This window comes from Rhodococcus sp. NPDC006774, from assembly GCF_040636045.1.
GTDB lineage: Bacteria > Actinomycetota > Actinomycetes > Mycobacteriales > Mycobacteriaceae > Rhodococcoides.
The window spans coordinates 1-57671 of the sequence record NZ_JBEYIW010000014.1 but is presented as its reverse complement, the minus strand read 5'-3'; the positions used below and the strand labels follow the sequence as shown (position 1 = coordinate 57671).

47 protein-coding genes, 2 tRNA genes and 1 pseudogene (1 of these 50 running past the window's edge) are annotated in these 57671 nt (G+C 63.7%); 23 read left to right on the top strand and 27 right to left on the bottom strand.

The annotated features are described in order from the left end of the window. From ABZ677_RS19955 to ABZ677_RS19930, 6 genes are all read right to left on the bottom strand, one after another. A protein-coding gene (locus ABZ677_RS19955; RefSeq protein ID WP_094741828.1) for a hypothetical protein crosses the window boundary here: on the bottom strand, nt 1–418 show its 5' end (the start). 815 nt of this gene lie to the left of the window's left edge; 418 of the gene's 1233 nt are visible here — the first part of the coding sequence; it begins with the start codon at nt 416–418; its stop codon lies beyond the left edge, outside the window. A gap of 273 nt (nt 419–691) precedes the next feature. Beyond that, nucleotides 692–2218 (bottom strand): flippase, encoded by a 1527-nt coding sequence (locus tag ABZ677_RS19950; protein WP_037193213.1) that lies wholly within the window; start codon nt 2216–2218, stop codon nt 692–694. After that, entirely contained in the window at nt 2218–3270 is a 1053-nt protein-coding gene (locus ABZ677_RS19945; RefSeq protein ID WP_358372497.1) for a glycosyltransferase family 1 protein, read from the bottom strand. Before ABZ677_RS19945 ends, ABZ677_RS19950 begins: the two co-directional genes overlap by 1 nt. Next, nucleotides 3180–4553: an O-antigen ligase family protein gene (locus tag ABZ677_RS19940; protein WP_358372494.1), complete on the bottom strand. Its 1374-nt coding sequence runs from the start codon at nt 4551–4553 to the stop codon at nt 3180–3182. The genes ABZ677_RS19945 and ABZ677_RS19940 overlap by 91 nt, the downstream gene beginning before the upstream one ends. Nucleotides 4554–4593: 40 nt before the next feature. Next, a complete protein-coding gene (locus ABZ677_RS19935) occupies nt 4594–6033 on the bottom strand; it encodes a sugar transferase (RefSeq protein WP_252342109.1) in 1440 nt (479 codons plus the stop codon). Nucleotides 6034–6229: 196 nt separating this feature from the next. Continuing rightward, complete coding sequence (locus ABZ677_RS19930; protein WP_358372490.1) at nt 6230–6937, bottom strand: GAF domain-containing protein; 708 nt, start codon at nt 6935–6937, stop codon at nt 6230–6232. Between the two features lie 169 nt (nt 6938–7106). Between ABZ677_RS19930 and ABZ677_RS19925 the strand changes: the two genes are divergently transcribed. Together ABZ677_RS19925 and ABZ677_RS19920 are read left to right on the top strand one after the other, a co-directional pair. Beyond that, nucleotides 7107–8225 (top strand): endo-1,4-beta-xylanase, encoded by a 1119-nt coding sequence (locus tag ABZ677_RS19925; protein ID WP_094635589.1) that lies wholly within the window; start codon nt 7107–7109, stop codon nt 8223–8225. Nucleotides 8226–8268: 43 nt separating this feature from the next. Then, the gene (locus tag ABZ677_RS19920) at nt 8269–9189 is read left to right on the top strand and encodes an alpha/beta fold hydrolase (protein WP_358372488.1); all 921 of its coding nucleotides are present in this window, start codon (nt 8269–8271) and stop codon (nt 9187–9189) included. Here ABZ677_RS19920 and ABZ677_RS19915 read toward each other — a convergent pair. Continuing rightward, on the bottom strand, nt 9183–13328 hold the full coding sequence (locus ABZ677_RS19915) for a bifunctional nitrate reductase/sulfite reductase flavoprotein subunit alpha (protein ID WP_358372485.1): 4146 nt from the start codon (nt 13326–13328) through the stop codon (nt 9183–9185). The genes ABZ677_RS19920 and ABZ677_RS19915 overlap by 7 nt on opposite strands. A 259-nt stretch (nt 13329–13587) precedes the next feature. On the opposite strand from ABZ677_RS19915, the gene ABZ677_RS19910 reads away from it, so the two are divergent. Then, on the top strand, nt 13588–14781 hold the full coding sequence (locus ABZ677_RS19910; protein ID WP_037193631.1) for an Ig-like domain-containing protein: 1194 nt from the start codon (nt 13588–13590) through the stop codon (nt 14779–14781). A gap of 19 nt (nt 14782–14800) precedes the next feature. On the opposite strand, the gene ABZ677_RS19905 is transcribed toward ABZ677_RS19910, so the two are convergent. The 3 genes from ABZ677_RS19905 to orn all read right to left on the bottom strand — a co-directional run bounded on the left by ABZ677_RS19905 (nt 14801) and on the right by orn (nt 16641). Next, a complete protein-coding gene (locus tag ABZ677_RS19905) occupies nt 14801–15550 on the bottom strand; it encodes a M23 family metallopeptidase (protein ID WP_230596352.1) in 750 nt (249 codons plus the stop codon). 325 nt (nt 15551–15875) lie between these two features. Then, a tRNA-His gene (locus ABZ677_RS19900) sits at nt 15876–15951 on the bottom strand. 78 nt (nt 15952–16029) lie between these two features. After that, on the bottom strand, nt 16030–16641 hold the full coding sequence (gene orn / locus ABZ677_RS19895) for an oligoribonuclease (protein ID WP_094635673.1): 612 nt from the start codon (nt 16639–16641) through the stop codon (nt 16030–16032). A gap of 95 nt (nt 16642–16736) precedes the next feature. On the opposite strand from orn, the gene ABZ677_RS19890 reads away from it, so the two are divergent. Beyond that, complete coding sequence (locus ABZ677_RS19890) at nt 16737–18461, top strand: helicase HerA-like domain-containing protein (RefSeq protein WP_358372481.1); 1725 nt, start codon at nt 16737–16739, stop codon at nt 18459–18461. 48 nt (nt 18462–18509) lie between these two features. On the opposite strand, the gene cmrA is transcribed toward ABZ677_RS19890, so the two are convergent. Genes cmrA through ABZ677_RS19875 form a run of 3 tightly spaced genes read right to left on the bottom strand, consistent with a single transcriptional unit; the run spans nt 18510 to nt 21906 of the window. Then, complete coding sequence (gene cmrA, locus ABZ677_RS19885) at nt 18510–19313, bottom strand: mycolate reductase (protein ID WP_358372478.1); 804 nt, start codon at nt 19311–19313, stop codon at nt 18510–18512. 23 nt (nt 19314–19336) lie between these two features. Continuing rightward, the gene (locus tag ABZ677_RS19880) at nt 19337–21382 is read right to left on the bottom strand and encodes an NADPH-dependent 2,4-dienoyl-CoA reductase (protein WP_358372475.1); all 2046 of its coding nucleotides are present in this window, start codon (nt 21380–21382) and stop codon (nt 19337–19339) included. Next, the gene (locus ABZ677_RS19875; protein ID WP_037193201.1) at nt 21379–21906 is read right to left on the bottom strand and encodes a PadR family transcriptional regulator; all 528 of its coding nucleotides are present in this window, start codon (nt 21904–21906) and stop codon (nt 21379–21381) included. The genes ABZ677_RS19880 and ABZ677_RS19875 overlap by 4 nt, the downstream gene beginning before the upstream one ends. An 83-nt stretch (nt 21907–21989) precedes the next feature. Here ABZ677_RS19875 and ABZ677_RS19870 point away from each other — a divergent pair, with 83 nt between their 5' ends. Beyond that, the gene (locus ABZ677_RS19870) at nt 21990–23312 is read left to right on the top strand and encodes an MFS transporter (RefSeq protein ID WP_358372472.1); all 1323 of its coding nucleotides are present in this window, start codon (nt 21990–21992) and stop codon (nt 23310–23312) included. Here ABZ677_RS19870 and ABZ677_RS19865 read toward each other — a convergent pair. Both ABZ677_RS19865 and ABZ677_RS19860 read right to left on the bottom strand, forming a co-directional pair. Continuing rightward, a complete protein-coding gene (locus tag ABZ677_RS19865) occupies nt 23309–24133 on the bottom strand; it encodes an alpha/beta hydrolase (RefSeq protein WP_358372600.1) in 825 nt (274 codons plus the stop codon). The genes ABZ677_RS19870 and ABZ677_RS19865 overlap by 4 nt on opposite strands. Before the next feature lie 29 nt (nt 24134–24162). Further along, complete coding sequence (locus ABZ677_RS19860; protein WP_230592413.1) at nt 24163–24813, bottom strand: TetR family transcriptional regulator; 651 nt, start codon at nt 24811–24813, stop codon at nt 24163–24165. A 172-nt stretch (nt 24814–24985) separates the two neighbouring features. On the opposite strand from ABZ677_RS19860, the gene ABZ677_RS19855 reads away from it, so the two are divergent. The 3 genes from ABZ677_RS19855 to ABZ677_RS19845 all read left to right on the top strand — a co-directional run bounded on the left by ABZ677_RS19855 (nt 24986) and on the right by ABZ677_RS19845 (nt 27601). Continuing rightward, entirely contained in the window at nt 24986–26098 is a 1113-nt protein-coding gene (locus ABZ677_RS19855) for an FAD-binding oxidoreductase (protein ID WP_037193194.1), read from the top strand. Between the two features lie 61 nt (nt 26099–26159). Then, nucleotides 26160–27344: an acyl-CoA desaturase gene (locus ABZ677_RS19850; RefSeq protein ID WP_037193192.1), complete on the top strand. Its 1185-nt coding sequence runs from the start codon at nt 26160–26162 to the stop codon at nt 27342–27344. Between the two features lie 23 nt (nt 27345–27367). Beyond that, complete coding sequence (locus tag ABZ677_RS19845; RefSeq protein ID WP_032394788.1) at nt 27368–27601, top strand: hypothetical protein; 234 nt, start codon at nt 27368–27370, stop codon at nt 27599–27601. 106 nt (nt 27602–27707) lie between these two features. On the opposite strand, the gene ABZ677_RS19840 is transcribed toward ABZ677_RS19845, so the two are convergent. Continuing rightward, nucleotides 27708–28835: a class I SAM-dependent methyltransferase gene (locus ABZ677_RS19840; protein WP_358372468.1), complete on the bottom strand. Its 1128-nt coding sequence runs from the start codon at nt 28833–28835 to the stop codon at nt 27708–27710. Further along, complete coding sequence (locus ABZ677_RS19835; protein WP_358372465.1) at nt 28832–29974, bottom strand: N(5)-(carboxyethyl)ornithine synthase; 1143 nt, start codon at nt 29972–29974, stop codon at nt 28832–28834. The genes ABZ677_RS19840 and ABZ677_RS19835 overlap by 4 nt, the downstream gene beginning before the upstream one ends. 153 nt (nt 29975–30127) lie before the next feature. Here ABZ677_RS19835 and ABZ677_RS19830 point away from each other — a divergent pair, with 153 nt between their 5' ends. Then, nucleotides 30128–30628: a hypothetical protein gene (locus ABZ677_RS19830; RefSeq protein ID WP_358372610.1), complete on the top strand. Its 501-nt coding sequence runs from the start codon at nt 30128–30130 to the stop codon at nt 30626–30628. A gap of 24 nt (nt 30629–30652) precedes the next feature. Here the strand turns inward: ABZ677_RS19830 and ABZ677_RS19825 are convergent. The 6 genes and pseudogenes from ABZ677_RS19825 to ABZ677_RS19800 form a co-directional block, all read right to left on the bottom strand. Continuing rightward, nucleotides 30653–31258: pseudogene (locus tag ABZ677_RS19825) on the bottom strand (TatD family hydrolase); the annotation flags it as partial. Between the two features lie 23 nt (nt 31259–31281). Then, the gene (locus ABZ677_RS19820) at nt 31282–32574 is read right to left on the bottom strand and encodes a hypothetical protein (protein WP_358372462.1); all 1293 of its coding nucleotides are present in this window, start codon (nt 32572–32574) and stop codon (nt 31282–31284) included. After that, nucleotides 32571–33353 carry a hypothetical protein gene (locus ABZ677_RS19815; RefSeq protein ID WP_358372459.1) on the bottom strand — a complete coding sequence of 261 codons (783 nt, stop codon included), beginning with the start codon at nt 33351–33353 and terminating at the stop codon, nt 32571–32573. Before ABZ677_RS19815 ends, ABZ677_RS19820 begins: the two co-directional genes overlap by 4 nt. Continuing rightward, nucleotides 33343–35205 carry a P-loop NTPase fold protein gene (locus ABZ677_RS19810; protein ID WP_358372456.1) on the bottom strand — a complete coding sequence of 621 codons (1863 nt, stop codon included), beginning with the start codon at nt 35203–35205 and terminating at the stop codon, nt 33343–33345. The genes ABZ677_RS19815 and ABZ677_RS19810 overlap by 11 nt, the downstream gene beginning before the upstream one ends. 364 nt (nt 35206–35569) lie before the next feature. After that, the gene (locus tag ABZ677_RS19805) at nt 35570–36205 is read right to left on the bottom strand and encodes a hypothetical protein (protein ID WP_358372453.1); all 636 of its coding nucleotides are present in this window, start codon (nt 36203–36205) and stop codon (nt 35570–35572) included. Between the two features lie 426 nt (nt 36206–36631). After that, nucleotides 36632–36704 (bottom strand) — tRNA-Arg (locus ABZ677_RS19800). A gap of 160 nt (nt 36705–36864) precedes the next feature. On the opposite strand from ABZ677_RS19800, the gene ABZ677_RS19795 reads away from it, so the two are divergent. Together ABZ677_RS19795 and ABZ677_RS19790 are read left to right on the top strand one after the other, a co-directional pair. Next, complete coding sequence (locus tag ABZ677_RS19795; protein ID WP_358372451.1) at nt 36865–38022, top strand: XdhC family protein; 1158 nt, start codon at nt 36865–36867, stop codon at nt 38020–38022. Nucleotides 38023–38066: 44 nt separating this feature from the next. Continuing rightward, on the top strand, nt 38067–40160 hold the full coding sequence (locus ABZ677_RS19790; RefSeq protein WP_358372448.1) for a cytochrome c oxidase assembly protein: 2094 nt from the start codon (nt 38067–38069) through the stop codon (nt 40158–40160). Between the two features lie 12 nt (nt 40161–40172). Here the strand turns inward: ABZ677_RS19790 and ABZ677_RS19785 are convergent, their stop codons facing one another. Then, complete coding sequence (locus ABZ677_RS19785) at nt 40173–40598, bottom strand: MarR family transcriptional regulator (RefSeq protein ID WP_052047913.1); 426 nt, start codon at nt 40596–40598, stop codon at nt 40173–40175. A gap of 130 nt (nt 40599–40728) precedes the next feature. Here ABZ677_RS19785 and ABZ677_RS19780 point away from each other — a divergent pair, with 130 nt between their 5' ends. From ABZ677_RS19780 to ABZ677_RS19745, 8 genes are all read left to right on the top strand, one after another. Beyond that, complete coding sequence (locus ABZ677_RS19780) at nt 40729–42477, top strand: ABC transporter ATP-binding protein (protein ID WP_358372444.1); 1749 nt, start codon at nt 40729–40731, stop codon at nt 42475–42477. Between the two features lie 10 nt (nt 42478–42487). Further along, nucleotides 42488–43138 carry a YigZ family protein gene (locus ABZ677_RS19775; protein ID WP_358372441.1) on the top strand — a complete coding sequence of 217 codons (651 nt, stop codon included), beginning with the start codon at nt 42488–42490 and terminating at the stop codon, nt 43136–43138. Nucleotides 43139–43303: 165 nt separating this feature from the next. Further along, nucleotides 43304–43777 carry a single-stranded DNA-binding protein gene (locus ABZ677_RS19770; RefSeq protein WP_358372438.1) on the top strand — a complete coding sequence of 158 codons (474 nt, stop codon included), beginning with the start codon at nt 43304–43306 and terminating at the stop codon, nt 43775–43777. A gap of 125 nt (nt 43778–43902) precedes the next feature. Further along, nucleotides 43903–45582, top strand: coding sequence for an energy-dependent translational throttle protein EttA (ettA, locus tag ABZ677_RS19765; protein ID WP_032402531.1), 1680 nt, complete (start codon nt 43903–43905; stop codon nt 45580–45582). Between the two features lies 1 nt (nt 45583). Further along, nucleotides 45584–45994 (top strand): acyl-CoA thioesterase, encoded by a 411-nt coding sequence (locus tag ABZ677_RS19760; protein ID WP_358372435.1) that lies wholly within the window; start codon nt 45584–45586, stop codon nt 45992–45994. Nucleotides 45995–46133: 139 nt separating this feature from the next. Next, nucleotides 46134–50972 carry an NAD-glutamate dehydrogenase gene (locus tag ABZ677_RS19755; protein WP_358372432.1) on the top strand — a complete coding sequence of 1613 codons (4839 nt, stop codon included), beginning with the start codon at nt 46134–46136 and terminating at the stop codon, nt 50970–50972. 64 nt (nt 50973–51036) lie between these two features. Next, nucleotides 51037–51501, top strand: a complete 465-nt coding sequence (locus ABZ677_RS19750) for a thioesterase family protein (RefSeq protein ID WP_052047860.1) — start codon at nt 51037–51039, stop codon at nt 51499–51501. Then, entirely contained in the window at nt 51494–52183 is a 690-nt protein-coding gene (locus ABZ677_RS19745) for a hypothetical protein (RefSeq protein WP_037193180.1), read from the top strand. Before ABZ677_RS19750 ends, ABZ677_RS19745 begins: the two co-directional genes overlap by 8 nt. Here ABZ677_RS19745 and ABZ677_RS19740 read toward each other — a convergent pair. Then, complete coding sequence (locus ABZ677_RS19740; RefSeq protein ID WP_358372428.1) at nt 52180–53763, bottom strand: glycoside hydrolase family 13 protein; 1584 nt, start codon at nt 53761–53763, stop codon at nt 52180–52182. The genes ABZ677_RS19745 and ABZ677_RS19740 overlap by 4 nt on opposite strands. Nucleotides 53764–53974: 211 nt before the next feature. On the opposite strand from ABZ677_RS19740, the gene ABZ677_RS19735 reads away from it, so the two are divergent. Further along, a complete protein-coding gene (locus tag ABZ677_RS19735) occupies nt 53975–54442 on the top strand; it encodes a cupin domain-containing protein (protein ID WP_358372425.1) in 468 nt (155 codons plus the stop codon). Between the two features lie 19 nt (nt 54443–54461). Here the strand turns inward: ABZ677_RS19735 and ABZ677_RS19730 are convergent, their stop codons facing one another. Both ABZ677_RS19730 and ABZ677_RS19725 read right to left on the bottom strand, forming a co-directional pair. Further along, the gene (locus tag ABZ677_RS19730) at nt 54462–54857 is read right to left on the bottom strand and encodes a globin (protein WP_037193178.1); all 396 of its coding nucleotides are present in this window, start codon (nt 54855–54857) and stop codon (nt 54462–54464) included. Nucleotides 54858–54907: 50 nt separating this feature from the next. Beyond that, nucleotides 54908–55867 (bottom strand): mechanosensitive ion channel family protein, encoded by a 960-nt coding sequence (locus ABZ677_RS19725; protein ID WP_052047912.1) that lies wholly within the window; start codon nt 55865–55867, stop codon nt 54908–54910. Between the two features lie 231 nt (nt 55868–56098). Between ABZ677_RS19725 and ABZ677_RS19720 the strand changes: the two genes are divergently transcribed. The 3 genes from ABZ677_RS19720 to ABZ677_RS19710 all read left to right on the top strand — a co-directional run bounded on the left by ABZ677_RS19720 (nt 56099) and on the right by ABZ677_RS19710 (nt 57557). Further along, nucleotides 56099–56761, top strand: a complete 663-nt coding sequence (locus ABZ677_RS19720; protein ID WP_358372421.1) for an HNH endonuclease — start codon at nt 56099–56101, stop codon at nt 56759–56761. Between the two features lie 81 nt (nt 56762–56842). Then, nucleotides 56843–57094, top strand: coding sequence for a hypothetical protein (locus ABZ677_RS19715; protein ID WP_037193173.1), 252 nt, complete (start codon nt 56843–56845; stop codon nt 57092–57094). Beyond that, nucleotides 57081–57557, top strand: coding sequence for a DUF5130 family protein (locus ABZ677_RS19710; RefSeq protein ID WP_037193172.1), 477 nt, complete (start codon nt 57081–57083; stop codon nt 57555–57557). The genes ABZ677_RS19715 and ABZ677_RS19710 overlap by 14 nt, the downstream gene beginning before the upstream one ends. Nucleotides 57558–57671: the final 114 nt, after the last annotated feature.

Genomic DNA, 57671 nt, shown 5'->3' with positions numbered 1-57671 from the left:
TGGTACTTGCCATGGTCGACACCATCGTGCGAGCCAGATCTGCGGCGAGCTCGGGAGATCGGGTCGTCACCGTGACGGTCAGCAGTGCAGGCGAGGTGCCGGGGGAGAGTTCGACGCTCGACGCCAGCTCGGCAGCGTTCAGTCCGGAGTCGACCTGCGTGAGGACCTCATCGAGTACACTGCGGTCGGTCGCCAACTCGACGAACGGTGCGCGCATCTGCTCGATGAACGCGTCACCGGGAACGAGGCTTTGGGCCGGTTCGATCTCGGCCACGACCGACGCGGCGTACTGCTTGTCGGTGAGTTCGCTTCTGAGGTAGAACACGCCTGCACCGACCAGCGCAGCAATGATCACGGCGGGCAGCAGTGCCCGGCCGAGTTCACGCATGTGTCCCGCCAGATCGATAGGTGGGGGCACGTCGCCCCGGTGTACGGCATCGTGGACGGACATCAACCGCGTACCCTTCCGTCGTCGATGCGAGCGGACGTACCGCTTCGGAGATTCGTGGAGCCGACAGGCTCGATGATAGCCGGGCCCGAGTGCAGTCCGCGTAACCGTGCCGCTCGTGAATGAAACTGCACATCAACAACATTCGAAGAACAAGCACGATGGTCAGCTACATCCGCGAAACCCGACTTCGACTCCGCGGGGCACGGCCCGAATCGGGCGATGTGTCCGTTGTGTCGGTGGTCATTCGGAGTGCGCACGGTGTCGTCCCTTCTCGGCCGGCCCCGGCAGTGGAGACTCGACGAGTCCGATGGCGACGAACGCGTAGAGCACGCTCGCGACCAGCAGCGCTGCCGCGACCGAGATGAGCAGCCACAGGCCGGGATGGTGCTGCACCAGGAACCAGCCGCCGACCGTAGTGGCCGCGGTCACCACGACTGTCACCGAAATGGACTGCACTGGAAGCAGTCTGGATACGGGCATGCTTCGCGCGATCACGATCCACAAGAGAACGAGGGTGGTGCCGATCGTCACGACGGTCGAGATCGCAGCTCCGTCGTACGACATCCGCGGGATCAGGAACAGGTTCAACCCGATGTTCAGGGCCAGACCGACCAATGCCACCACGGGGTAGTGCCGCTGCATTCCGGCCGACGCGAGCAGGAAGATTCCCAGCATCACCAACGACATCAGCGCCGCACCGATGACGAGCAGACGGGCTGCGTGAGCTCCGTCGACGAACCGTTCGCCGTACAGCAGGCCGATCAGCGGCTCGGCCGACGGCACGAACGCCGCGACAGCCATAGCGCCGAAGAGCGCGAACAGCAGTGCGGCCGAACGTGAGCGTGCTCGAAATGCTGTGGTGTCGTGGGGCCACGACGCGACGAGCAGGGTGCTGATCGGTGCCACCGCCGCCAAGACGAACGTGTCGATCATGTCCGAGAACTTGTAGCCGATGGAATACAGTCCCACGGCCTCGAACGTGTCGAGCAGGCTGAGCATCAACATGTCGATCTTGAGCATGGCGATGGTGAGAGCGAAGCCGATCGCGAGTGGCACGGCCTCCTTCAGGTAGGGCCCCCAGCGACGAATTTCGATGTGCCGCGACGGTCGCAGGCCCATGGAACGGTTACCGATGCCGAAACCCTTGGTCACCAACTTGAACACTTCGTTGGCCACGGCCGGGAGAACGAAGATCAGCAGGGTGGGGGCCAGCACGGCCGCCAGCACGGTCAACGCCAATTGGATTGCTTGCCCGGCGCTTTCGGCAACGGCCACGAGTACCAGACGGTGACGACTCTGGAAGAGCACACTCAATGCGTGACCGGGCGTTGCGAACACGACCACCAGTCCGCCCACCACCGTCGCGAGGACCACTTCGCTCGGATACTGCAGCAGCAGAACGTATGCGACGGCCAGCACGTACCCCACCAACCCGAGGACGGTACGCAGAGCGAGAAACGACGACGCCGTTCGACCGATCTCCTCGGGATCGTCGTCCATCAATTTCGCGAGCACGACGCGTCCGACCCCCAGATCGGTCACGACGGACATCAAGCCGAGCAGCGCGAAGACGAAGCTGAACTGGCCCCACTCGTCCGGTCCGAGGGACCTCGCGACGACGACGCTGCCCACCCACCCCAACGTCGCGATGATCACTCTGCTGATCAGAACGGCAATCGTCGCTTTGGCCGCGGCTTTCGGATCCGCTGCGATGGCGCGGTAGTCCGGGGGCTGCTCGGTGCCGTCGAGCGCGAGCTCCTCGGCCATCAGACCACGCCTGCGGCTCGATACGCGTCGGCGGTGAGTTCCGCCGTTCGACGCCAGCTGATCTCGCGGGTGGCAACGGCTGCCGCGTCGACAAGAGCTGCGCGGGCGTCCCCGTCGAAAGCGATGGGTTTCATCGCATGTACCCAGTCGTCCACGTTCTCCGATTCGACGAGAACGGCACCGTCGCCGACGACGTCGGGGAGGGCGCCGACGGCGCTGGCGACAACCGCGCCGCCCGACGCCATGGCCTCGACGGGCGGGAGTCCGTAGCCCTCGTACCGAGACGCGTATGCGGTGACTGTCGCGGCAGCGTAGAGGGCGGGTAGATCCTCGACATCGACGTAACCGAGTCCCCGGGAATTGCGGGGAGCGTGGGGACCGGTCGAGCCTGCCCCGGCCAGCAGACACGGAATTCCGAGTTTCTCCGCTGCGTCGGCCACCAGCTGAACGTTCTTGCGAGGCTCCACCGTTCCGACCTGCATGACGAAACGGTCCGGCAAGTCGTACTTGGACCGAACGACGTCCACCCGGCTGTCGGTGGGGACGGTGGCCCAGGCTGCGGGTGCCAAGCCGACCACAGTGGCGTCGCGCCCGCTGACCGCCTTGATTCGATCGGCGGTGAACTGCGAGACCGCGATGAGCAGATCTGCGCGGCGCAGTGCGCGCCGTACCAGTCTCTGTTCGCCGAGCGCGCGAAATCGACTCGAGGCCGACGGCATGTCGATGACCGAAAGGTCGTGCACCGTCGCAACTGTGAAGGCCTTGGTGAGGAACGGCAGGTCGACGTCCAGACCGTGCACCACATCGCAACGACCGACAGGAAGGGCCCCGAGCAACGCACGAGCTGTACCGCTGGTGACAGGCCGCTCCATCGCCGTGACCGAGGGAGGGAGCTCACCGACGGCGTCGCGCTGCACCGACGCGGCGAGATCGGCATCGGGTAGGCAGTGCGGTAACTCGTTCAGGAGCTCGCGAATGTAGGTCTGTACTCCGCTTCCGCCCGGCCGGAGGGCGAGCGCCCCGAAAACGATTCGTGTTGCGCTGCTGCGCATCCCACCACTCCTAACAAGAGCCAGAAATAGACATCGATCGGAAAGATCTCGAAATACGTCGAGACGAGACTGGCGAACATGGCGGCAACGATCGAGGCACCGACACCGAGTGCCAGTGCGCCGTCTCTGCCCGGTAGCGCTCGGGACAGGCGGGTGCACCACAGCAGCGACGTCACGAGCAACGCGATCACCGCCCACAGGCCGATCGGTCCGAGTTCGAGCAGTGCCTTCACGTAGTAGTTGTCGGGCTGGTAGTTGGTGGAGAGCCCCGATTGCGTGAATGCGACACCCTCGGCGGTGGAAATGCGGTCTGCCGCAGAACCACTCGATCCCAGTCCCGTCCCGAACGGATGGATCAGAATGCTGGCGATGATGTTGGCCCAGCCGTCGCCGCGTTGACCCAGACTGCTCGACGAGAAGAAGACCGACGTGATCCTGGGGACGAAGGGAACCGTGACCGCCACGGCCAGCGCTGCCAGAGCGAGCGGCGCGGCGAGGTAGCGGAAGCGCACAGCGATCAGGTAGATGGCTCCGACCGCGAGCCCCAGAATTGCTCCTCGCACGATCGAACTGGACATGGCGACGACCATCATCGGAGTCGCGCACAGGAACAACATGTTTCGTCGACGATGTGGATCGGCCAGCGCGACCGCACCACCGACGAGCAACGCCAACATCACGTACAGCCCGAACGGGAACGGCAGGTTGAACGTGCTGAACGTGCGGAGCAGTCCACCCGATGTTCGGACCTGGGTGCCGTATTCGTACCCCAACGACACCAATGCGGCGGGTCCGGCCAGGAGTTGTGCGATGCCCACCGCCGAGGTGAACACACCCATACCCATGAGAACGGAGACGAGGTGGTCGCGGTCCGTGGCGTCGAACGGTGCAAGCCACATGACGACCACCAGCAGGATGTAGAAGAAGGTCACCTTGATGCCGAACACGCCGACGATTCCGAACGTGGCGAACGCAGACACGCTGCCGAACACGACGAAGACGACGGCCGCGGGCCACCACGGCATGAACACCCGAGGCGTCGAGCCACGAACGTGTCGGGGTCGACGCAACCACGCGCACAGAACCGTGAAGACGACCAGGCCTTCCTTCCAGCCGGACACCACCCCGGGGAGGGGAACGAGAAACAGAAGGCCGTGCAGTGGAACCAATCCCGCCAACAGCAACACACCGCGTTGCGGCCGACGGTAGATGGCCGAGGCGACCGCGCAGCCCAGCGCGAGCAGCACCGCTGCGCCGAAAGCGAGCGCAACGTACGTGATCACGCGGTGACCCGAACGTGGCCGTGTTCGGCGTGGACCACGATCAGTCCTCGGCGCGCTTCAGAACGGCGAGAACCGTGAGAAACAGAATCTTGACATCGAGCCACACGGACCAGTTCTCGATGTAGAAATTGTCCCATTCGGCGCGGTCCGCGATGGATGTCTGGCCCCTCAGGCCGTGCACCTGAGCCCACCCGGTCACTCCGGCCTTGACGCGGTGCCGCTCTCCGTACCGACGGATCTGCATCTCGAAGAGATCGACGTACTCGGGGCGCTCCGGTCGCGGGCCGACCAGGCTCATGTCGCCGCGAAGTACGTTGAGCAACTGCGGAAGTTCGTCCAGCGAGGTCTGACGCATGATCTTGCCGATTCGCGTTCGTCTGTCGACTCCCTCGACACCGCCGGGCGCGTCCCCGGCCTTCCGCTCGAACTCGGCGTCGGACGCACGGGGAGGGCGCATGGAGCGAAACTTCAAGCAGTCGAACGGCAGTCCGTCGCGGCCGATTCGCTCCTGTTTGAAGAAGATCGGGCCGGGCGAACTCAGGCGCACGAGCAGTACGAGAGTCAGAAAGACAGGGGAGAGCAACAGAACACCGACTGCGGACAGGATCCGATCGAGAGCCCCCTTGACGGCGAACTGCCAGCCCTTGGGGTCGACGTGTGGAAGGACCATCAGGGGCAGTCCGCCGATGTGCTCGATGCGGGTGTGCAAACCGACGGTGTCGTACAGCCGCGGAACCACCCACACCCGCATACCGAGCCGGTGTGCAACCCTGATCGCAGCCACCAATTCTCTGTCCTGACTCGGTGCGAAGGCAACGATCAGTTCCTCGGCCCCGGTGCTGCGGGCGACTGCCTCGAAGTCGGTCGTGATCCCGAGGTGAACCAGGCTCGTCGGATCGTTGTCACTCGGGTCGAGCGTGGCTGCCGGTGCGTCGCCGACGTACCCGACGGGCGCGAGTCCGTACTCGGGGAACTGGCGCATTCGCGCGGCGAGTTGATGGGCGATGGGATCGTTGCCGACGACGATGGTCGGCGCGGCACATCCGTACTTGGAACGCATGACGCGCTGAAGCACGACCCGAGCGAGACGGGCGAGCGCGATCGTGACGGCACTCAACAGCCACAGCCTCAGCACAATGGCGCTGGGCCGATAGACGGTGTCGGACAGGAACATCGTGACGAGCAGAGCCAGTGACGCGAAGGCGACGGCCGTTTCTGCCGGCCCGATCTCGTCGAGAAAGTTGCGGCGGAGGCTTCGTCGGTACATGGACTTGCCGGCGAGGATGCCGATCAGCAACGGTACGAACAGCCAGGGGAGCAGCCCTGAGTCGGTGAGATTTCCGGCGTGCCACAGCAACGCTCCGACCACGGCCACGATGGCAGCGACCGAATCCAGAGCAACAGTGACCCCGGTGTGCCATGGATCGACTCGGAGTCGGTCGGCGATAGCTCGCGGTACGGCAGACGAATCGGTTGTCACCGGCCGAGGCCGAATTCGCGCTGGTTCCAATATTTGGGGCACAACCACTTCCGGGGGCTCGGATCGATTCGGATTCGGTAAAGATATCCCAATCAATTCATACCGACACGGGCGCGTGCTAACGATCGAGTCACGCAAAAAAGACCAAGAGTTTGTTGAGAGTCCCGATTACGGAACGAATATTGATTCGCGTCGTTTATCCGAGTATCCGCTCGCGAATGATCCAGGCAAGGTCCTGAAGAATCTGAATGTGACCGGTGGTCCATTGCCGTGGTCGCTGATCCCACACGCACACAGTGCCCACCGAATGACCGTCGTCGTCGGTGAGTGGGACGCTGAGGTACGAGACCAACATGTTCGCCTGTACCGAAGGATGGTCCTTGAGTACGTCGTGCAATCGAACGTCCTCGACCACCAATGGCCGACCGGTGTCGATCACGTATCGGCAGATCGAACCCTCGAGAGGAACCTCCTGCGCGCCATCGAGTTCCGAGGGAAGCCCGACGGCACTCTTGAAGTACTGACGCCTGTCGTCGAGGAGCGAGAATGCAGCAGAAGGGGCACTGAGCGCGTCGGCCACCATGGCGACGACCCGGTCGTATCCGGCATCGGAGCCGGTGTCCATCAGCCCTGTTCGAGCCACTGCAGCAAGCCGATCCGGGTCGTCGATCGGAGTGCCGAACTCTCCGGTCGGCTCGGCCGGACCGGCACCGTTCTCGGTACCGTCCTCCAATGCTCTGAGAAGCGCACCGACCTCGGAATCAGGATCCTCGGACAGTTCTCGCACGATTCGATCGACAACAGCTCGCCGAATGTATGCCTCGGGAGACTGGCCTGATCTGTCCGCCTGTCGGGCGAGCACATCGTTCAGGCGGTCGTCGAAACCGGGAAATCCTGTCGTCATTGTCCAGATGGTAGTACAGGCCGAGTTGTCACACCGACGCTCGAGTCGGTGCATTCCACTATTCGTATTTCCGCGGATGTTCCGCAGCCGAGGAGTGAGACAAAGTGAGCAACAATAAAGTTTTGCCGGTACCCGTTTTCTGAATCACGGCAGTTGCTAACATCTGCCGATGAAACGGAGTTCACCGCGGCGAGCGATTGCGGCACTGACGGTCGTGTTGTTGTCGCTCTCGGCCGGGACGGTGCCCGCTGCTGCATCGGTCCTGCGGCAGCAGCAGACGCCGGGCGGTAGTCCTTCGTGTGCTCGGCAATCGGACGCGGTGCGGATCGGAATATCACCCGGAGCGACGATAGGTGCTCTGTCCGCAGCGGATCTCGATCGGGAACTCACACTCGCCCGTGACGCGGGGACGTTCGCGGTTCGTCTCGACATCGACTGGTCTGCAATCGAGCCGACCCGGGGCAAGTTCGATTGGAGCCGAACGGATCGGGTGATCGATGCCGTTGTGGCCCACGGGATGTGCGTGCACGGCATTGTCGCGTACACCCCGAGGTGGGCACGCGTGGCTGCTGCCGTCAACGATTCGCACTCCCGTCCTGCGAACCCCGCCACCTTCGCGGCGTTCGCCAAGACCGTGGTTCAGCGATACCAGAGCCGAATCAACATCTGGGAAGTGTGGAACGAGCCGAACATCGTGACGTTCTTCAAGCCCGCTCCCGACGTAACGGCGTACTCGGCGCTGCTGCGCGCGACCTACACGGTGATCAAGCAAGTGCAACCCGATTCCACCGTGCTTGCAGGCGGGATGGCACCCTCCGAGGACAAGGACGGCAACATCGCGGGTACGACGTTCCTGTCGAAGATGTACGCGCAAGGATCCAACAAGTATTTCGACGCCTTCAACGTTCACCCGTACACGTGGCCGTATCTACCCAACGACCCGGACACGGCGTCGTGGAACACCGCCATGAAGATGTGGCCGATGCGAGACACCATGGTCGCCGGTGGCGACAGTGCGAAGCAGATCTGGATCACCGAGTTCGGAGCTCCCACCGGGACGGCCCCCAACAGTGTCAGCGAGCAGACGCAATCGGACAGCATAGGAATCGTCCTCGATGCCGTCCTCGGCAACGACTGGCTCGGACCGGCCTACGTCTACAGCCTGCGCGACGCCGGTTCCAACACCGCCGACACCGAACAGAACTTCGGTCTGGTGCACAGAGACTGGACGCCCAAGATCGCCTACGGACGCGTCGACGCCTACGCCGCGGAGCATTCCGGTCGGTAGCCGACCTGTTCCACCGTCGACCGCAATGGGCTACTGTCTGCGCATGAATTCGCAGACGGGGGGCTCGATCCCAGATCGCATCGATGTCACGTTCGATTCTCACGGAGACGTCTGCGCGGCGTGGCTCTATCTTCCGACCGGCACCGGCCCCGCTCCGGTGATGGTCATGGCGCATGGCCTCGGCGGAACTCGGGAAATGCGGCTCGACGCCTACGCGGAGCGTTTCCGCGCCGCGGGGTACGCCTGCCTGGTGTTCGACTATCGCTACTTCGGGGCCAGCGGAGGCGAGCCACGGCAGCTGCTCGACATCGAATCACAGCTGCAGGACTGGGCATCGGCCATCGACCACGCGCGTTCCCGTTCGGATGTGGACACCTCGCGAATCGTGTTGTGGGGCTCGTCGTTCGGTGGTGGTCACGTCATCGTCGCCGCCGCCCGAGACCGGAAGGTCGCGGCAGTGATCTCGCAGTGCCCGTTCACCGACGGGATTGCCTCCGGACTCGCGTCGAACACCTGGACGTCGACGAAGCTGTCCGGCCGGGCTCTCGGCGATCTGGCGGGATCGGTGATCGGGCGACCGCCGTTGATGGTGAACACGGCCGGACGACCGGGGACGACCGCACTGATGACCTCGCCCGACAGCTACGACGGTTACCTCGCACTCGCGCCGGACGCCGACGAAACGTTCCACAACCGAGTCGCAGCCAGAGTCGCGCTGCAGATCGTGCGGCACCGGCCCGGGCGTCGGGCAAAGGACGTTCGCTGTCCCATCCTGTTCATCGTCTGCGAGACGGATTCGGTTGCGCCGGCGAAGGCCACTCTGCGCTACGCGCGGACGGCACCGCACGGAGAGATCAAGACATACGACGCCGGCCATTTCGAGATCTACCTGGGCGAGGCGTTCGAGCGGGTCGTGGGGGACCAGATCGAGTTCCTCACCCGCACGGTTCCGCCGACTCAATAGACGTCGCGAACGTATCGCTTCTCTGCCGCAAGGGCTTTGACATAGGCCTCGGCACTGCTCGGCGCGAGCTTGCCGTGTTGTGCCACCACGCCCTTCAGAGCGGCGTCGACGTCCTTGGCCATTCTGGACGCATCGCCGCACACGTAGAAGTGCGCACCGCGGTGAATCCAGTTCCACAGCTCTGCCCCGTGCTCACGCATTCGATCCTGGACGTAGACCTTGTCCTTCTGATCGCGCGAGAATGCGACGTCCAACCGGTTCAACGAACCGTCGCCGAGCATCGCCGTCAGTTCGTCGCGATAGTAGAAGTCCGTGTCGGCGTGCTGTTCACCGAAGAACAGCCAATTGTGGCCGGTGTGCCCGAGTGCGCGACGCTCGTGCAGGAATGCGCGGAACGGGGCGACGCCGGTACCCGGGCCCACCATGATCATCGGGGTGGTGGGATCGTCCGGCGGTTTGAAGTGCGAGGTCTTCTGCACGAATATCCCCACATCGTGGTTCGACGCATGGTCGGCCAGGTAGGTCGAGCACACCCCGCGCCGGGGAACTCCATGAACGTTGTACCGCACCGCCGAGACAGTCACCTGTACTTCGTTGGGGTTCTCCTTCGGACTCGACGAGATCGAGTACAGCCGTGGTTGCAAGGGTTTGAGAACTCCCAACCAGTCGTCCACCGAGGCCCGAACCGGATGTGCAGCAAGCACATCGATCGACTGGCGACCCCACATCCAGTCGGACAGCGCATGCTTGTTGTCGGGATGCAGCATCGCCTCCAGGTCGTCGTCCGCAGTTCGTCGGTGGACGAACTTCAGTAGATCCGGTGTTGCACGAGCGATTTCGAGATGGCTGCTCAGCGCTGTGCGCAGCGACATCGGGCCATATCCAGCGAGGTCGACAGCGGTGTCACGGTCCAGGCCGGTGGCCTCGAGCCACTCGTCGACGTAGGCGTCGCTGTTGCGCGGCCATACTCCGAGCGCGTCGCCGACCTCGTACTCGAGGGTCCCGTCGGGCAGATGGAATCCGAACTGGCGTACGTCCTTGACGGATCCGCGTGCGGTCAGTACTCGATTGCGTACGAGAGTCGTCACCAGCGGTGACTTCTTGCTGTACCGCTCCGGTTCCGCTCGGGTCTGCGGGACGGTGCGCGCGGCCGACTCCACCCGTGCGTCGTCGGTGGTGGTGGTGGTGGAATCGGCATCGTGCCGGAGCCGATCGACCACCGCATCGAGCCACGCCGCGGCCTCGCTCTCGTAATCGGGCTCGCAGTCGACCCGCTCGAGCAGCCGTTGTGCACCCAGCTCGGCGAGGCGCTCATCGATCCTGCGGCCGTGGCCGCAGAAGTCCGCGTAGCTCGAGTCACCGAAAGCGAGTACGGCATAACGGATTTCCGGAAGCGTCGCCGCGGACTCGGCGACGAGGCTGTCCCAGAACGTCTCACCGTTGTCGGGCGCTTCGCCGTCACCGGTGGTACTGCTGACGATCAGCACGTCTGCCTCGGCGGGCAGACGATCGACGGTGAAACCGTCCATCGAGTGTTCGGCGATCGTCAGACCGGCTCCCCGTAGGTGGGAAAGGCAGGACTGGGCGTACTCCTCGGCGGTGCCGGTCTGCGAGGCCCAGAGCAGCAGCACCGGGCGTCGCCCCGCATCGGCGGTATCGGCCGATGCGCCGGGAGCAGTGCCGTCGGTGTCCGGTCTGCGCGAGAACAGTCCGGCGAGAACGCCGTCGAGCCATGCGTGGGTTTCGGGGGACAGGGGAGTCCGCGACGGCAGAGTGGGCGTTCCGGCTGCGCTGCGTCCGGCCTCACTGCCCAGACCTTCGAGAAGTCCTGCGATGTAACGCTGTTCGACGGTGGTCAGCGGTTCCGACGGACGTGCTGGGCGACCGACGATCGTGGCGAGCGCCTCGACCGGATCGTGGGAACGGTCGTCGCCGACGGGTGAGGGCGATTGGGCTGCAGCAACTCTGGTGAGTGTGACTGCACACGCCTTGAATTCGGGTTGTCGAGAATACGGATCGATGGCGTCGTTGGTGACGGCATTGATGGCGAGATACTCACCGAATTCGTCGTTCCAGTGGAAGGGCGCGAAGCAACCGCCCGGGAGCACTCGATCGGTGACGACGGCTGGGAGGACGGCTCGGCCTCGGCGGGACGCGACCTCGATGCTGTCGCCGTCGATCACACCGAGCCGCTCGGCGTCGAGTGGGTGCACCTCGACGAACGGGCCGGAATCGAGTTTGTTCAGCTTGGCGACCTTGCCGGTCTTGGTCATGGTGTGCCACTGGTGTGGCAGGCGTCCGGTGTTGAGTAGAAACGGGTAGTCGTCGTCGGGCATCTCCGCCGGCAGCATGCTGGGCCGGGCGAAGAACTGGGCCCGACCGCTCGGGGTGGGGAAGGACAGTGCGGGGATCGAACCGTCATCGGACACCCGTTGCCGTTGGCTGACCCCGTCGTTGAGGTAGCGGATCGGGTGCCGAGTGGTTGTCGCGTCGGGCGGACACGGCCACTGGATGGGACTTTCGCGCAACCGGTCGTAGGTGACTCCGCGAATGTCGTAGCCGGTGTTCGGGTTCCAGAACTGCTTGATCTCCTCGAACACCTCCTCGGCACTCGCATAGGTGAAGGCATCGGCATACCCGAGCGCGCACGCCATGTCGGCGATGATCTTCCAGTCCGGCAATGCACCGCCCGGTGCCTCGACCGCCGGTTGGAACAGCGTGAGGTTGCGTTCGGAATTGACCATCACTCCGTGCGCTTCCGTCCACAACGCGGCGGGCAGCATCACATCGGCGTAGTCGTTGGTTTCGGTATCGGCGAACGCATCCTGAGTGATGACCAATTCGGCGCGCTCGAGACCGTCGATCACCGTCGTTCGGTTGGCCACCGAGGCAACCGGATTGGTGCAGATGATCCAGCAGGCCTTGATCTCACCGGCAGCGAGCTTGGAGAACATCTCGATGGTTCCGCCGCCGACGTCGGTCCGCAACGTTCCGTGCGGAATTCCCCATCGGTCCTCGACGAATTCGCGGTCGGCGTCGTCGAACACCGCTCGCTGTCCCGGCAGCCCGGGGCCCATGTATCCCATTTCCCGTCCGCCCATGGCGTTCGGTTGCCCGGTCAGGGAGAACGGGCCGCTGCCGGTCTTGCAGATGGCACCCGTCGCCAGATGGAGGTTGCACAGCGCGTTGGTGTTCCAGGTTCCGTGCGTCGACTGGTTCAGGCCCATCGTCCAGCAGCTCATCCAGTTCTGTGCACCGCCGATCATCGCGGCCGCGGCTCGCAGGTCTTGCTCATCGAGACCGGTTGCGGCGCAGACCTTCTCCGGGGTGTAGCCGTCGAGGAAGTCCGGCATGGCGTCCCACCCGTCGGTGAAATCCGCGATGAACTCGGGGTCGATGTCGCCGTTCTCCGCGATGAGCGCGAGCAGTCCGTTGAGCAGCGCCAGGTCCGAACCCGGCTCGAGTTGCAGATGCAGGTGGGCCTTGTCGGCGGTGGCGGTGCGACGGGGGTCGACGACGATCAGCTTCGCCCCTGCCTTGACGCGGTCCATCATCCGCAGGAACAGAATGGGGTGACAGTCGGCCATGTTGGAGCCGATGACGAAGAAGACGTCTGCGTGGTCGAAGTCCTGGTACGACCCGGGCGGACCGTCGGCTCCCAGCGACTGCTTGTATCCGGTTCCTGCGCTCGCCATGCAGAGTCGGGAATTGGATTCGATCTGGTTGGTGCCGATGAATCCCTTGGCGAGTTTGTTCGACAGGTACTGGGCTTCGATCGACATCTGCCCCGACACGTACAGCGCGAGCGCATCGGGGCCGTGTTCGTCGATGATGGTTCGCAGTCGCCGGGCGGTGTCGTTGATCGCCACCGACGTGTCCGTGCTCTCCGGGCGCTCGCCGCGGCGCTGCCTGATCTGGGCCTTCTCGAGCCGTCCGGGCCCGGCGAGCATGTCCGCGGTGGTGGTTCCCTTGGTGCACAGCCGGCCGAAGTTGGCCGGGTGGGACTTGTCGCCGACGGACTTGGTGACGACAGGCCTGGTCGGGGTGGCATCGGAGGATGTGGTCGGGCCGCCGATCTCGAGCACCATGCCGCATCCCACGCCGCAGTACGCGCAGAGTGTCTTCACCGTGGTGACCATGGATTCCACAGTGCCCGGCCCAGGGTGCGCCGTCATTACACGTCAGTTAGCCGGATATGACGTTGTCCTCACCGTGCCCCGCCAGGGGCGGTGATGTCCGCTCGGGAGCTGATAGGAGGCGGATGGGAGGTAACACGAACTTCCCGGTACGCGATTGGTACTCGAACGTTACTCATCGAACGGGCTGTCGAGTGGAGTGTCCGATTTTCCGCTGGCACAATCGTCCGGGTCGGGCTCGAAGTGGGAAGTGGTGTGGTTCATGAGGGTGTATCGCGGATTCGTACTCGCCGCGGTGGGAGTGGTTGCTTCGGTGGCAGTCCTGTCGGGATGTAGTTCTGCGTCGGACATCTCCGAGCCGTCGGTTCCGATCGACTCCAACCCGATGACCGAGCTGATGAAGCCGAAGCTGACCTCGAGCGTCCTCGACGGAGCCGTCGGATTCTCGCCGGCGGACCCGGTGACCGTCTCGGTTGCCGACGGCAAGTTGTCCTCGGTGACGATGCTCAACCCGGAGGGCAAGCCCGTCTCCGGAGCGATTTCGCCCGACGGATTGTCGTGGACCAACACCGAACCGCTCGGCTACGACCGCGAATACCGCGTCCAGGCCGATGCGTACGGACTCGGGGGAGCGTCGAGCACGGTATCGAGCTTCACCACCAGCCAACCCGGCAACTTCACCAAGCCCTACGTTCTGCCGAACCCCGGCGACGTCGTCGGAATCGGTCAGCCGGTCGCGGTTCAGTTCGACGAACCGATCACCGACAAGGTCGCCGCGCAGAACGCCATCACCGTCACCACGACGCCTGCCGTCGAAGGCGCGTTCTACTGGGTCAACAACAAGGAAGTTCGCTGGCGTCCGCAGAACTACTGGGCACCGGGCACCAAGGTCGACGTGGCGGTCGACGTGTACGGGCGCGATCTCGGGGACGACATCTTCGGCCAGGAGAACGCCACGACATCGTTCACGATCGGTGACGCCGTCATCGCCACCGCCGACGACAACACCAAGCAGGTGACGTTCAACGTCAACGGCCAGGACGTCATCACCATGCCGACGTCGATGGGCAAGGACAGCACTCCCACCGACAACGGCGTCTACATCATCGGCGACCGCTTCGAGCATCTCGTGATGGATTCGTCGACCTACGGGGTGCCGGTGAATTCGTCCAGCGGATACCGCACTCCGGTCGACTGGGCCACGCGAATGTCCTACAGCGGCATCTTCTTCCACTCCGCACCGTGGTCGGTGGGACAGCAGGGCTATTCCAATGCCTCGCACGGGTGCCTGAACCTGAGTCCCACCAACGCGAAGTGGGTCTACGACAACACCAAGCGCGGCGACATCGTCGTCGTGAAGAACACCGTCGGTGGAACGCTGTCGGGTACCGACGGCCTCGGTGACTGGAACGTCCCGTGGGACGAGTGGAAAGCAGGGAACGCCACCACGGTCTGATCGGACCCGATTCGGCCGATCAGCTTCGGTCGCGAGTCTGGTACAGCGAGGGATCGATGCCCAGGGTCTTCAGGTACGCCACCGGTTCGATGCTCGAACCGTTGTTGCGGACCTCGAAGTGCAGATGCGGTCCGGTCGAATTTCCGGTGCTGCCGACTGCGCCGAGAACGTCGCCCGGTGCCACTTCGTCGCCGACCGCGACGGCGATGCTGGACTGGTGGCCGTAGTACGTCTCGGTGTTGCCACTCTTGACCCGGACGAGCTTGCCGTAGCCGTCGCCTGCGTCTCCGGCCTGAACGACGGTTCCGCCGGTCACCGCGTGGATGGGGGTTCCGCTGTCTGCCGCGAAGTCCACGCCCTGGTGGTACTGCGCTCCGTTGCCGGTCGGGTTGTTGCGTCCGCCGTAGCCCGAACTGATGCGGTACTTGCCTGCGTCGATGGGGAGCACTGCCCCGCCGAGCCCTACCGTCGGGGCCGCGGTCGGGAGTTCGATCTCGGGTACGTCCACTGTGCTCGGGGCGTCCGGTGAGTCCGGTGCTGTGAGTACGTCGCTGTCGAGAACGATGGCTGCCACCTGGTTGATGAGGACGCCGGTGGCGTCCAGGACAGCAGCGAGAATCGCGGCCCGTTGCTGCGCGTCGGGCTGCGGTATCGGAATCTGGGGGAGTTCGATCGTGGGTTGAGCGGTGGCCACCGCTGGGCTGAGCAAGCCGGTTGTGCCGATGCACAGTGCTGCCGACAAGATCGAACCCGCTATGACTCTGTGCATTCTGCGACCCACGAAAAGCCTCCTCGTCTGCGTCCTCCGCGCACCGTCGGATGGGTGCGAGCAGGACGTAAGAACATGTTCGGTGACGCTTCGGGGCACGCTGAACTCACGTAACAGAAAACACATGAATCACATTGGTACTTTTCTTCCCCAAAAGTGCCATTGGTAACCGTACGTCACATTAACCCCACAGGAAACCTGAAAGTTGAATTACAACAACGTAATTCGAGGTCAGGGTGGTCGCGTCGGAACCGGGAAGGCTCACGGACCGGGAGATGGACGCACAAAAAAGGCCGGTCTCGCGAGGAGACCGGCCTTCTTCGTATGGGGTGAGCGACGGGACTCGAACCCGCGACATCCAGGATCACAACCTGGTGCTCTACCAGCTGAACTACGCCCACCATTGCACGCGTCCGCAGAACCTTTTTGGGCTCTGCATCAGCAGCGTCGACAATACTAGCGGGTTGAATCCGAGGTTGCTAATCCGCCCCCGATTGCGTGTCGAGTTCGGCAACAACTGCCGCGATGTCGCTGGTAGAGGGCCCCGGCGGAGCCACGAAGGCCGTCCGGCGGTAGTACTGCAACTCTTTGATCGACTCCTTGATGTCCGCCAGGGCGCGGTGCGCAAGGCCCTTGGCCGGCTGCCCGTAGTAGATCCGTGGGTACCACCGTCGGGAAAGTTCCTTGATCGAGCTGACGTCGATCATTCGGTAGTGGAGGTAGGTGTCGAGCGCGGTCATGTCGCGAGAGATGAATCCGCGATCGGTCCCGATGGAGTTTCCCGCGAGCGGAACGGTTCCGGCCACCGGGACGTGCTCCTTGATGTACGCCAGTACGCGCTGCTCGGCTTCCTCCAGCGTCACCGTCGATGCGCGCACTTCGTCGGTCAAGCCCGACTTGGCGTGCATGTCGGTGACGACGGCAGGCATGTTCGCCAACGCGTCGTCATCGGCGTGGATGACGATGTCGACACCCTCTCCGAGGATGTTCAGCTCACTGTCGGTCACCAGCGCCGCAATTTCGATCAGCTTGTCCTTGCTCAGGTCCAAGCCGGTCATTTCACAATCGATCCACACAAGTTTGTCCTGCACGCGCTCCACCTTAGTGCGAGCTGCGATGCCACTAGGGTTTGCGGTGGCGATCGAAACCAGTTCAGCACCAGCACACGTTCATGGAGGACGCGGACATGACAGTCGACCCGACGCAGCCGGCACCCACGCTCAGTCCTGCCGAGAGGGCGAAGGCGGCCAAGGCGGCGGCCGTCGAAGCCGCACGGGTGGCTGCCGAAGCTCTGGCCGCAGCGGACGCGGCCGAAGCCGAGGCGCTTGCCGCGGAACAAGGGTCGACACCGACTGCGAACGGTAAGGCTGCCGAGATCTCTGCCGGATATGCCTCTGCGGGTGCAGCTTTGGAGCTGGGAACCGTGGTTCTCGACGGCGTCACCGATCCGGCTGCTCGCATCCGAATTCCGTTGGCGACGTTGAACAGGCACGGTCTCGTGGCCGGGGCCACCGGAACCGGTAAGACCAAGACCCTGCAGGGCATTGCCGAACAGCTTTCTGCGGCAGGGGTTCCCGTCGTCATGGCCGATGTCAAAGGCGATCTGTCGGGCCTGTCCGCGCCGGGGGAGGACAACGAGAAGATTCGCAGCCGCGCTGCGGACACCGGTCTGACGGACTGGGCCCCGACCGGACACCCGGTGGAGTTTCTTTCTCTCGGCACCGAGGGAATCGGAGTGCCGGTCCGCGCCACCATCACGGCGTTCGGTCCGATTTTGCTGAGTAAAGTGTTGGGGCTGAACAATACTCAAGAATCGACCCTCGGTCTGATCTTCCACTGGGCCGACTCCCAGGGGCTCGCCCTGCTCGATCTCAAAGACCTGCGATCGGTGATCATGCACCTGACCAGTGACGAGGGCAAAGCCGACCTGAAAGGCATCGGCGGGGTCTCCTCGGCCACCGCAGGCGTCATTCTGCGCGCGCTGGTCAACCTCGAAGCAGACGGAGGAGACACCTTCTTCGGTGAGCCGGAACTCGAGACCGAGGATCTGCTGCGCGTCGGACCGGACGGCAGAGGGGTCATCACTCTGTTCGAGCTCGGGGCGCAGGCGTCACGTCCGGTGATGTTCTCCACCTTCCTGATGTGGGTGCTCGCCGACCTGTTCCAGACGCTTCCCGAGGTCGGTGATATCGACAAGCCCAAACTGGTCTTCATCTTCGACGAGGCACACCTGCTGTTCGCCGATGCGTCCAAGGCGTTCCTGCAGCAGGTGGAGCAGACCGTCAAGCTCATCCGATCCAAGGGCGTCGGTGTCTTCTTCTGCACGCAGCTGCCCACCGACGTTCCCAACGACGTGCTCTCACAATTGGGCGCACGTATTCAGCATGCTCTGCGCGCCTTCACGCCCGATGATCAGAAGGCGTTGAACAAGACGGTGCGCACGTACCCCAAGACCGACGCCTACGACCTCGAAAAAGCACTGACGTCGCTGGGGACCGGCGAAGCAATCGTGACGGTGCTCTCGGAGAAGGGGGCCCCGACACCCGTGGCGTGGACGAAGATACGCCCGCCGCGCTCCCTGATGGACACCATCGGCAACGACGCCATCGCAGCGGCCGCGTCGTCGAGCACTCTGTCCGCGAAGTACCGCGAGACCATCGACCGCGAGTCCGCCTACGAGCGCATGAACGCGCGGGTGGCGAACGTGCCCGCTCCGGCCGAGAAGTTCGACATCCCGCCCCTGCCTGCGGATCTGCCCGATCTGCCTCCGAGCGAGCCGGACGGGCCGTCGGCCGCGGAGCGCATCATGGGCAACCCAGCAGTCAAGAGCTTCCTACGATCGGCTGCCTCGGCGGCCGGCCGCGAGATCTCGCGCAGCATCTTCGGAACCGGACGCCGCCGGCGGCGCTGAGCTTGCTCAGTCGGGAGTGGAGCCCGCGGAACGACCAGGATTCGGGTATCAGTTGCCGAGCTTCTTGTAGAAGCTGCCGATGATCGGCGCGGAGATGCTGCGCGGGCTGTACTGCCCGGCTACCGACATGCCCTTGCTCAGCAGGCCGGGCACGACGCGCATCTTGTTCTTCGCCAGGCCGTCCAGCGACAGCTTCGCGGTGTAGGCGCTGTCGATCCACAGGAAGTCGGGAACCATCTTGTCCACGATCGACGCATCGGCCGGGTCCGGTGTCTCGGTGCGAACCGGGCCCGGAGCCAGCAGGGTGACGTTGACGCCGGTGCCCGCGAGCTCACCGCGCAGTGACTCCGAGAACGTGTTGACGAAGGCCTTGGTTGCCGCGTACGTCGCATTGTTGGGGATGGCCATATTGCCTGCCGCAGATCCGGTGATGAGGATGCCGCCTGCTCCGCGACCGATCATGCCGGGCATGACCGCGAGCGTGAGGTCGTGTACGGCAACGGCATTGAGCTCCACCTGATCGCGCTCGTACGCGGGATCGAGCCCGGCCACCGGTCCGAACGTCGCGATGCCTGCGTTGTTGCACAGGATCGAGATCTCACGCTCGGACAGTTCGGTGACCAGTTCCTGGCGCTGCTCGCGGTTCGACAGATCCGACTGGCGCACCTCGACGACAACGCCGTGCTCGGCCGCGAGCTTCGCGGCCAGCGCCTCGAGCAGTTCGCCGCGTCGGGCCACCACGATCAGCGAGTGACCACGGGCGGCGAGTTCGGTGGCCAGGGCTTCACCGATACCGGAAGAGGCTCCGGTGACGACGGCGCGGGCATCGGGGCTGGGCTTGGGCAGGCTCACGGTGAGACAGGCTAGCGGACAGATCAGATCGTGGCCGCGAGCCGGGTGCCTTGCTCGATGGCCCTCTTGGCGTCCAGCTCCGCGGCGACGTCCGCACCGCCGATGATGTGCGTTGCGGTGCCCGCGGCCTTCAACTCGTCGACCAGGTCGCGAACCGACTCCTGGCCCGCGCAGATCACGATGGTATCCACCTCGAGAACGCGCGGACGTTCGTGCTTCTCGCCGAACGAGATGTGCAGCCCCGCGTCGTCGATCTTCTCGTAGTTGACACCCGAAAGCTGATGCACGCCCTTGGCTTTCAGTGCAGCACGATGGACCCAGCCGGTTGTCTTGGCCAGGCCTGCGCCGATGCGTCCCGGCTTGCGCTGCAGCAGATACACCTCGCGCGGAGACGGTGCGGGCACCGGAGTCGTCAACGCCCCCGGCGCGGCCTCGGGCTCGGTGACGCCCCACTCCTGCTTCCATTCCTTCAGATCCAACGTGGGGGAGGCGTCGGTGGTGAGGAACTCGGAGATGTCGATACCGATACCGCCGGCTCCGATGACCGCGACCCGATCGCCGACGGGCTTGCCGTCGCGCACCAGTTCCGCGTACGACAGCACCGACGGGTGCTCGATGCCGGGGATGCGGGGAATCCGCGGGGTGACACCGGTAGCGAGCACCACTTCGTCGAACTCGCCTGCGACGAGTTCGGCGGCGGTGACTCGGGTACCGAGGTGAACGGCGACGTCCGCGCTACGAAGTGCGCTGGAGAAGTACCGGATCGTTTCGGCGAACTCCTCCTTGCCGGGAATCAGTCGCGCGATTCCGAACTGCCCGCCGATTTCTGCTCTGGCCTCGAACAGGCTGACGGCGTGTCCGCGCTGCGCGAGATTGAGTGCGGCGGCCAGGCCTGCGGGTCCGGCTCCGACGACCGCAACCTTCTTGGTCCTCTTGGTCGGCAGTAGCTGCAGGTCGATCTCGCGTCCGGCACGCGGGTTGACCAGGCACGAGACCTTCTTGTGGACGAAGGCGTGGTCCAGGCAGGCCTGATTGCACGCGATGCACGTGTTGATCTGGTCGGCGTTGTCGGTGGCGGCTTTTTCGACCCAGAACGGATCGGCCAGCATCGGCCTGGCCATCGCGATCAATTGCGCGTCGCCGCGCGCCAGAATGTTCTCGGCGATCTCGGGCATGTTGATGCGATTGGACGCGGCGACGGGGATTGCCACGTGCTTCTCGAGTTTGCCGGTGATGTCCGCGAATGCGGCGCGCGGAACCGAGGTGACGATGGTCGGCACCCGCGACTCGTGCCAGCCGATATCGGTGTTGATGATGTTCGCGCCCGCAGCCTCGACGTCCTCCGCCAGCGCGACGATGTCAGGCCAGCTCTGGCCCTGTTCCACGAGGTCGGCCATCGACAGCCGGAACACGATGAGGAAGTCGGGGCCGACCGCTGCCCTCGTCTGCCGCACGATCTCGACGGCGATCCGACGGCGATTCTCCGCCGAACCGCCCCACTCGTCGCGTCGCTTGTTGGTGCGTTCGGAGAGGAACTGGTTGATGAAGTAGCCCTCACCGCCCATGATCTCGACGCCGTCGTAGCCGGCGCTCTGGGCGAGCCGGGCGCAGCGTACGTAGTTGCGGATCTGCCAGCGGACGCCCCTCGATGTCAGTCGCCGCGGCCGAAAAGGATTGATGGGAGCCTTGATCGACGACGCCGACACGCTCAGCGGCTGATAGGAATAGCGTCCGGCATGCAGGATCTGCAGTGCGATCTTGCCACCTTCGCGATGGACGGCCGCGGTGATCCGGCGATGCCGACGGGCTTCGATCCGATTGGTCAGCTTGGCTCCGAACGGCAACAGCCAACCGGTGCGATTGGGGGCATAACCCCCGGTGATGATGAGTGCGACTCCGCCGCGGGCACGCTCGGCGAAATAGGCAGCCAGGCGTCCGGTGTCGCGGGCGCGATCTTCGAGGCCGGTGTGAATCGATCCCATGATCACGCGGTTCTTCAGCGTGGTTGCGCCGACATTCAACGGCGACAACAGAATCGGATACGGGCCAGCGGTCTGCTCGGTCTTCACAGCTTCTCCAATACCTCGGTGCACCACTCGGTGAATCCTTCTTCGACGCGAATTCCGCCGCGCAGCACCAGGTATTGATGCAACGCGGTGCCGGTGAGGGCAGCGGGGGCCGGAAAATCCTGCTTCTCGATCAGTCGGTAGACATCGAGGCGAGTGGCATGGACATCGCGATGGCGGGCAACTTCGACCTTGAGGGCATCGATGTCACCGTTGGCGGCACCGCGGATCTTGACGGCGAGCTCCTCGCGTAACTGCGAGGGATCGGTCGGCGCGGCGATCCAGCGATCGAGCTCGGCGCGACCCGCAGCGCTGACGGAGTAGACCTTCTTGTCGGGTCGACCGTCCTGCGCGACTGCCTCACCGGTGATCCACCCGGCTCCGTCCATCCGCGTCAACGTCCGGTAGATCTGCTGATGCGTTGCGCTCCAGAAGAATCCGATGGACTTGTCGAAGCGGCGGGCGAGTTCGTATCCCGAGCCGCTGAGCTCGGTGAGGGAAACCAGAATCGCGTGTTCCAAAGCCACACCCGAGAGTATGTATGCAACACGATGACTATGCAACTAGGTGCAGTAAAACCCGACGACGCCGCGGTCTAGTGTTGGCAACCATGGGAACCCAGCCGGAGGCCGCTGTCGTCGGAGTCGCCACAACGCGTAAGCAGGTCACCGCCTGGGGGTTCTGGGACTGGGGCTCGGCGGCGTTCAACGCCGTTGTTCTCACGTTCGTGTTCTCGGTGTATCTCACCGACGCCGTCGGCGACGACCTGCCCGGTTCGATCTCGGCCACCACCTGGTTCAGCTGGACGATTGCCGTGTCCAGCGTCGTCATCGCACTCCTCGCGCCGGTGTGCGGGCAATACTTCGACGCGCGCGGCAAACGCAAGTGGCTGCTGGGAGTGTTGACCGCACTGACCGTCGTGGCCATGGCCGGCTTGTTCTTCGTCCAGGACGACTATCACTATCTCTGGCTCGGCCTGCTGCTGCTCGGTCTCGGATCCATCATGTTCGAGTTGGCCAGCATCCCGTACAACTCGATGCTGCGGCAGGTCTCGACTCCGGGGAACATCGGTCGGGTGTCCGGATTCGGTTGGGCGATGGGCTATTTCGGCGGGATCGTGCTGCTTCTCCTGTGCTATCTCGGCTTCATCGTCGGCGACGGCGACACTCGGGGTTTTCTGGGCCTGAGCACCGACGGTGGTCTGAACATCAGGCTCGTCGCCGTTCTGGCGGCCGTATGGTTCGCGGTCTCGGCCATCCCGGTGATGTTCGCAGTTCCCGAAGTGCCGAGAGCCGTTGCCGATCCGAAGGCTGCACAGGCCGGGTTCGCGGAGTCCTATCGCGTTCTCTTCCGCGATGTGCGCGAGTTGTGGAGCGCAGACCGGCGCGCCGTCTACTACCTGATCGCCAGCGCACTGTTCCGAGACGGACTGGCAGGTGTCTTCACCTTCGGGGCCGTTCTCGCCGTCAGCGTCTACGGCATCGGCGCGGCGGACGTCCTGCTGTTCGGCGTCGCCGCCAACGTCATCGCGGGTCTCGGAGCCATCGTCGCCGGACGGTTCGACGACAGAATCGGGCCGAAGAAAGTCATCGTCTTCTCCCTCACCTGCATGATCGCCGCCGGGACAATTCTGCTGTTCGTCTCGGGACCGACGATGTTCTGGATCTTCGGGCTGATCCTGTGCCTGTTCGTCGGACCGGCGCAGTCGTCCGCGCGCACGTTCCTGGCGCGGCTGGCTCCACCGGGACGAGAAGGTCAGTTCTTCGGGCTGTTCGCGACGACGGGGCGCGCCGCGTCGTTCCTCGCGCCGTCGCTGTTCGGTCTGTTCGTGTGGATGTTCGACTCCGACCGCGCCGGTATCGCCGGGCTGATCATCGTCCTCGCTGCCGGACTGTTGGCGCTGCTGAAGGTGCGGGCTCCGGAGCGGGTCTAGACGGAGTCGATACGGGCCAGGATCTCGGCCGTCAGTTCCTCGGGCGCTTCTTCCGGGATCCAGTGCGAGATGCCGTCGAGTTCGACGAATCGGTACGGCGCATCGACGAACTCGCCGCAGCGCTCCGCTCCCGCTCGGCCGATGGCTGTGTCGCCGTTGCTCCAGACGTAGGTGGTGGGGACGGTCACCGGAGGAAGGTTCGCGAACTCCTTGGTCATCGCGGCGTACCAGCTCGATGCGGCCGTCAGCGCCCCGGGGACGGTGAGGTGCCGAACGTATTCGTCGTCGAGGCTGTCCGCACCGAACATCGCGCGCAGACGCTGTGCACCGTTCTCGACCAGAACTCGCTCGGCCTTCTCCGGTTCTCGAAGCAGGCCGAAGTACTGCGACCGCTCCTGCTGATCCGGATCCTCGCGGATGGCCCAGTTGAACGCGGCCGAGTGCGGGACCGACGCCGCTGTGAGAGTGCGGACGCGGTCCGGATGCTCGGCTGCGACATGCCAGGCGACCACCGCACCCCAGTCGTGTCCGACCAGGTGCGCCGACGGGAGATCGAGTACGTCGAGCAGGGCGAGGACGTCATCGGTGAGACGTTCGATGCGATAGTGCTCGACGCCGATCGGACGGGCACCGGGGGAGTAGCCCCGCTGGTTCGGGGCGATCACGCGACAACCTGCGCCGACCAAGCCGGGTGTCACCGCGGTCCACGATGCGTTGGTCTGCGGAAAGCCGTGCAGCGCAACCACCGGAACACCGTCCGGTGGTCCCGACATCGCAACGTCGAACACGTACTCGCCGACACTTACCTCGGTCATGAACATCCCTTCGTGGCCGTCTCGTTCTCGAACGGTCAAGCCCGTCGTGGTTCCCATCGGCTCATCCCGAGCATGATCATGCGGATCTGCTTCTCGGTCCGCTCGATCAGATCCTTCTCGTTCTGACTACCCGGTCTGTCGATTTCCAACAGGCCGACCACCGCAGTGAGCATCGTCGAGACCAGGAGATCGGCGGTCATCTCCAGATCGGCGACGTCCCACTGCTCGAGGCCGGGCATGCGAGAGAGGTCGATGGTCAGCTCGCTGACGAACAGTCGCAGCTCGGTGGCGAAGGCACGCCGGACCTCGGTGACGCCGCCGTACCGTTCGCGACTGAGAAAACGGAACTGATCCTCGTGGCTACGAACCTGGCGGACCAGGATGCCGAAGGATTCGGTGGCCGTCTTGGCGCTCGGGTTGCGTCGGGCATCGCGCAGCATCTGTCGCAGCATGCGCATGCTGTCCTCGACCAGGGCGACGCCCAGATCCTCCATGGAGGCGAAGTGCCGGTAGAACGCAGTGGGGACGATTCCGGCGGATCGAGCGACCTCCCGCAGGCTGACGCTGGCGAACGATCGCTCGCGTAGCAGATCGAGGGTGCCCTCGATCAGGGCCTGACGGGTGCGCTCTTTGCGCTCGGCGCGGGTCCCCGGTTCTGTCACAACGTCCAGTTTATGGGCGCGCATTCTGTGATCTCCCTTCCGGTTCCTCCCCGGCACCCCGCAGAACTGTCGATTCGTCCTGTAACGGCCGTCACATAAACGTTGACAGGTACCGGTGTCGCTCTGCCACACTCATGTTAGTGCACAATCGTTCACTGAATGGGTCGTAGGTTTCGATCCGGTTAGGGAGGATGGAATGACGCTTCAAGAACGTCCGTCGCGGACCTCGGGTTCGCGCAAGTTCTCACTTCTTTCCCTGTTCGAGGCCATGGCCACGCCCCACGCGCTCGATCGGTACCTCGAACTCGTCGACCCCATGACGACCGTTCGTGACCTTCGCGGCGAAGTGACCGAGATACACCGGTCCACCGAAGACTCGTTGACTCTCACCATCCGTCCCACGCGTCAGTGGAAGGGATTCAAGGCCGGCCAGTTCGTTCAGGTCGGGGTCGTCATCGACGGAGTACGGCATACCCGCTGCTACTCACCCGCGTGCTCGCAGTACCGCAAGGACGGGCGGATCGAACTGACGATCAAGGCGCATCCCGAGGGCCTGGTGTCGCAGTACCTGCACAAGAACGCGCACATCGGCCTCGTGGTCAGCCTGTCGCAAGCGGACGGCACGTTCGAGCTTCCCGAACCACGCCCGGCAAAGACGCTGCTGATCAGCGGTGGCAGCGGCATCACGCCGGTGCTGTCCATGCTCAGGTCGCTGCTGGACGAGGGGTACAGCAGCGACCTGACCTTCCTGCACTACGCGTTCACCGAGAACGACGTGGCGTACAAGAAGGATCTGGAGAAGATCGCCGCCGAGCACGAGAACGTCGATATCGTGTTCGCGTACACCGAGCAGAAGACGGGCGGTGATCTGTACGGGTTCTTCGGCCAGGAACATCTCGACGCAGTGGCCCCGTGGTTCGCCGAGGCCGACACCTTCCTGTGCGGACCTCCCGGACTGATGAAGGGTGTGACGTCGTTCTTCGACGACGCAGGTCTGGGCGAGCGGCTGCACCTCGAGGAATTCACGCCCTCGTTCGCCACCGTCAGCGACGACGTCACCGGAACCACCACGTTCTCCGGCAGCGATGTGTCCTCGGAGAACGACGGTGAGACGCTGCTCGAGCAGGCCGAATCAGCAGGGCTCTCACCGGCCAACGGCTGCCGGATGGGTATCTGCTTCACCTGCACCTCGGTGAAGAAGTCCGGCTGCACCAAGAACATCAAGACCGGTGAGACCGACACCGAATCCGACAAGAAGATCCAGTTGTGTGTGTCCGTCGCCGTGGGCGACGTCGACATCGACATCTAGATCCACCTCGAACACCGACAACCCAGACCCATCTCGACCCGATCGAATTGGAGATCATCAGATGCTCGGAACGATTCTCTCGATCCTGCCCACCGCCGTCCTGCCCTTTCGCCGCAACGAGACCCTGCCGGACCAGCCGACCGTGCTGACCTTCGAGCAGGTCGAAGAGCTCGGCCGCGAACTCGACGCACTGCGTGCCCGTACCGTCGCCAAGCTCGGCGACGAGGATCGCGAGTACATCTACAAGATCATCAAGGCGCAGCGCGGCCTCGAGATCACCGGACGCGCGTTGATGTACCTGCCCTTCCTCCCGCCTGCGTGGCTGGCAGGCGTCGGTGCACTCGGTGTGGCGAAGATCCTCGACAACATGGAGATCGGGCACAACGTCATGCACGGCCAGTACGACTGGATGCGCGAGCCCGGCCTCAACTCCGAGGTGTTCGAGTGGGACACCGTCTGCCCGGCGGATCAGTGGAAGCACTCGCACAACTACATGCATCACACCTTCACCAACATCGTCGGCATGGACCGCGACATCGGTTACGGCATCCTGCGCATGGACCAGGATCAGAAGTGGAACCCGTACTACCTCGGCAACCCGGTCTACGCGTTCCTGTTGATGACGTTCTTCGAGTGGGGCGTGATGCTGCACGACCTCGAGACCGAGAACATCGTCGCGGGCAAGCGCAAGTGGCACGACGTCAAGCCGCTGCTGCAAGGCATGTGGCGCAAGGCGGGCAAGCAGGCGCTCAAGGACTACGTGATCTTCCCCGCGCTGACCGGTCCGTTCTTCGCTTCCACCGTGGTCGGCAACGTCGCCGCGAACCTCATCCGCAACGTGTGGACCTACTCGATCATCTTCTGTGGTCACTTCCCGACCGGAGTCCAGACCTTCAGCCAGGAAGAGACTGCCGAAGAGACCCGCGGCGAGTGGTACGTGCGTCAGATGCTGGGATCCGCCAACATCGAGGGCACCCCGCTGTTCCACATCATGTCGGGCAACCTCTCGCACCAGATCGAGCATCACCTGTTCCCCGATCTGCCCGCGCATCGCTACCCGCAGATCGCGCCCGAGGTCAAGGCTCTGTGCGAGAAGTACGACCTGCCGTACAACACCGGTGGCTTCTTCCACCAGATCGGCACCGTGTGGGGCAAGATCTTCAAGCTCGCGCTGCCCAACTCGCTCACGGGATCGGCGGCTCCGGCCGGTGTTATCGTCGAGCGTAAGAAGACCAGCGCAGCGTGACGACTTCGAAGGGGGCGGTCCTGTTGGTAGGAAAGTTCGAGCGCAACAAGGACACCGTGCAGGAATTCACCGAGTCGGCCGCGACTCATGTCGGCCGGATCGTGGTGATCATCGCCGGAGCCGTCCGCGACGTCACTCGTGAAATCGGCGATCTGATCACCGACGGAATCGAGATGCGTGAGGCGGCGAAGAAGGCGGAGCGTGACGCACCGCTTGGCACCGTGATCAACGGAGAGTTCGAGACCCGCGAGCGGTAGAGCAGTACCCGATCCACACTGCAGCACCCGATCCCACAGCAGTACCAGATCCAATCAGCGCCGCCCGAGCATTGCTCGGGCGGCGCTGTTGTGTGCGGACCCACGGTCAGCGTGCGCGTAGCCGCCACAACGACGTGGTTTCGCGCGAGCGCGCCTCGTGCAGCACATCGGAGCTGTCGGTGACGCGCGAATGCGTCGGAGTGGTGTCGGTGCGGCCGACGACCGCCAGCCCTGCCGCGTCGATGGCCGTGAGAAGGTCTGCGCGAGTGACCAATTCGAGTAGCTCGGCGAGGTCGGAGACCACCAACCATGCCTCACCGTCGGGTGCCAAGTGCCCGCGAAGTCGGCTGAGGAAGGACTTGAGCATCCGCGAGCCGGGGTCGTACACCGCATGTTCGATGCCCGACGTCGGTTTCGTGGGAATCCACGGCGGATTGCACACGATCAGCCCCGCACGCCCGGACGGAAAGATGTCGGCCTGCACCACCTCGACCCGATCGGCGTACCCGAGCGCATCGATGTTGGCTCGTGCGCACGCGACCGACCGTGGATCCTTGTCGGTCGCGACCACCGAGGTCACGCCGCGGCGGGCGAGTACTGCAGCCAGAACGCCCGAGCCGGTGCCGATGTCGAACGCTCGCTCCGTGTCCGGCAGTGGTGCGGCGGCGACGAGCTGAACGTACTCGCCGCGGACGGGAGAGAAGACACCGTAGTGCGGGTGGATCGAAGCGTCGAGCGCCGGAACGAAGACGCCCTTGCGTCGCCACTCGTGTGCGCCGACCATGCCGAGGAGTTCGCGCAACGAGAGCACGCACGGCGCAGCGTCCGGGCCGAGAGCTTCGGTCACCGCCGCCCGCACGTCCGGTGCCCGGCCGAGATCGAGACGGACATCCGAATCGAGTTCCACCAGAAGCATTCCCAGTACTCGCGCACGTCGCGCCTGATACTGGCGATGCAGATGGAACCTTTCCGCACCCGACGCGTCCGGCATGTGTTTGGCGGCCGGTACCCGCCGGGTCATCGCCGCCAACAGCTGCCGAGCATTGTTGTAATCGCCGCGCCACAGCAGGGCCTCACCGATCGTGGCCATCTTGTATGCCACGTCGGCAGTCGTCGAATCGTTCACGATCCGCACCACGCGGGGCGGGGGAGCGCCGTTCTCGGACTGCCAGCGGGACGTCCGCTCGCGCCCGCCCTCGGTCCACGTGATGGTCGACGCCGAGTCCTCGTTCATGCTGCGGTGTGCGGGTACTCCGCACTGCGGTGTTGGAACGCAAGGATATTGGGGTTCACGATGACGCCGTTCCTGATCTCGATCGATCGCTCGATGGTGGCATCACCACTCCAGGCCGTGGGGCCGTCGAGGACGGTTCGCAGATACGGCAGCAAGGATTCGCTGATCTCCCAGGTGGCCGAGTTCCACAGATAGGACGGGCTGTGGTCGACGGCGTAGTACTTGACGTTGTCGCCGACGGTGAACATGGGATCGGTGAACGAGGTGGGTCTGGCCCACTCGAAGCCCATTCCCTCGTCGCAGGAAACATCGACCACGAGTGTGCCGGGTGCGAGAGTGGCCAGATCGTCGTTCATCAGGAACGTCAACGGTGCATTCGTGTCCTGCAGAACACAATTGACGATCACGTCGTGGTCCCCGAGGAACTGGGAGAGAGGCACCCGTCCCTCGGGCGTGAGAGCACGGCTCTGTCTGGGATCGGCGTCATCGAGATCGAAGTTCACGATGTTCGCCGAATGGATCGGCGAACCGACGGCCGTGACTCCGCGTTGGGTGAGAACGTCGACGTCGTGGATGCCATGGGCGTTCAGGGCGGTGACTGCACCACGAGCGGTGGCTCCGAAGCCGATGACCGCGGCACGCAACCTGCGGCCGTAGTCGCCGGTGGAACCGATCAGTTGCAGCGCGTGCAGCACCGAGCAGTAGCCGGCCAATTCGTTGTTCTTGTGGAACACATGGAGATTGAACCAGCCGTCCTGCGTCCAGTGATTCATGGCCTCGAACGCGATCAGTGTCAGCTTGCGTTCGACGGCGAGCTGAGTGAGCTCCCGATCCTGGACGCAGTGCGGCCAACCCCACAGCGTCTGTCCGGGTCGCAGCGCGGCAAGATCCTCGGCCTGCGGCTTCGGCAGCAGAATCACATCGCACCGAGCGATGAGTTCGGCACGGGTGCCGATGCCCGCAACCTGCGCGGCCAAGTGTTCGTCGGACATTCCGAACGGTTCGCCGTAGCCGGATTCGAGAAACATGCGGGCTCGGATATCGGCATCGATGCGATCGAGATGAAGCGGATGAATCGGAAGTCGCCGCTCATTCGGCTTGCGTGAACGTGAGAGGACTCCGAGAGTGAGCTGATGCACGTGTGACCCTTCGTTATGCGAAGTCAACCACAGTGAGCCGGAGCGTCTTGCGTTTGTGCTGGTCCGGGCCATACCCGCAGGCATCGTTCACGAGAGAGATTGGGTACTTGGGTTGTGTCGGCAGTGCGCACCGATGGTGCTTGCGACTTGGGGATGCACCCGGCCAAGACTAAGGACAGCAGAGCGGCACCGACCGCCAAGCCCATCGTGACGTGGAAAGTGGCCCCGGACGGCATCTCCCAGCCGCCGGCGCTGACGGTGAGCTGGGCCAGAATGACGCCCGCCAGGGCGCTTGCGAAGGATGTTCCCAGCGACCGCATCAGCTTGTTGAAGCCGTTGGCCGCTTCGGACTGCGACGCCGGAATCGCGCCCATCATGAAGTGCGGGCAGAGCGCTGTATGCCAGGCCGATACCCGCGCCGATCACCAACGAGATCAGGACCCGGATCCGGACGGCGACGAGCGTCTCTGCACCGATGAGGTAGCTGGCTGCGATCACCGCGAAACCCAGCATCAGTGTCGTCATCGCTCCCTAGCTACGGTATTGTGCGAATTTGACCATATTCTGCACAACTGGCGGCAGCAAATTGGTCACACCGAGTGCGCTGACGTGACCCGAGAACGTGCTCCAAAAAATGTCACGTACTGTCGATAGCTCTAAACCGTAAGCAGCGGAAATTGAACGTTCAACATCGAGTGTGTGGCCAGGTTGCCTGGGTGCATCCCCACGACGATTGCCACTTGGATGATCCGTTTCGGGAAGTAGCGAAGTAATGGGGACCCCTGCCAACTTTAGCCGCAAGGGGTCCATTTGTTGATTGACGGAGAATAAGCAATCTAGATCGAGAGCCCTTTGTGTTTCAGCTTTTGAGCCCCGCCACCAGTGCAGAACTGCGCCGTGGACGTTCGTTTGCTCGATCGTATCTAAGATTTGGCCGGTGGCTCTGGAGCTATGAACTGAAATTAGTCGTGGAGACGCGGCTACCGCGGTGAGTATGGCCAAGAGGACTTCGGTCTGCTGACACATGGTGACCGATGACGAGCCATCGAGCCCAATCTCGCCGATGTAGGCGGTCCTCTGCATTAGCTTCGAAAACTCCGACTCATTAAAATCCCTCTGAGCTTCAGCCACCCCAGGATGGCAGCCAAGTCCCCAAACGGTTACGGCGTCTTGTCGATGCAGTACATCCCTGAACTCCTTGAGTGAACGAGTCACTGCGAAGACAACTGCGCCGAGGTTTTCCAGCGTGCGCGCAGAGACGTCGATCTCTATATGGGCGTGCATGTCGAGCGGTGGGAGTGATCTGCTCATTCCAGGAACGCCCTTAGTTCATTCACTCCGGCCCGACAGAGTGCTAGTGCCTCTCCTGGAGGATAGCTTTTGGGCAGTGACATCTTCATGACCATGCGTGGTTTCGGGTCGTTTAAGGCGAAGTCGAACATAGCTTCAATAATCGACTTGCTCCGAACGAAATCCGCATAACGATCGGCCGGATCAATCGAGAGGTACGGCGTTGGGTCGGAGAGGCCGGCCGCATCAAAGGAGGCTCGGCGAACTATGCATCCGAAACAAACCCCACACGATGACCCCGGTGCGACGCCGCTGTACCGCGCATCAGTGTGTGCGCAAGAGTTGGTTGCACCCAAGTACTCAGACGCCCTGTCGTTGCCTATCTCTTCGAGTACGAGGCTGAACATCTGCCCCTTCGTGAGGTGCTGAAACGGATTCTGTATGACCCCATGTGCGCCGACCGTAGTGAGCACATCTTGCAAATCCGCAAGGAAGCGTGGATGAGTCGTGTGGGTGGACAGAGAGCCGCGCCGCTCAGGACCAAGCGGAGGATTGAGCGAAGCGAATCCGTTCTCGGGGATCTGTAACGGTTGACCGGACCGTTCAGCAGAGGCAAGGCCTAGGCTAAGAAATAGCAGCGACCGGGAACGGCTTGACGGCTCACTCTTGAAACTGGTTCCATTCAGCCGCTTTGCAGTCCTATTAAGATTGGTTTGCCGTGGTATGACAGTGATATCTGGGGCCGCGGCCCTGATTCGTTTTGCTAGGTCTTTCTGAAATGGAGAGATGCAGGTAGCACTGAAATGCGAAATAAGTTGAAGAGTCGCGCCTTTATCGAGATTCAGCGCAGTCAGCAGCGCGCCCGCTGCGGAATCCGCTCCTCCGCTCAGTAGAACGGTCGCCGAAGGTGTCACTTCGTTCAGTTCAAGTCCGACAGCCGCAGCTTCGTCCCCCTGAGTGAATGTGAAGCTCCAACGATCGCCAGTGAGGAAGCCGACCGTTTCGGCGAGCTCAGTCGCATACTTCTGCCATGCAGCCGGATTGCCAACCTCGACGGTCAAATTAAATTCGCGGGCGTTCCAGTCTGCTCCACGGGCTCGACGATGCACCGACCGATCTGCAGAAAAAACGGCAAGAGCTATCCGAACAAAGTCGATGTTCTCCTGTCGGACAGGTCCGAATGAAGTCAGGTGAGGGTCCAGGGCACCCGTAAACGTCGATTTACCTAAACGCGTCCATAGAAAAGTCTCATCAAATCCAGATGCACTCTTCGCTCTATTTTCATCAATTGTGAAGAGAAGATTTGTCATTCTCCACCGCCAAAAATCTGCCCGAGTTCTGCGATCCCCGACTCGATCGCGGCTGAGATCTCCCTGTCGGACGCGCCAGTGTTGGAGAGGCTGGCCTGGCTTGCATAAACCTCGGCTGCATCACGAACCTCTTGCTCGGCCGCCCGCCGTTTGTCTCGAGAAGACTCGGCTCGGATGCGGTCACCGACTTCTGTCAGCGTCGCATTGGTAATAATAATCTCTATCGATCGTCGCACTATATCGTCCGGTGTCGGAGTTTGGTCGGCAGGTGCTTCAAGGATCCACTCGACGATTTCGGCGACTGTTTCCCGGGACTCGTCATCGGCGAGCGTGCTGTCAGCCTGATTCTCGAAGGCTGCCTCAACGATCCGAGTGCCAACCGCAACAACGTCTCCCAGCGAAAGCAGCTCATCATAGTTTAGACCGGCGTCTTCGAGCGCGGCGCGGTCGCCGGTCGAGTAAGCCCGCGCTAACGCTCCGCCTCGCCCTGCAGCACGGGAAGTGGTGCTCGTCGATCGTTGGGCTCCGCCGCCGGAACGGCCACTACCCCCACCACTGTCGCCCGATGGTCCGCCTCCACCGCCGCCGGGTCCATCACCACCGCCCTTGCGCGAGTTGAGGATTCTAAGTGCTGGACGCAGGTCTACATTTGGTGGGGAAATACCCACCGGGTTCTCTGCGGGTTGCGAAGGGGTATCGGTCAGCCAGTCCGCGATATTGTCTCGGAGATCTGCTGCATCTTTGCCGCCGCTTCCGCCGAACGCTTTGCTAGTTCCCATTTGATTCGCCCCAAGACTGACGGACACTAGTTATGGCTTGCTTGACCTGACTTGTAGCTGTCGCAACATCCCAGGCCGCGACTACCGGCTCGTACACCCCTCCGGCTCGCGGCCTGAGCAGCATGACGGTCGCCACCTGTACGTCAGGCGGGGGAAGTAGCTTGAGCGCGCTCACTACTGCGTCATCAATCCCGTGGTGTGTACTCGCGAGTCTGAGCATCCCATTTATTGAGTACTTCTGGATGGTCGGCTGATCGCGGGTCTGACGCCCCAAATACGTGATGAGGGTTCGTGCATCCTGAGGGCCGAGGGCACTCAGTGCGCCGTCGCCAACGGCTGATCGTTCCGTTCGAAGAGATGAGGTGAGGGCGCTCGCAATATCACGGAGGCGCTCCGGTAGTCCGTCATCGATAAGTTCGATACCGGAGAACGATGCCGCGAGATAGAGATAACCTCCGACGTCTGAAGCGTCCAGGATGGGTGGGAGTTTTGCCCATCGAATCAGTGTGTCGCTGAAGCCGCCGACAGTTCTTGGCGCGTCATCGGCAGAGTCGTTGGACGTTTCGGCTTCTCTTGAGCTTTCCTCAGTGGGTCCGTCTTCTGGCAACGAGGTTGGAGCGTTCGCTACCTGATCGAGTGCTTCAAGTTGGTCACGAAGCTTATTCTGTGCCAACCAATCGAGGACGGTTTCAAAATCCTCGAAGAGTAGCCTTTCGAGAACCATGAGCTTGGCGATAGCGTCCGACGGAAGTGTGATTCCTCGGCGATTCGCAATGCTTTGGCGCACATTGAGGTCATTGAGGAATCTTTTGATACGGCGTGGATTGCCGCGGAACTTCTCGTACAAAATAGGAGTTAGACGGGCTGCGACAGCGAGCTCGTCAGTGAGGTCGACACCTCCAGGGATCGAGACGTCATCGAGAGACCCACTTGACCGGCGAAGATCACTGCACGATTCCACGAGTTTGGCATGATTCTCTGGTGAGACACTGTCTTGTGAAAGGAGCAGAAATAGGTAAGCGTGAGTATCGAAACGACTCAAGGCGGGAAGCGGGATGGTTGTCTGGACAATTTTGTGCAGATACAATTTTGCTGGCGACTCGACGTTGATGTCAGTTGATGGCGGTGACTTGAAACGTTGCTGGATGGCTTCGGCGACGCGATCTTCATCAGCTGCGATTACGAACGACATGCCTTTAGCTGATAAAAATAGGCGAATGGCTTCAAGGGATTCTACTACCGTATCGGGGAGACAACGGTCGAGATCGTCAACTAGCACCACGACGCGTGATATGTGTGCTAGGGCTGGATCTTGCAGTAACCTTTCGAACTCCGTCCGAAAGGCCGCCATCCCTTTCTCGGATTCGAGGGATTCAGGATCGTCGCTAACCAGGCCGAATATATCCTCGAGCTTGGGTATCTGCATCGTTATTGCCGTCGTAGCTGTCATCTTGACAGCCTTCGACCAATTTACTTTCTTGACAAGCTTCTTGAATGCATCCAAGCCTGCCTTGCCAACAGGATCCTTTTCGTTGAACTCCGCGCCTAGAGTCTCAAGTACCTCGGCAATAAGACTCTCCTTTGGTCCCACAGCGGGGTCGTATCGCCAGGGCTGGGTCGACACCACGAGAACCTTGCCGTCCGCCGTACCTGATCGCGTTTCGATCTCGGCTTTAATCAACTCAAGTACGCTCGTCTTGCCGCTACCCCATGCGCCAGACAACCCAATTGCTACGGGGTCAAGCGCATCATTAAAGATGGCGTCTGCAGCGGTCTCCGCGACGGCGTGAAACGCTAACAGGTCTTTGGTGGCGGGCTCGTCCGACCAGAGAGGAAAAGTCGATGATGTCATCGGGCGCTCCGACTGTAGGCAATATCTTGTTGACTGTCGTCTGGATCTACAATGAATGCTGATCTTCTAATGGATACTTTCATTGGTGACTAAATCTCCTCCACGCCTGTCGGCGTGACTATGAAATGGCCTATCTGTGTTGACAGTGCTTATTCGGCAGGCCACATCAAGGCGGTGGGCGTATCTGTTCGGACTTAAAGAGCCTGACGGGGCTGGGTTCTCTATCGGTGTCACAGTAGCTGATTTCGTCATCACCTTAATGACACCCCTTGCGGAGGGTCAATCTGCAGAGAATGTTGGAGTTTAGGTAGAACTGCGAGAAATGCGTTCTGTAGATTTATGCACTTTCTGTACACCACCCGGCTTAGGTTTCACGCCACTTGTAGTGCATGTTCGACGCCAATACCTCGTGTGCAAACTGGCGAACGAGCGCGCGATGCATATTGGGAGCATGAACGTCTACGCCTTGCTCGAATGGTGGTTCGGCCCCGCCATACTCAAGGTTTCCCACGATGCTTAGCCCTTGCAGTCCGCGTCGAAGTGTCTCGTAATACGGCTCCAGCTCTCTATCTACGTGAGCGCCCCCGTCTTTGTCCGCCATACTCAGAATGACGTCTTTGCGCGAATAGACCTTGTCTTCGTAACGAAATATCGGTTCGCCAGTCCACCAACTTTCGAAGGTCGCTTCGTTGAACTGATCTCCGAGTTGTGGCTGAGTTGTGACCGGCTGCGGACTGTTGAGGTCGATCTTTATTTGCAGCAGGTCTCGCCAATCATTGTTGTTGTAGATCGCGCTTGTGAGCATGGATGTGTCCTGAAGCCCCAGATGTGACAGCACGGAGACGTTGTTGCGACCTTTGGTATGCAGCAGAACTCGCAGCGTGGTTGCAAGCCGGGCTGCTTCGTCTTCGTGTCCTGAGTCGTAGCTCTCGCACGAGCGCTTCAGATAACCGAGTTGGCTGTCCAACTGTTCGTGGAAACGCTCGGTGTCGGGGCTCACGGTCTCATTGTGCTTTAACGCGGCGAACCTCAGCGTCGCGACATGCGGCCGACTGGCAGCGGGTCGTGCCGACCCCATCGACTCGGGGTGTCTGAGCCAGCGACTTAGGTAGTGGTCCACGAAGGGCGTGAGGGCGAGGATCACGAGCAGGTAGGCGAAGGCGACTGCGAAGTCCAATGCAGATCTCCTGGGGACGGTGGGGCTCGAAAGCGACCCGGCCCACAGCCAGCAGTCAGAATGCATCGACGGCGACCGGGATCGAGAGCGCTTCGAGAGCGACCCGGCCCGAGGCCAGCAGTTGCCAGGACAGAGTATCCCGGCGGCGAGCGCGCAGACGCTGCGACACGCGCGGGGCCCGTTCCGAACCCGAAGTGCACCGTGTGTCAACGAGCGACCGAATTACCAACGTTTCCACTGGTCAGAGAGTGCCCCCGGCAGGATTCGAACCTGCGACCAAGGGATTAGAAGGCCCTTGCTCTATCCCCTGAGCTACGGAGGCTGGCGCATGCGGGCGGACCCGCGCGAGCACGGTTGACGAGTGTACCTCCCTGCATACTGGGTCGGCGCAGGCATGGGTTCGCACGGAAATGGGTGGATACCGATTGCGCGGGTAAGACTGTGAACTCGGAATCGTTCCGACCGATGCCGAAGGAGTTTCGATGCACGACATCCTGGACGAGGTACTGCACATCTGGCAGTCCGGCGACGTGGCAGCGGTCGCGACGGTGATCCGCACCTTCGATTCCGCACCGCGTCCCGTCGGAGCGTCCATGGTCGTCGGCTCGGACGGTGCCGTTGCCGGCTCGGTCTCGGGCGGCTGCGTCGAGGGTGCGGTCTACGAACTCGCACAGGACGTGCTGGATTCCGGCGCCCCGGTACTCACTCGATACGGGATATCCGACGACGATGCCTTTGCCGTCGGGCTCACGTGCGGCGGAACGCTCGACGTATTCGTGCAGGGGATCTCCCGGCGCACGTTTCCCGAATTCGAGGCCCTCGTCGCGGACGTTCGCGGCAACGTGGCCGTGGCGATGGCGACAGTCGTCGCACACGCCGATCCGGAACGGCTCGGCCGCAGGATCGTCGTCGGAGAATCGGGCACCCGAGGCTCGCTCGGCAGCGAGCGCGCCGACGCTGCCGTCGCCGACGATGCGAAAGGACTTCTCGCCGCAGGCCGTTCGGCTGTCCTGACCTACGGGCCCGACGGCCAGCGACGGGGGGAGGGGATGGAAGTGTTCGTCTCGAGCCACGCTCCGCCGCCGCGGATGCTGGTGTTCGGAGCCATCGATTTCGCTGCCGCGGTGGCGCAGCAGGGTGCCTTTCTCGGTTACCGCGTCACCGTCTGCGACGCACGGGCAGTCTTCGCCACCCCGCAGCGGTTTCCCGCCGCCGAGCAGGTCGTGGTCGCGTGGCCGCACGACTATCTGTCCGAGCAGTTCGCAGCAGGGGAAGTGGACGAACGCACCGTCGTCTGTGTGCTGACCCACGACCCCAAATTCGACGTGCCGCTGCTCGAAGTGGCGTTGCGCATTCCCTCTCTGGCGTTCGTCGGTGCGATGGGATCGCGCCGTACCCACGACGACCGCACGGCACGGTTGCGTGCGGCGGGTCTGACGGAGACAGAGCTCACTCGTCTGGCCAGTCCGATCGGGCTCGATCTCGGGGCTCGGACGCCTCAGGAGACAGCGGTATCGATCGCAGCGGAGATCATCGCCCACCGTTGGGGCGGTACCGGTGAACCGCTGCGCGCCCGACACGGTCGCATTCATCACGACGTGACCGAAGCCGCGCGCACGACCGAGTACGACGCTCTGTAGGACTCGCGTTTCGAGTACCGTCGATCACCTCTTACTCTGGTGGTATGGCAACACCGGATCTCGAGAAGACCGAACCCTCGACCGCCGAACTCCGCGCGGACGATGTCCGGACGGATGATGTCCGGACGGATGATGGTTCGACGAACGAAGATCCGCGTTCAACCACGACGACGGTGTTCGTCACTGCCGGGGTCATCGCCGGTGTGGTTGCCGCGCTCATCGTGATGCTGTCGGCCTCCGACGCGCTGGTGCTGTTGGGCATTCCGGATCCGGGCCCGGCCACGACCTACGGTCTGCCCGCCCTGCGGGCAATAGGTGAGATCGCCGCCGTCATCGCCATCGGATCGTTTCTGCTGGCCGCGTTCCTCGTGCCGCCGCAGAAGAACGGCGTGCTCGACGTCGACGGCTACCGTGCCGTGCGCACCGGTTCGGTCGCCTCGATCGTCTGGGCCGTCTGTGCACTGCTCCTGGTGCCGCTGACACTGTCCGACACCTCGGGGCAGCCGTTCTCCGAAGCCATCAAGCCGGCGAACCTCTGGATCGCACTCGACCAGGTGGAGATCGCCAGTGCCTGGCGTTGGACGGCCATCATGGCCGTTGTGCTCGCCATCGCGTCACGCACGGTGTTGCGGTGGGCCTGGACGCCCGCACTGCTCGGATTCTCCCTGGCGACGCTGCTGCCCATCGCGCTGAGCGGACACTCCTCGGCGGGCGGATCGCACGACATCGCCACCAACAGCCTGATCCTGCACCTCGGGGCCGCGTCGCTGTGGGCGGGCGGACTGTTCGCGCTGCTGGCTCACGTTCGCAGGCGCGGTGCGCATGCCGATGTCGCGGCTCGCCGATTCTCCACGATCGCCGGAGTCTGTTTTGTGGTGATGGGCATCAGCGGCGTCATCAACGCCCTGGTCCGCGTCTCGATCGCAGACCTGTTCACCACCACCTACGGCCTGCTGATCGTGGGCAAGATCGTCGCCCTGATCGTGCTGGGCGGCTTCGGCTGGATGCAGCGTCGCCGCGCACTACCGGCCCTGGTCGCCGATCCCTCGGCCCGCGGGCCGCTGCTCCGCTTCGCCGGTGCCGAGGTACTCGTCCTCGCGGCGACCATCGGGCTGGCCGTCGGGCTCGGCCGCACACCGCCCCCCGCCGAGATCGACCCCGACCTCACGACCACGGAGGCGGCTCTCGGGTACAACCTCAGTGGCCCGCCGACGTTCGCGCGCATGGCTCTCGACTGGCGCTTCGATCTGATCTTCGGCACCGCCGCGATCGTCATGGCCGTGGTGTATCTGATCGGAGTCCGCCGTCTGCGGCTGCGCGGCGACGCGTGGCCCGTCGGTCGTACCGTCGCCTGGGTCCTGGGCTGCCTCACGCTTCTGATCAGTACGTCCTCGGGAATCGGTCGCTACTCCACGGCCGTGTTCAGCGTGCACATGACCGGGCACATGATGCTCTCGATGCTGGCGCCGGTCCTCCTCGCGCTCGGTGGTGCGCTGACGCTGGCATTGCGGGTACTGCCTGCGGCAGGCAAGGACGGCGTGCCCGGACTGCGCGAATGGCTGCTGATCGGACTGCACAGCCGGATCTCGCAGTTCCTGACCCATCCGCTCGTCGCCTCGCTGATCTTCGTCGGCGGCTTCTACGTCATGTACCTCGGCGGCATCTTCGGAGCGGTCCTGGACAGTCACGGCGCACACCTGCTGATGAACCTGCACTTCGTACTCAGCGGGTACCTGTTCTACTGGACCGTCATCGGCGTCGATCCGTCTCCGCGCAAGATCGCGCCCGTCACCAAACTCGCCGTCGTGTTCGGTTCGCTGCCGTTCCATGCCTTCTTCGGTGTGGCGCTGATGAGCATGAACACCGTGATGGGTGCCTGGTTCTACCGGACGCTCGGGCTGGACTGGAACTCCGACCTGCTCGGGGATCAGAAGCTCGGCGGCGGTATCGCCTGGGCCACGGGCGAGGTGCCGCTGGTGCTCGTCATGCTGGCGTTGCTGATCCAGTGGTCTCGCAGCGACGATCGCGATGCCCGCCGCGGCGACCGCGCCGCCGAGCGCGATCACGATGCCGAACTGGCCGCGCACAATGCGATGTTCGCCGAGCTCGCTCGACGTGATCGGACCGGCGAGCACTAGTCGGCGGGCGGTTCAGCCGGTCTCGGCGATCTTGCTCAACAATCGGTTCAGCTCGATGCGTTCCGCCGGCTCCAGGCCGTCGAACATTTCCGACGACACCTGACGGCGCGCGTCGTCGATTCTGTCCAGCAGCGCACGGCCGGTGTCGGTCAGCTCCACCAGGACGGCTCGCCGATCGCTCGGATCCTGTTGCCGCGTCACCAGGTGCGCCGCCTCGAGGGAGTCGACGATGTCGGTGGCCGATCGCGCGACGATGCGCAGGTGCTCGGCGAGATCGCGCAGTCGCACGGACTCGGGCTCGCGCGCCAACACGTGCAGGGCGCGGCTCTGCGAAGGATTGAGCCCGAACGGTTCCAACGCAGTCATGTGGCTGCGCCTGATCTGCCGCGCGACGGCCATGAACTGCTCGCTCAGGTTGGGCGAGTGTCCGGTTTCCATGTACGGGATCATAGCGACGGTTGCTCGTTACCTCATAGTGAGGTAGCCTCTGCATATTACTTCAGCTACCACGGAGGTCTACTTGGAAAGCCGACCCGAACGTTCTCTCCTCGCGTCCGACCCAGCACCCGTGCGCCGAGTCCTGGCTCTGTTCACGCCTTACCGACGCCGGATCGCAGTCGTCAGCGCGATCATCGTCGTCAGCGCGATCATCGCGCTCGCATCCCCACTGCTTCTCCGCGAACTCCTCGATCATGCGATACCCGACCGCGACGTCACACTCGTCAGCCTCATCGCACTCGGCATGATCGCAGTTGCAGTCGCCACCAACACCCTCGGTGTCGTGCAGACCTGGATGTCCAACGGCGTCGGTCAACGACTCATGCACGATCTCCGCGTCCAGGTCTACTCGCACCTGCAACGCCAATCCCTCGGATTCTTCGCGCGCACCCGCACCGGCGAGGTTCAGTCACGCATCGCCAACGACATCGGCGGCATGCAATCGGTGGTCACCAACACCGCAACGTCCATCGCGCAGAACGCGACGACCGTTGCCGCAACGGTGGTCGCACTCTTCCTGCTCGACTGGAAGCTCGCCACGTTCTCGTTGATCATCCTGCCGGTCTTCGTTCGAGTCGCCCGCCGCATCGGCGACGAGCGGCGCAAGATCTCGACGAAACGACAGAAGTTGCTCAGCGACCTGTCGGTGCAGATCGAGGAATCGCTCTCGGTCAGCGGCATTCTGCTGGGCAAGACCACCGGTTCCGCCCAGGCACTCACCGACAAGTTCGCCGACCGATCCCACGAGGTCGCCGGCGTCGAACTCGCGGCCATGATGGCAGGGAAGTGGCGCATGGCCACGATCCAGATCAGCTTCGCCGTCATGCCGGCCCTGGTGTACTGGTTCGCCGGCATCACCATCGGGCAGGGGAGCGCACTGACGATCGGAACCCTGGTCGCGTTCACCGCTCTGCAAACCCAATTGTTCCGGCCCACCATGCAATTGCTCAACACCGGCGTCGAGGTGCAGGCCTCGCTCGCCCTGTTCGGCCGAGTGTTCGAGTACCTCGATCTACCGATCGACGTGGCCGAGCCCACTCACCCGGTGGCGCTGCCCCGCGAGACCGTCCGTGGAGACGTCGCCTTCCGTGCCGTCGACTTCACCTACACCGCAGCAACGGTCCCGACGCTGAGCGGCATCGACCTCGAGGTACCGGCGGGCAGCACGCTCGCTCTCGTCGGCGCAACCGGCTCCGGCAAGACGACGTTGGGCTATCTCGTTGCGCGGCTGCACGATCCGACGGCCGGATCGGTGACCATCGACGGTATCGACCTGCGCGAGATGGCGTCGGAGACCATCGCCGACCTGGTCGGTGTCGTCTCGCAGGAGACGTACCTGTTCCATGCCACGATTCGGGAGAACCTGCGATTCGCCAAACCCGACGCCACCGACGAGGAGATTGTCGTGGCCGCCCGAACGGCACAGATCCACGACTTCATCGACGGCCTCGACGACGGCTACGACACCATGGTCGGCGAACGCGGGTACCGCTTCTCGGGAGGTGAGAAGCAGCGCATCGCCATTGCGCGGACCGTGCTGCGCAACCCGCCGATCCTGGTGCTCGACGAAGCGACGAGCGCCCTCGACAATCGCACCGAACGCGCAGTGCAGACCGCGCTCGACGGCCTGATGAAAGGGCGAACGACCATTCTCATCGCGCATCGACTGTCCACGGTGCGCTCTGCGGACCGCATCGCAGTTCTCGACCACGGCGTCGTTCGCGAGGTCGGAACCCACGAGTCCCTGTTGGAGGACGACGGTATGTACGCCCAATTGGTCCGAGCCGCAGACGATGTGGTGGACAGTGTGGCTGCATGAGAGTGATCGGGTGACCCCACTTCGTACCATCTCGAGCCGCGTCGAGTGCGAGACCGAGGTCAAGAAGTCCAGGTTCGTCGCCGTCGTCGATCGCGCGTCGACCGAAGCGGAGGCGCGGGCCGTGATCGCCGCGGCTCGCAAGGCCGATCCCGCTGCCGGACATCATTGTTCGGCGTTCATCGTGGATTCCTCGGCAGATGATCCGCTCGCCGACCCGATGCAGAGCATCGAGCGATCCAACGACGACGGTGAACCGAGCGGGACGGCAGGCACGCCCATGCTCGACATGCTGCGTGGGCATCACCTGACCAACGTCGTTGCGGTCGTCAGCAGATACTTCGGCGGAACAAAGCTGGGCACCGGAGGACTGGCCCGTGCCTACGGCGGAGCGGTGACCGAGGCGTTGTCCCGAGCGATGTTCCTGACCCGGGAGCGACGCGAGATCATGACTCTCGAACTCGACCACGCCGAGGTCGGTCGCGTGGAATCGGAATTGCGCGGGCACGGAGTTCTTGTGCTCGGCACCTCGTACGGCGCGTCCGCGGTACTGACCGTCGCGGTTCCGGACGCCGATTCGATTGCGGCGCTTGTTGCTTCGCTCACTGCGGGTCGCGTGATCCCCACGCTCGACGGCCATATGTACGCCGAAATTCCCGACTAGCACACCGCCCCGACATTCTCGGGTCGCGCGGGCCCCGATTCGGGTCGTTCATCCACAGGACGGGCGGTTGTCCACATTTCGCCAACTCGTTCACCACGGACGTTCCCCGCGTAGCAGTGTCGATCTCGATCGCAATCACGCGACATCGATCGAGGGGAAGACACCATGTACGAAGCACAGTGCGCAGTTGTCGGAACGGTCATCACCAATCCCGTCAAGCGCTCCACACCTACCGGCGACGAGGTCCTCAGCTTCCGGATGGCCAGCAACGCCCGACGTCAGGACCGCAACACCGGCGAGTGGACCGACGGCGGAACCCTGTACCTGACGGTCACGTGCTGGCGTCGCCTGGTGCGCGGCGTCGGAGCGTCGCTGATGAAGGGTGACCCGATCGTTGCCTACGGGCAGCTGCGGACCAACGAGTACACCAACCGTGACGGAGTCGAACGCGCCGATCTCGAGATGCGGGCCAGTGCCGTCGGACCGGATCTCGCGCGCTGCAACGTCTCGATCCATCGGACGAAAACGGTGTCATCCGACGCTCCGACGGACGGCGATTTGGAAGCGACCGAACCTGTGGACGGGGATCGGGATCACGATCGCATCGACGACGACGTGCGCGAGTCCGTCCCTGCCTGAGGGCTCGCTGCATCCGCCGTCCACGCTGCATCGGAACCTGCGATCGAGTGTGGACGGCGGCTGCGCGTCGGGCCCCGCTCGGGCGGTGGTGCCGGAGACCCGCTCGCACCGATAAGCTGGGCATCATGGCTGAATTCATTTACACCATGAAGAAGGTGCGCAAGGCGCACGGCGACAAAGTCATCCTCGACGACGTGACGATGAGCTTCTATCCGGGAGCGAAGATCGGCGTCGTCGGCCCCAACGGCGCCGGTAAGTCCAGCATCCTCAAGATCATGGCGGGAATCGATCAGCCCGGAAACGGTGAGGCGTTCCTCGCTCCCGGTGCCTCGGTCGGCATCCTCATGCAGGAACCGGTCCTCGACGACACCAAGACCGTTCGCGAGAACGTCGAGGACGGTCTCGGCGAGACGATGGTCCAGCTCAAGCGGTACAACGAGATCGCCGAGTTGATGGCCACCGACTACTCCGACGAGCTGATGGAAGAGATGGGCGAGCTGCAGGAAAAGCTCGATCACGCCGATGCCTGGGAGATCGACTCTCAGCTCGAGCAAGCGATGGACGCGCTGCGCTGCCCGCCGCCCGAGTCGCCCGTCACCAACCTCTCCGGTGGTGAGAAGCGCCGCGTGGCGCTGTGCAAGCTGCTGCTGAGCAAGCCGGATCTGCTGCTGCTCGACGAACCGACCAACCACCTCGACGCCGAGAGCGTGCTGTGGCTCGAGCAGCACCTGGCCGCATACGCAGGCGCTATCCTCGCCGTCACTCACGACCGGTACTTCCTCGACCACGTCGCGCAGTGGATTGCCGAGGTCGACCGTGGACACCTGTACCCGTACGAGGGCAACTACTCCACGTACCTGGAGAAGAAGGCCGAGCGTCTCGAGGTCTCGGGCAAGAAGGACCAGAAGCTGCAGAAGCGACTCAAGGACGAACTCGCCTGGGTTCGTTCCGGTGCCAAGGCGCGTCAGGCCAAGAGCAAGTCTCGTCTGGCTCGCTACGACGAGATGGTGGCCGAGGCCGAGAAGACCAGGAAGCTCGACTTCGACGAGATCCAGATCCCCAACCCGCCGCGCCTCGGCGACGTCGTGGTGGAGGTCAAGAGCCTGGACAAGGGCTTCGACGGCCGCGTGCTGATCAAGGACCTCTCGTTCACGTTGCCCCGCAACGGAATCGTCGGCGTCATCGGCCCCAACGGCGTCGGCAAGACGACGCTGTTCAAAACCATCGTCGGCCTCGAGGAGCCGGACGGCGGCGAGGTCAAGATCGGTCAGACCGTCAAACTCAGCTACGTCGACCAGAACCGCTCGGGCATCGACTCGAAGAAGACGGTGTGGGAAACGGTGTCCGACGGCCTCGACTTCATCACCGTCGGCAGCTCCGAGTTCCCGTCCCGCGCGTACATCAGCTCGTTCGGATTCAAGGGCCACGATCAGCAGAAGCCTGCCGGAGTGCTCTCCGGTGGTGAGCGGAACCGTCTGAACCTGGCGATGACGCTCAAGCAGGGCGGCAACTTGATCCTGCTCGACGAACCGACCAACGACCTCGACGTCGAAACGCTCGGATCGCTCGAGAACGCGCTCGAGGAATTCCCCGGTTGCGCCGTGGTCATCTCGCACGACCGGTGGTTCCTGGACCGCACCTGCACCCACATCCTGGCCTGGGAAGGTGGCTTCGGCGACAACGAGGCCGCGTGGTACTGGTACGAGGGCAACTTCGAGGGCTACGAGGCCAACAAGGTCGAACGCCTCGGACCCGACGCGGCCCGTCCGCATCGCGTCACGCACCGGAAGCTGACCAGGGACTGACATGCCGGCAAGAACCTTCACCTGCACACTTCAGGTGCGGTGGGGTGATTCCGACCGTCTCGGCCACGTCAACAACACCCGCTTCGTCGAATACCTCCAGGAAGGCCGCGTTCAGTTCCTGAACGCGGTCTTCGGGGGGCCGGGGGTGCGTGGCGCAGCGGTGGTACGCAAGTTGACCACCGATTTTCTGCATCCGATTCTCGACGACTCGGGTCCGCTGACGATCGAGCTGTGGATCACCCGCGTCGGGACCACCTCGTACGGCGTCCGGCACGTGGTGACCGACCGCGACGGAAAAGTCTGCGCCGATGCCGAGGCGTTGATGGTCGCCTTCGATCTCGATACCTCGTCGTCGCGTCCTCTGGACGAAAGCGAGCGCGGTCTGCTCGCCGAGTACCTCCACGTCGGATAGAGCTGTCGACCGGTTCTGACGCGCTGGGTCCGCGAGGTCACTGCGGTAACAGGGTGTTCGACACTAAGGTCGAGGAGTCATCGACGACCGGCGATCGGCGGGCGTCGGGAAAATCCTCACGAGGGAGTACTCGAACACCATGCCACGCTCGCTGGACCTGCCCGACAACGACTGGGCCGACGGCCTCGACGACCGACTCCTGGCCGAGCTGGCGACACTGCGTACCGAGTATTTCGAGCACGTGGACACGACGGCAGTCGGGGCGTCCGCGCACACTCCCGACACCACGTCCTTTCATCGACATGTTCGGTTGGCCGCTCGGCGGCTGCCCGAGACCGCGAACGTGGCGGTCCATCGACCCAGCGAGTCGAGTTCGGCTGCCCATCAGGCCGCGGGCAGCTACCTGCAGATCGTCACCGACGACATGCCGCTTCTCGTCGAGTCGGTCATCTCGCTGCTCTCGAGACTCGGCATCGAGTACACCGACGTGGTTCATCCCATTCTGTCGGTCGCCCGCGACGCCGACGGAGAGCTGACGGGTCTGGCCGCCGACGGCCGACGCGAATCCTGGATTCACGTCCAGCTGCATCCCTCCACCTCCGATGACGCCCTCGCCCGCGTCGAGTCGGAGGCGAGCCGGGTATTGGCCGACGTGCGTCAGGTGGTCGGCGACACCGATCGCATGCGTCGGGTGCAGGCCGAGGTGGCCGATCTCCTCGACGGTGCGGCCCCGCGGGCCGGTGATGCGGAGTCCGACATCGCCGTCGAACATCGCGACGCAGCCGCGTTGCTGCGTTGGCTCGGCGACGGGCACTACACGCTCCTCGGGTACCGCCGGTACCGGCTCGGCGGCGTCGACGGCGCACGGACGGCCACCGGCGACGAGTCGAGCAGCCTCGGTGTGTTGCGCGACGCGGCGCACGACGTGGACGGTTCGGAACCGCTCGGTCGGCGCGACCTCGTCGCCCTGACGCAGGGAGCGAGTCCGGCCACGGTGCACCGCGCCGTCTACCCCTACTTCGTGAGTGTCCTCGACGCCGAGAACTCCGCCGAACACCGCTTCGTCGGAGTCTTCACCGTCACCGCCCTGCACGAGAACGTGCTCGACATTCCGGTGATCGAGCGTCGGGTGCGCTCGGTGATCGCCCGGGCCGGTCATGATCTCGGGTCGTTCTCGGGTCAGGCGATGCTCGAGGTGCTGCAGTCGATGCCGCGCTCGGAACTCTTCGCCACCTCGGCAGCCTGGCTGTTCGAGACCGCGAGTGCTGTTCTGGCACTGGGCCGTCGGCGCAAGGTCAAGCTGTTCGTCCGGCCCGATGCCAGCGGGTCCTTCGTCTCCGCGCTGGTGTACTTGCCGCGAGATCGCTACACCACCCGTGTTCGCCTCGCCATTCAGGATCGGTTGCTCCGCGAGCTGGGCGGTACCTCTCTCGATTACACGGCGCGCGTGACGGAATCGGACCTGGCTCTGTTGCACGTGACCGTCCGTCGCGCGCCGGGAACGGCGTCGACGGAGCTCGCTGCCGAGGACATCACCCGGATCGAGGCGGCTCTCACCGAGACCACCAGAACCTGGGAGGACTCCCTCGGCGACGCCGTCTCGCTCGACCGCACCGTCGACCCGCTGCGGATTCAGCGGTACACCGAGGCGTTCCCCGAGGCCTACAAGCAGGATTTCAGTCCGGCTCGGGCCGTGACCGACATCGCTCGCCTCGAAGCGCTCGGCGACGAGTCGATCGACATGCAGCTCTACCGCAACGAGCAGTCCGCCGTGGGCAGCTGGCGTTTCTCGCTGTACATCGGCGGCGCGGGCGTCTCGTTGTCTCAGGTGTTGCCCATCCTGCAGAGCCTCGGCGTCGAGGTCGACGACGAACGGCCGTACCCCGTGGTGCGGCCGGACGGAATGTCCTGCTGGATATACGATTTCGGGCTCTCCGCTTCACGTGAGATGCTGCGCTCGGCAATCGACGGTGACATCGACGCGGAGTTGTCCGAGGCAGGCACCGCCGATCGCGAGAGCCGAGTGCAGCACCGCTTCACCGACGCGTTCGCCGCAGTGTGGAGCGGCGAGGCGGAGGCAGACCGGTTCAACGAGCTGGTCATGCGCGCCGGCCTGCACTGGCGGCAGGCAGTGGTGTTGCGTGCGTACGCGAAGTACCTGCGCCAGGCCGGTTTTCCCTACAGCCAGTTCAACATCGAAGGTGTGCTGCTGACGCATCCGCGCACTGCCCGATTACTGGTCGGGTTGTTCGAGGCGCAGTTCGATCCCGAGGCGAGCTCGGAGGAGAACGCGCAGTCGATCGGCACCCAGCTGGGGGAACTGATCGACGAGGTCGTCAGTCTCGACGCCGACCGAATTCTGCGCAGCATGTTCGAGCTGATCCGCGCGACCTTGCGCACCAACTACTTCGTCGTGGGAGTCGACGGCGAACATCGCGAGTACCTCTCGCTCAAGTTCGATCCGCAGTCGATCGCCGAATTGCCCAAGCCGAAGCCGAAATTCGAGATCTTCGTGTACTCGCCCCGCGTCGAAGGTGTGCACCTGCGGTTCGGGGCCGTGGCCCGTGGCGGACTGCGCTGGTCGGATCGACGTGAGGACTTCCGGACCGAAATCCTCGGACTCGCCAAGGCCCAGATGGTCAAGAACGCCGTGATCGTGCCGGTCGGAGCCAAGGGTGGATTCGTCGTCAAGCGGCCTCCGGTCGTGACCGGTGACGCCGATCGAGATCGTCAGGCCCATGCCGAGGAAGGCAAGGCCTGCTACCGACTGTTCATCGCCGGGTTGCTCGACATCACCGACAATCTCGACCGCGCTACCGGAACGGTGACGGTTCCCACCGGCGTCGTACGCCGCGACGGAGACGACACCTATCTCGTCGTGGCCGCGGACAAGGGAACCGCGACATTCTCCGACATGGCCAACGACGTGGCCGCGAAGTACGGCTTCTGGCTCGGCGACGCCTTCGCCTCCGGTGGTTCGGCCGGCTACGACCACAAAGCCATGGGCATCACTGCCAAGGGCGCGTGGGAGAGCGTCAAACGACACTTCCGAGAGCTCGGAATCGACACGCAGAGCCAGGATTTCACCGTCGTCGGCGTCGGAGACATGAGCGGGGACGTGTTCGGCAACGGCATGTTGCTCAGCCGGCACATTCGCCTGCTCGCCGCCTTCGATCATCGGCACATCTTTCTCGATCCCGACCCCGAGCGTGAGTCCTCGTTCGCCGAACGGGAGCGGTTGTTCGCGCTGCCGCGGTCGTCGTGGGCGGACTACGACACCTCGCTCATCAGTGCGGGCGGTGGTGTGTGGGAGCGAACGCGCAAGTCGGTCCCGATCAGTGCGGCCGCGCGCGCAGCACTCGGGCTGGGGGATTCCGTGGACGCGCTGTCTCCGCCGGAGCTGGTGAACGCAATCCTTCGGGCTCCGGCCGACCTGCTGTGGAACGGCGGAATCGGCACGTACATCAAGGCGTCGACGGAGACCAATGCCGAGGTCGGCGACAAGGCCAACGACGCGGTGAGGGTCGACGGAATCGACGTCCGCGCTGCGGTGGTGGGGGAGGGCGGCAATCTCGGTGCCACCGCGCTGGGCCGCATCGAATACGCCGCGGCCGGAGGCAAGATCAACACCGATGCCGTCGACAACTCCGCCGGCGTCGACTGTTCCGATCACGAGGTCAACATCAAGATCCTGTTGGAAACGGCCATCACCAACGGCAACCTCGCGCGCGAGGATCGGGACGAGCTGCTCGCGTCCATGACCGACGAGGTGGGCAGGCTGGTGTTGTGGGACAACATCATGCAGAACGAGTTGCTCGGCACGTCCAGGTTCGACGCACCGAGCCTGGTCACCGTGCACAGTCGGGTGATCGAGGATCTGGAAGTGCGCCGAGGGCTCGACCGTGAGCTCGAGGCGCTACCGACCGACGCCGACCTACGACGACGCAAGCAGGACGGCCGAGGGCTGACCTCGCCGGAACTGGCGACGTTGATGGCTCATGTGAAGTTGGCGTTGGAAGCGGAGCTGCTCGACAGCGAACTTCCCGACAGTGACGTCTTCGCTCCGCGGCTACCCAAGTATTTCCCGGAGCCGCTGCGCGAGCCGTATGCCGACGCGATCACCGCGCATCCTCTGCGGCGGCAACTGGTGGCCACGACGCTGTCCAACGAGGCCATCGATTGCGGCGGGATCACTTTCCCCTACCGATTGACCGAGGATTCGGGTGCGGCCGGCACCGACGCCATTCGCGCGTTCGCTGCCGCCACCGAGATATTCGGACTCGACGAGGTGTGGAACTCGATCAGGGCAGCGGACGTGCCGACGGCGGTCTCGGCCGAACTGTTGCTCGAGTCGCGGCGCATGCTCGACCGCGTCTCGCGCTGGCTGCTCGCCAACCGTCCGCAGCCGCTGGCCGTCGGAGCCGAGATCAGCCGGTACGCCGGTCAGGTGCGGGCACTGCAGCCGTCGGTGTCCACGTGGATCTCCGGGCATCAAGCGAGCGATCTGGATTCGCGATCGGCTGCGGCGATCGAACGCGGCGCGCCGGCCGAGCTGGCACGTCGGATCTACGGATTGCTCGATGTGTACTGCCTGCTCGACATCATCGATATCGCCGACATCGTCGACCGGGACGGAGCCGAGGTCGCCGAGCTGTACTTCGCCCTCGACGCGCACATCGGGATCGACTGGTTGCTCACCGCGGTGTCCAAGCTGGCCCGCGGCGACCGCTGGCATTCGTTGGCGCGCTTGGCGCTTCGTGACGATCTGTATTCCTCGTTGCGAGGAATCACCCAGGCCGTACTGGCGGGCGGTGAGCCGGAGGAGACGGTTGCGGAGAAGATCGCGGAATGGGAGTCGACCAACTCGTCCCGCCTGGCGAGGTCTCGTGCGGCGTTGACCGAGATCGCCGAGTCGGGAACCCTCGACCTGGCCACCCTGTCGGTCGCTGCCCGACAGGTCCGCAACATGGTGCCCTGACCTACCGCACCCCATCGCAACTGCCGACACCGCCGACACTCGACCGAGAAGAGGGAACGACCACGTGAGTGTGCCCGACGCCCATCTGTCCGACAAACGACCTGCCACCCAGCGAGTGGGCTTTCACGCCACCGTCGATGTCCGGTGGTCGGATATGGACGTGTACCAACACATCAACCATGCCCGGATGGTCACGCTCCTCGAAGAGGCACGGATTCCCTGGCTGTTGGTGGACGGGAGGCCGACGGCGAATCTGCGCCACGGAGCGGTGATCGCGGATCTGCACGTGAAGTATCGGGGCCAGCTCCGGCACGAGGACGGCCCCCTCGACGTCTTCATGTGGATCGACGCCGTGCGGGCGGTGGACTTCGTCGTCGGATACGAGGTGCGGGCCCGTGGTGCTTCACTGGACACCCCTGCGGCCGTGGTGGCGTCGACGCAGATCGCGGCGTTCGACATCGATGCGCAGCGGTTGCGTCGGCTCACCCCGACCGAGCGTGAGTTTCTCCTGAGCTGGCAGCGTGTATGAGCGCGTACTGACCGTGCCCGATGCGGTCGAGCGGGAGAACCTCGCGACGTTCTGCACCAGGGCGCTGCGTCTGGACGAAGCTGCGGTGATCCGTATGCGGACCCGAGCGGGCGGCGGTGTGTCCTGCTGGGCCGCAACGGGTTTCGATGCGCTCGCGGCTCGGGTGATCACCGGAACCGTTGTGCCCGACGACACCAGCGCCGGTGCCGACGTGTTGGTCGCGGCAGTCCAGCAGGCGGTCGACGGTGTGATCGACCCGGGATTCTCGATGGATTCCGCCTGGCGCGGTGCCCTGCCGCCGGACGGCGGATTCGGCCACGTCGACGATGTGCCCGCCAGGGTGCTCGTGGAGCTCGCGCAACGTGGCGTCGCGCTGGCCAAGGAACACGGCAGCAGTCACGGACCGCCGAGTTCGTTGCTCGAACAGGAAGTTCTGCACGTCGCGGGCGACAGCGACGACGTCTCGATCTCCATGCGGACGGTATTCGCGCTCACCGCAATGGGTTTCGTTCCACACAGTGGCACCGATCCGATGACTGTCGACGTGGACCCGGATCGGATCGCGCCCGACGAGGTGGTTCGTGTGCGGGTGTCGAAGGTCTGGCTACGCCTCGATGCCCGCTACGGCTCGGTCTTCGCTCGTCGCGCGGGACAGCAGTTGTCGCTCACCGTCGAGCGTTAGACGAGCCACGCAGCAGCGTTCGCCGGAAGCCTGCCGTCCACCAGTGGAGCACTGGCCAGCAACAACTCGCCGGGAGGCAGCGGGATCGATTCCTCCGACGCGTTCAAGGCGCAGATCAGGCCGCCGCGTCGACGAAACGCCAGGCAGCCGGGAGGTGCTCCGTACCAATCGATTCCGTTGCCGGTGAACTCCGGTCGCAGAGCCCGCAGCTCGAAGGCGGTCCGGTAGAGGCTCAGCATCGAATCGACGTCTTCGAGTTGAGCCTCTGCGGTGTACCCGTCCCACTCCGGCGGCATCGGCAGCCAGGTTCGATCGGTGGCGGAGAACCCGAACGGCGGTGTGTGCCCCTCCCATGGCATCGGCACTCGGCAGCCGTCGCGGCCACGCTCGGCGTGCCCGGATCGCTCCCACACCGGATCCTGCAACGCACTGTCGGGAAGTTGCACGTTGGGCAACCCGAGTTCGGCACCGTTGTACACGAAAATCGTTCCGGGAAGCGCCAATTCCACCAGGATCATGGCGCGGGAGCGCGCCCGACCGAGCTCCCCACCGCCGTACCGGGTGACCTCGCGCTCGACGTCGTGGTTCGACAACGTCCACGTGGGAGTTCCGTCGACCAGTTCTACTGCGGCAAGGGAATTGGAGATGGCATCGCGGATGGTCGCGGCATCGAAATCGACACTGGCCAGCCGGAAGTTGAAGCCCAGGTGTAACTCGTCGGGCCTGATGTACTCGGAGAAGCGCACATTGTCCTGCACCCAGATCTCGCCCACGGTCACCGCGTGGGGGAACTCGTCCATGACGGCTCTGATGCGTCGATGCAGGTCGTGGACCCGAGGATTGTTGAACCGGGGATCGTCGTCGTCGTTCTTCATCAATGCGTTGAGTTCGAGACTCATGTCGGCCAGGTCCACCGGTTTGGCCATGCCGTGCGCCACATCGAGTCGGAAGCCGTCGACACCGCGGGAAAGCCAGAACCTCAGGGTGCGCGCGAAATCGTCGAACACCTCGGTATTGTTCCAGTTCAGATCCGGCTGTTCGGGCGCGAAGATGTGCAGGTACCACTGGCCGGGGGAGCCGTCGGCCTCGGTGATGCGAGTCCAGGCCGGTCCGCCGAAGATGCTCGGCCAGTTGTTCGGTGGCTGCGAACCGTCGTCACCACGTCCGTCTCGAAAGATGTAGCGGGCTCGCTCGGCACTCCCGCGCGCTGCCGTCAGGGCCGATCGGAACCACGGGTGCTCGCTGCTGGTGTGATTGGGCACCAGATCCATCGTGACCTTGATGTCGCGCGCATGAGCTTCGTCGATCAACGCGTCGAAGATCTCCAGGTTGCCGAACAGGGGGTCGATGTCACGGGGATCGGACACGTCGTACCCGTGATCGGCCATGGGCGACCGGGTGATGGGTCCGATCCAGACTGCGTCGATGCCCAGTAGCTCGAGATAGCCGAGCTTGTCGCGAATTCCGTCGAGGTCACCGATGCCGTCGCCGTTGGAGTCCGCGAACGAGCGGGGATAGATCTGGTAGAAGACGGCATCCTGCCACCACAACAGCTCGGAGCTTTCGATCGGATCGGTCACAAGGGGCAATAGTGCCAAACGATCGGCCGCGGAACGATTCAGGGGCGTCGGGCACGATCGGAAAGCGGAATTACAGGTCAACCAACAGTAAAGCTTTGTGCTCATTCACATGACCGACTCCTGTCAGTTCGTTGGGAAAGTGTTGTATGTTCTGCTCTGGAAACCAGTAGCGGCGGAAGCCGCGCCCGACGGTGAGGACGCGACGGAAACCATGATCACTTCGACCATCGAAGCCGTACGACTCGGCGATATCGCGCTCGACGACAGCCCCATCGAGCCGGCCTGGATTCTCGACGGAAACCCGCAGGCGCGGCTCGCCGAGTGGTCGAAGAGCATCGACGGCACCACCACCACCAACGTGTGGGACTGCACGGCAGGACGCTTCCGCTGGTACTTCGCCGTCGACGAGATCGTGCACATCATGGACGGTTCGGTGACCGTCTCGAGTGACGACCACGAACCGCGCACCCTGCTCCCCGGTGATGCCGCACTGTTCCGTGCGGGCACCTGGTCGGAGTGGCACGTGGAGAACTACGTACGCAAGCACGCCATCCTGCGCCAGCACCTGCCCGCGCCCGTGAGCTTCGCTCTCAAGATGGCCGGTTCCGTTCGCGCCCGCGTGGGGAAGCTCAAGGCCGCCGTCGGCGGTAAGAGCCCGCAGCGCGTCGGATCGCTGTAGCCCACGCCGCTCCGGACCGTCAGATCGCCGAGTTCATCATCGAATTGGCGGCCATCTCCATGTAGTCGATCAACTGGGCTCGGTGTGCGGAGTCCATGACCTCGGTGCCAATCGACGCGATCGCGATGTGCATGCAACGAAGCCACGCGTCTCGCTCCATCGGTCCGATCCGAAACGGGTTGTGGCGCATCCTCAATCGAGGATGACCGCGCTCGTCGGAATACGTCCGCGGACCGCCCCAGTACTGCTCGAGAAACATCCGCATCCGCCGTTCGGCCGGTGCGAGATCCTCCTCGGGATACAACGGTCGCACTATCTCGTCCTTGGCGACTTCCTCGTAGAACTTCGCCGTGAGTGACCGGAACGTCTCGGCACCGCCTACCGCGTCGTAGAACGTCTGCTGCGGTTCGGTCATCACACTCTCTCTGTTCGATCCTGGTCGGCGTCGGTCACGTTCATTGTCCCTCAGCTGCTGCGTTCGACCGCAACCCCACCCGGACGGCCCAGTGCGTACGGTGCCTTGATGTCGGCATCGTCGAATGCCTGGAGTATCTCCTGGTGGAGTCGTCGCTGTACGGCCCATTGGCGTCCGGGGCGGGTCTTGATCGTGATACGGATGGTGACCGTGTCGGCGCTGACCGCGTTGACTCCGAGCATCTCGGGCGGCTCGAGGATGTCGCTGGCGAAGTCCTTCGACTCCACCACCGCCAGTGTGGTGCGTTCGGCGACTGCGCGGGCCTCGTCGATGTTGGCCGTGTGCGACACGGGCAGATCGAGAACGGCGACCGCGAAGCCCTGACTCATGTTGCCCACGCGCAGCACCTCGCCGTTGCGGCAGTACCAGACCGTGCCGTTGACATCCCTGATCGTCGTGACACGCAATCCCACGCTCTCGACCGTGCCGGTCGCTTCACCGAGGTCGACGACGTCGCCCACTCCGTACTGATCCTCGAGGAGCATGAAGATGCCCGACAGGAAGTCGCGGACCAGGTTCTGAGCACCGAAGCCCAACGCGACACCGACGATTCCGGCCGAGGCGATGAACGGAGCGACATTGACTCCCACGACATCGAGCACCGAGAGCACGAACCACGTGAGAATCATGACCGAGACGGCCGACTTGAGCACCGAGCCGATCGTGTTGGCCCGTTGTTTGCGTCGCTCGTTGAGAATTGCACCCTTGACGGTGCTCGACGACCGGTCGCGGAGCGGACGCAGCAGCGTCGGAGCCTTCCCGACGTTGTTGCGGGTGAATCGGTCGATCAGTTTGTGCAGGACGAGGCGCAGCACGATGGCGAGGGCCAGATAGCCCAGAGCCTGCAGCGGACGATCGACCAACCAGTCGCGTCCGGTCTCCGTCAGCTCGAAAGCTCTGGTGTCGAGATCTCGCAACAGCGACGGTTCGGGAAGGGACGATGCGGACAGGAAGGTTGATACGGACACCCGAAAAGTCTACGGAGACGCAGAAATCTTGCCAGTCACGCAGCGCATGGAGCCGTCGATCGTCGATCGTGAACGCGAGGACGCGAAATGTTCACCGATCGGCAACAGAAAATGCCGAGAAAAAGGCTGTGCGTGGACGGTGCATTCGTGTTCCACTGTGACTCGTGTTCCACGCAAGCCATGCGCGGGCGCCAACTGTCTCTGGAGTAACGCATGAAGAACTCGCAACACCGCCATCGACAACTCCCGCCCACTGAGGGCCGCACCACGCACGACCAGCGTGAGACGGCCTCGGGGGCTTCTCCGCTGCGTGTGGTGCCGACGGCCCACAGTGCCATGGGCGACGACGCCGTACCGGCGTGGGTCAAGCGCCGTGTGCTGCTCCTCAATGCCACCTTCGAACCACTGACCGCGCTTCCCATGCGCCGGGCGGTGGTTCTTCTCGTTTGTGGGAAAGCCGACGTGGTGCACGACGATCCGGGAGGGCCGTTCATTCGGTCCGCCGACTTCTCGGTCCAGGTGCCGTCGGTGATCAGGTTGCGGACGTTCGTCCGTGTTCCGTACCGAGCGCGAGTGCCGATGACGCGCGCAGCGCTGATGCACCGCGACCGGTTTCGGTGCGCGTACTGCGGAAGCAAGGCCGAGACCGTCGACCACGTGGTGCCGCGCAGCCGTGGCGGTGGCCACTCGTGGGAGAACTGCGTCGCCTGCTGCGCCTCGTGCAACCATCGCAAGGCGGACAAGCTGCTCAGTGAGATCGGTTGGACGTTGCGCGCCCAATTGGTGCCGCCGAAGGGTCCGCACTGGCGACTGCTGGCGACGACGAAGGAGCTGGACCCCAGTTGGCTCGCGTATCTCGGTGAGGGCGCTGCCTGACGCGGGCGCGTCTGCACAGTTGGGTCACAACACCGGCCCCGACGTGGTCCGACGCGCAATTGTCGACTAACGTCACACCCTGTGAGCATTTTTGAGACCACGCTGATATTCGGGGTGATTCCGGTTGCGGTGATCGGACTCATCGGCGCGTTGTCCTTCTTGACCGACAAGCAGCCCGGTATGGACGTTCCCCCCTACCGACTGACGGACGAGTGGACGCGCGAGCCATTGCTGTGGAGTGCTACGGACGAGGTGACTCCCTTCGGAGGCCACGGTTCGCACGACGCCGACACAGCCGATTCGATCGGAGGTTCTGCAAGTGGCAAGTGGTGAACTCGTCCGCAGTGACGTCAGAGAAGAAGACCTGCCCTTCGGTGCTGCGCTCACCGCGAGTGGCCGCGTCTCGGCTGCTCACGAGTTCGGGACGACCAATCCCGAGCACCTGCCGTTCGCGACGCAAGATTTGGTTGCGCTCGACGACGCACTCACGCAGGCGATCCGGCAGACCAAGATCCGGTTCAACGTCTACATCGGTGATCTCGGCGTCGATCCCGCCGCGGGTGCTGATTCGGTGTTTCCCGGCACACCCGATGCCATCCGCTCGGTCCTGATCGCCGTCGACCCCAATCGGCATGCCCTCGAGATCCGCACCGGCAAGCGAGTGTCCAACCGAGCCACCGACCGGGTTGCACAGTTGGGTGTCACCGCCGCGCTCGGCCCGTTCCGCGACGGCAACCTCATCGACGGTCTGGTCGCGTCCGTTCGGGTGATGGCCGCGTCCATCCTCAGCCCGTAGCGCTTCGGCTCCGGACCGCGCACCTACGACGAGGGCCGGTTGCTCGCGCCTCGAAGTGTCGAGGACGGGGCGTCTGACCGACGCCTCGCACACTCTCGGTGTGGACCACACCAC

Bases quoted from the DNA above. Each gene is read 5' to 3' on its own strand.
- ABZ677_RS19950 (WP_037193213.1), bottom strand. From the start codon at position 2,218: ATGGCCGAGGAGCTCGCGCTCGACGGCACCGAGCAGCCCCCGGACTAC.
- ABZ677_RS19945 (WP_358372497.1), bottom strand. From the start codon at position 3,270: ATGCGCAGCAGCGCAACACGAATCGTTTTCGGGGCGCTCGCCCTCCGG.
- ABZ677_RS19930 (WP_358372490.1), bottom strand. From the start codon at position 6,937: ATGACGACAGGATTTCCCGGTTTCGACGACCGCCTGAACGATGTGCTC.
- ABZ677_RS19925 (WP_094635589.1), top strand. From the start codon at position 7,107: ATGAAACGGAGTTCACCGCGGCGAGCGATTGCGGCACTGACGGTCGTG.
- ABZ677_RS19920 (WP_358372488.1), top strand. From the start codon at position 8,269: ATGAATTCGCAGACGGGGGGCTCGATCCCAGATCGCATCGATGTCACG.
- ABZ677_RS19915 (WP_358372485.1), bottom strand. From the start codon at position 13,328: ATGGTCACCACGGTGAAGACACTCTGCGCGTACTGCGGCGTGGGATGC.
- ABZ677_RS19910 (WP_037193631.1), top strand. From the start codon at position 13,588: ATGAGGGTGTATCGCGGATTCGTACTCGCCGCGGTGGGAGTGGTTGCT.
- ABZ677_RS19905 (WP_230596352.1), bottom strand. From the start codon at position 15,550: ATGCACAGAGTCATAGCGGGTTCGATCTTGTCGGCAGCACTGTGCATC.
- ABZ677_RS19890 (WP_358372481.1), top strand. From the start codon at position 16,737: ATGACAGTCGACCCGACGCAGCCGGCACCCACGCTCAGTCCTGCCGAG.
- ABZ677_RS19870 (WP_358372472.1), top strand. From the start codon at position 21,990: ATGGGAACCCAGCCGGAGGCCGCTGTCGTCGGAGTCGCCACAACGCGT.
- ABZ677_RS19865 (WP_358372600.1), bottom strand. From the start codon at position 24,133: ATGTTCATGACCGAGGTAAGTGTCGGCGAGTACGTGTTCGACGTTGCG.
- ABZ677_RS19860 (WP_230592413.1), bottom strand. From the start codon at position 24,813: ATGCGCGCCCATAAACTGGACGTTGTGACAGAACCGGGGACCCGCGCC.
- ABZ677_RS19855 (WP_037193194.1), top strand. From the start codon at position 24,986: ATGACGCTTCAAGAACGTCCGTCGCGGACCTCGGGTTCGCGCAAGTTC.
- ABZ677_RS19850 (WP_037193192.1), top strand. From the start codon at position 26,160: ATGCTCGGAACGATTCTCTCGATCCTGCCCACCGCCGTCCTGCCCTTT.
- ABZ677_RS19840 (WP_358372468.1), bottom strand. From the start codon at position 28,835: ATGAACGAGGACTCGGCGTCGACCATCACGTGGACCGAGGGCGGGCGC.
- ABZ677_RS19830 (WP_358372610.1), top strand. From the start codon at position 30,128: ATGCACCCGGCCAAGACTAAGGACAGCAGAGCGGCACCGACCGCCAAG.
- ABZ677_RS19820 (WP_358372462.1), bottom strand. From the start codon at position 32,574: ATGACAAATCTTCTCTTCACAATTGATGAAAATAGAGCGAAGAGTGCA.
- ABZ677_RS19815 (WP_358372459.1), bottom strand. From the start codon at position 33,353: ATGGGAACTAGCAAAGCGTTCGGCGGAAGCGGCGGCAAAGATGCAGCA.
- ABZ677_RS19810 (WP_358372456.1), bottom strand. From the start codon at position 35,205: ATGACATCATCGACTTTTCCTCTCTGGTCGGACGAGCCCGCCACCAAA.
- ABZ677_RS19795 (WP_358372451.1), top strand. From the start codon at position 36,865: ATGCACGACATCCTGGACGAGGTACTGCACATCTGGCAGTCCGGCGAC.
- ABZ677_RS19790 (WP_358372448.1), top strand. From the start codon at position 38,067: ATGGCAACACCGGATCTCGAGAAGACCGAACCCTCGACCGCCGAACTC.
- ABZ677_RS19785 (WP_052047913.1), bottom strand. From the start codon at position 40,598: ATGGAAACCGGACACTCGCCCAACCTGAGCGAGCAGTTCATGGCCGTC.
- ABZ677_RS19770 (WP_358372438.1), top strand. From the start codon at position 43,304: ATGTACGAAGCACAGTGCGCAGTTGTCGGAACGGTCATCACCAATCCC.
- ettA (WP_032402531.1), top strand. From the start codon at position 43,903: ATGGCTGAATTCATTTACACCATGAAGAAGGTGCGCAAGGCGCACGGC.
- ABZ677_RS19760 (WP_358372435.1), top strand. From the start codon at position 45,584: ATGCCGGCAAGAACCTTCACCTGCACACTTCAGGTGCGGTGGGGTGAT.
- ABZ677_RS19755 (WP_358372432.1), top strand. From the start codon at position 46,134: ATGCCACGCTCGCTGGACCTGCCCGACAACGACTGGGCCGACGGCCTC.
- ABZ677_RS19735 (WP_358372425.1), top strand. From the start codon at position 53,975: ATGATCACTTCGACCATCGAAGCCGTACGACTCGGCGATATCGCGCTC.
- ABZ677_RS19730 (WP_037193178.1), bottom strand. From the start codon at position 54,857: ATGACCGAACCGCAGCAGACGTTCTACGACGCGGTAGGCGGTGCCGAG.
- ABZ677_RS19720 (WP_358372421.1), top strand. From the start codon at position 56,099: ATGAAGAACTCGCAACACCGCCATCGACAACTCCCGCCCACTGAGGGC.